General features: G+C 72.2%; 50 protein-coding genes, 1 riboswitch and 1 other annotated feature (2 of these 52 only partly in view). Of the genes, 22 read left to right on the plus strand and 28 right to left on the minus strand.

What is annotated here, in order from left to right; genetic code table 11:
• From ACLBYB_RS11560 to ACLBYB_RS11600, 9 genes are all read right to left on the minus strand, one after another.
• On the minus strand, window positions 1–259 hold the 5' end (the start) of the coding sequence (locus tag ACLBYB_RS11560; protein WP_447698849.1) for a lipid A biosynthesis lauroyl acyltransferase. It extends 758 nt beyond the left edge of the window; 259 of the gene's 1,017 nt are visible here — the first part of the coding sequence; the start codon lies at window positions 257–259; its stop codon lies off the left edge, out of view.
• A gap of 139 nt (window positions 260–398) precedes the next feature.
• Window positions 399–1,421, minus strand: a complete 1,023-nt coding sequence (locus ACLBYB_RS11565; RefSeq protein WP_447698850.1) for a zinc-binding dehydrogenase — start codon at window positions 1,419–1,421, stop codon at window positions 399–401.
• Between the two features lie 11 nt (window positions 1,422–1,432).
• Entirely contained in the window at window positions 1,433–1,720 is a 288-nt protein-coding gene (locus tag ACLBYB_RS11570) for an SH3 domain-containing protein (protein WP_026605165.1), read from the minus strand.
• 32 nt (window positions 1,721–1,752) lie between these two features.
• The gene (locus ACLBYB_RS11575; RefSeq protein ID WP_447698851.1) at window positions 1,753–2,520 is read right to left on the minus strand and encodes an SDR family oxidoreductase; all 768 of its coding nucleotides are present in this window, start codon (window positions 2,518–2,520) and stop codon (window positions 1,753–1,755) included.
• Entirely contained in the window at window positions 2,517–3,800 is a 1,284-nt protein-coding gene (locus ACLBYB_RS11580) for a beta-ketoacyl-ACP synthase (RefSeq protein WP_427509838.1), read from the minus strand. The genes ACLBYB_RS11575 and ACLBYB_RS11580 overlap by 4 nt, the downstream gene beginning before the upstream one ends.
• 99 nt (window positions 3,801–3,899) lie before the next feature.
• The gene (locus ACLBYB_RS11585) at window positions 3,900–5,165 is read right to left on the minus strand and encodes an allantoate amidohydrolase (RefSeq protein ID WP_447698852.1); all 1,266 of its coding nucleotides are present in this window, start codon (window positions 5,163–5,165) and stop codon (window positions 3,900–3,902) included.
• A 117-nt stretch (window positions 5,166–5,282) separates the two neighbouring features.
• A complete protein-coding gene (locus ACLBYB_RS11590) occupies window positions 5,283–5,744 on the minus strand; it encodes a tellurite resistance TerB family protein (protein ID WP_447698853.1) in 462 nt (153 codons plus the stop codon).
• A gap of 230 nt (window positions 5,745–5,974) precedes the next feature.
• Window positions 5,975–7,141, minus strand: a complete 1,167-nt coding sequence (locus tag ACLBYB_RS11595) for a carboxylate-amine ligase (RefSeq protein WP_447698854.1) — start codon at window positions 7,139–7,141, stop codon at window positions 5,975–5,977.
• A gap of 90 nt (window positions 7,142–7,231) precedes the next feature.
• Window positions 7,232–8,749 carry a CYTH and CHAD domain-containing protein gene (locus tag ACLBYB_RS11600; protein ID WP_447698855.1) on the minus strand — a complete coding sequence of 506 codons (1,518 nt, stop codon included), beginning with the start codon at window positions 8,747–8,749 and terminating at the stop codon, window positions 7,232–7,234.
• Between the two features lie 375 nt (window positions 8,750–9,124).
• On the opposite strand from ACLBYB_RS11600, the gene selB reads away from it, so the two are divergent.
• Window positions 9,125–11,062, plus strand: coding sequence for a selenocysteine-specific translation elongation factor (gene selB / locus ACLBYB_RS11605; protein ID WP_447698856.1), 1,938 nt, complete (start codon window positions 9,125–9,127; stop codon window positions 11,060–11,062).
• Between the two features lie 85 nt (window positions 11,063–11,147).
• Here the strand turns inward: selB and ACLBYB_RS11610 are convergent, their stop codons facing one another.
• The 3 genes from ACLBYB_RS11610 to ACLBYB_RS11620 all read right to left on the minus strand — a co-directional run bounded on the left by ACLBYB_RS11610 (window position 11,148) and on the right by ACLBYB_RS11620 (window position 13,043).
• Window positions 11,148–11,447, minus strand: a complete 300-nt coding sequence (locus ACLBYB_RS11610; RefSeq protein WP_447698857.1) for a hypothetical protein — start codon at window positions 11,445–11,447, stop codon at window positions 11,148–11,150.
• 98 nt (window positions 11,448–11,545) lie between these two features.
• Window positions 11,546–11,824: an MSMEG_0570 family nitrogen starvation response protein gene (locus tag ACLBYB_RS11615; RefSeq protein ID WP_100250829.1), complete on the minus strand. Its 279-nt coding sequence runs from the start codon at window positions 11,822–11,824 to the stop codon at window positions 11,546–11,548.
• Window positions 11,817–13,043, minus strand: coding sequence for an MSMEG_0565 family glycosyltransferase (locus tag ACLBYB_RS11620; RefSeq protein ID WP_447698858.1), 1,227 nt, complete (start codon window positions 13,041–13,043; stop codon window positions 11,817–11,819). The genes ACLBYB_RS11615 and ACLBYB_RS11620 overlap by 8 nt, the downstream gene beginning before the upstream one ends.
• Before the next feature lie 333 nt (window positions 13,044–13,376).
• On the opposite strand from ACLBYB_RS11620, the gene ACLBYB_RS11625 reads away from it, so the two are divergent.
• From ACLBYB_RS11625 to ACLBYB_RS11655, 7 genes are all read left to right on the plus strand, one after another.
• On the plus strand, window positions 13,377–14,186 hold the full coding sequence (locus ACLBYB_RS11625; RefSeq protein WP_447698859.1) for an SGNH/GDSL hydrolase family protein: 810 nt from the start codon (window positions 13,377–13,379) through the stop codon (window positions 14,184–14,186).
• A 124-nt stretch (window positions 14,187–14,310) separates the two neighbouring features.
• Window positions 14,311–14,838: an ATP-dependent protease subunit HslV gene (gene hslV / locus ACLBYB_RS11630; protein WP_020094598.1), complete on the plus strand. Its 528-nt coding sequence runs from the start codon at window positions 14,311–14,313 to the stop codon at window positions 14,836–14,838.
• A 470-nt stretch (window positions 14,839–15,308) separates the two neighbouring features.
• Complete coding sequence (locus ACLBYB_RS11635; RefSeq protein ID WP_447698860.1) at window positions 15,309–16,997, plus strand: methyl-accepting chemotaxis protein; 1,689 nt, start codon at window positions 15,309–15,311, stop codon at window positions 16,995–16,997.
• A 148-nt stretch (window positions 16,998–17,145) separates the two neighbouring features.
• Window positions 17,146–18,816 carry a methyl-accepting chemotaxis protein gene (locus ACLBYB_RS11640; protein WP_447698861.1) on the plus strand — a complete coding sequence of 557 codons (1,671 nt, stop codon included), beginning with the start codon at window positions 17,146–17,148 and terminating at the stop codon, window positions 18,814–18,816.
• Window positions 18,817–18,945: 129 nt separating this feature from the next.
• Window positions 18,946–19,001, plus strand: a sequence feature (sul1 is cis-regulatory element that is thought to sense ions involved in sulfur or methionine metabolism; They are found in Alphaproteobacteria).
• 60 nt (window positions 19,002–19,061) lie between these two features.
• Window positions 19,062–20,558 (plus strand): SulP family inorganic anion transporter, encoded by a 1,497-nt coding sequence (locus ACLBYB_RS11645; protein WP_447698862.1) that lies wholly within the window; start codon window positions 19,062–19,064, stop codon window positions 20,556–20,558.
• Window positions 20,559–20,658: 100 nt separating this feature from the next.
• Complete coding sequence (hslU, locus tag ACLBYB_RS11650) at window positions 20,659–21,972, plus strand: ATP-dependent protease ATPase subunit HslU (protein WP_056528150.1); 1,314 nt, start codon at window positions 20,659–20,661, stop codon at window positions 21,970–21,972.
• Window positions 21,973–22,133: 161 nt separating this feature from the next.
• Window positions 22,134–23,021: an EamA family transporter gene (locus tag ACLBYB_RS11655; protein WP_020094603.1), complete on the plus strand. Its 888-nt coding sequence runs from the start codon at window positions 22,134–22,136 to the stop codon at window positions 23,019–23,021.
• Window positions 23,022–23,031: 10 nt separating this feature from the next.
• On the opposite strand, the gene ACLBYB_RS11660 is transcribed toward ACLBYB_RS11655, so the two are convergent.
• From ACLBYB_RS11660 to ACLBYB_RS11675, 4 genes are all read right to left on the minus strand, one after another.
• Window positions 23,032–23,433 (minus strand): PTS sugar transporter subunit IIA, encoded by a 402-nt coding sequence (locus tag ACLBYB_RS11660; RefSeq protein WP_010682249.1) that lies wholly within the window; start codon window positions 23,431–23,433, stop codon window positions 23,032–23,034.
• A 174-nt stretch (window positions 23,434–23,607) separates the two neighbouring features.
• On the minus strand, window positions 23,608–24,048 hold the full coding sequence (locus ACLBYB_RS11665; RefSeq protein WP_447698863.1) for an HPr kinase/phosphorylase: 441 nt from the start codon (window positions 24,046–24,048) through the stop codon (window positions 23,608–23,610).
• Window positions 24,048–25,802 (minus strand): stimulus-sensing domain-containing protein, encoded by a 1,755-nt coding sequence (locus ACLBYB_RS11670; protein WP_419149864.1) that lies wholly within the window; start codon window positions 25,800–25,802, stop codon window positions 24,048–24,050. Before ACLBYB_RS11670 ends, ACLBYB_RS11665 begins: the two co-directional genes overlap by 1 nt.
• Before the next feature lie 68 nt (window positions 25,803–25,870).
• Entirely contained in the window at window positions 25,871–26,581 is a 711-nt protein-coding gene (locus ACLBYB_RS11675; RefSeq protein WP_020094607.1) for a response regulator transcription factor, read from the minus strand.
• A 313-nt stretch (window positions 26,582–26,894) separates the two neighbouring features.
• Between ACLBYB_RS11675 and ACLBYB_RS11680 the strand changes: the two genes are divergently transcribed.
• The 3 genes from ACLBYB_RS11680 (at window position 26,895) to lepA (ending at window position 29,970) form a co-directional block, all read left to right on the plus strand.
• Window positions 26,895–27,680 (plus strand): HugZ family pyridoxamine 5'-phosphate oxidase, encoded by a 786-nt coding sequence (locus tag ACLBYB_RS11680; RefSeq protein WP_447698864.1) that lies wholly within the window; start codon window positions 26,895–26,897, stop codon window positions 27,678–27,680.
• 61 nt (window positions 27,681–27,741) lie between these two features.
• Window positions 27,742–27,942, plus strand: a complete 201-nt coding sequence (locus tag ACLBYB_RS11685; RefSeq protein ID WP_010682254.1) for a hypothetical protein — start codon at window positions 27,742–27,744, stop codon at window positions 27,940–27,942.
• A 225-nt stretch (window positions 27,943–28,167) separates the two neighbouring features.
• On the plus strand, window positions 28,168–29,970 hold the full coding sequence (gene lepA, locus ACLBYB_RS11690; RefSeq protein ID WP_042669970.1) for a translation elongation factor 4: 1,803 nt from the start codon (window positions 28,168–28,170) through the stop codon (window positions 29,968–29,970).
• Between the two features lie 107 nt (window positions 29,971–30,077).
• Here lepA and ACLBYB_RS11695 read toward each other — a convergent pair whose 3' ends face one another.
• The 3 genes from ACLBYB_RS11695 to ACLBYB_RS11705 form a co-directional block, all read right to left on the minus strand.
• Window positions 30,078–30,395: a c-type cytochrome gene (locus tag ACLBYB_RS11695; RefSeq protein WP_091680759.1), complete on the minus strand. Its 318-nt coding sequence runs from the start codon at window positions 30,393–30,395 to the stop codon at window positions 30,078–30,080.
• 150 nt (window positions 30,396–30,545) lie between these two features.
• Window positions 30,546–31,829 (minus strand): PQQ-dependent sugar dehydrogenase, encoded by a 1,284-nt coding sequence (locus ACLBYB_RS11700; RefSeq protein WP_447698865.1) that lies wholly within the window; start codon window positions 31,827–31,829, stop codon window positions 30,546–30,548.
• A gap of 268 nt (window positions 31,830–32,097) precedes the next feature.
• On the minus strand, window positions 32,098–33,600 hold the full coding sequence (locus ACLBYB_RS11705) for an NAD(P)/FAD-dependent oxidoreductase (RefSeq protein WP_020094612.1): 1,503 nt from the start codon (window positions 33,598–33,600) through the stop codon (window positions 32,098–32,100).
• Window positions 33,601–33,808: 208 nt separating this feature from the next.
• On the opposite strand from ACLBYB_RS11705, the gene ACLBYB_RS11710 reads away from it, so the two are divergent.
• The gene (locus ACLBYB_RS11710; RefSeq protein WP_447698866.1) at window positions 33,809–35,593 is read left to right on the plus strand and encodes a hypothetical protein; all 1,785 of its coding nucleotides are present in this window, start codon (window positions 33,809–33,811) and stop codon (window positions 35,591–35,593) included.
• 3 nt (window positions 35,594–35,596) lie between these two features.
• On the opposite strand, the gene ACLBYB_RS11715 is transcribed toward ACLBYB_RS11710, so the two are convergent.
• The 7 genes from ACLBYB_RS11715 to ACLBYB_RS11745 all read right to left on the minus strand — a co-directional run bounded on the left by ACLBYB_RS11715 (window position 35,597) and on the right by ACLBYB_RS11745 (window position 43,408).
• On the minus strand, window positions 35,597–36,826 hold the full coding sequence (locus ACLBYB_RS11715) for a molybdopterin molybdotransferase MoeA (protein ID WP_447698867.1): 1,230 nt from the start codon (window positions 36,824–36,826) through the stop codon (window positions 35,597–35,599).
• On the minus strand, window positions 36,823–37,314 hold the full coding sequence (gene moaC / locus ACLBYB_RS11720) for a cyclic pyranopterin monophosphate synthase MoaC (protein WP_020094615.1): 492 nt from the start codon (window positions 37,312–37,314) through the stop codon (window positions 36,823–36,825). The genes ACLBYB_RS11715 and moaC overlap by 4 nt, the downstream gene beginning before the upstream one ends.
• 3 nt (window positions 37,315–37,317) lie before the next feature.
• Complete coding sequence (trpC, locus tag ACLBYB_RS11725; protein WP_447698868.1) at window positions 37,318–38,205, minus strand: indole-3-glycerol phosphate synthase TrpC; 888 nt, start codon at window positions 38,203–38,205, stop codon at window positions 37,318–37,320.
• On the minus strand, window positions 38,202–39,239 hold the full coding sequence (gene trpD / locus ACLBYB_RS11730) for an anthranilate phosphoribosyltransferase (protein ID WP_447698869.1): 1,038 nt from the start codon (window positions 39,237–39,239) through the stop codon (window positions 38,202–38,204). The genes trpC and trpD overlap by 4 nt, the downstream gene beginning before the upstream one ends.
• A 34-nt stretch (window positions 39,240–39,273) precedes the next feature.
• The gene (locus ACLBYB_RS11735; protein ID WP_042672235.1) at window positions 39,274–39,888 is read right to left on the minus strand and encodes an anthranilate synthase component II; all 615 of its coding nucleotides are present in this window, start codon (window positions 39,886–39,888) and stop codon (window positions 39,274–39,276) included.
• 94 nt (window positions 39,889–39,982) lie between these two features.
• Entirely contained in the window at window positions 39,983–41,503 is a 1,521-nt protein-coding gene (gene trpE / locus ACLBYB_RS11740; protein ID WP_447698870.1) for an anthranilate synthase component I, read from the minus strand.
• 3 nt (window positions 41,504–41,506) lie between these two features.
• Window positions 41,507–43,408, minus strand: a complete 1,902-nt coding sequence (locus ACLBYB_RS11745) for a peptidyl-prolyl cis-trans isomerase (RefSeq protein ID WP_447698871.1) — start codon at window positions 43,406–43,408, stop codon at window positions 41,507–41,509.
• Between the two features lie 186 nt (window positions 43,409–43,594).
• Between ACLBYB_RS11745 and tpiA the strand changes: the two genes are divergently transcribed.
• On the plus strand, window positions 43,595–44,356 hold the full coding sequence (gene tpiA / locus ACLBYB_RS11750) for a triose-phosphate isomerase (RefSeq protein WP_020094621.1): 762 nt from the start codon (window positions 43,595–43,597) through the stop codon (window positions 44,354–44,356).
• Window positions 44,357–44,411: 55 nt separating this feature from the next.
• On the opposite strand, the gene ACLBYB_RS11755 is transcribed toward tpiA, so the two are convergent.
• Complete coding sequence (locus ACLBYB_RS11755; RefSeq protein WP_447698872.1) at window positions 44,412–44,870, minus strand: nuclear transport factor 2 family protein; 459 nt, start codon at window positions 44,868–44,870, stop codon at window positions 44,412–44,414.
• 305 nt (window positions 44,871–45,175) lie between these two features.
• On the opposite strand from ACLBYB_RS11755, the gene secG reads away from it, so the two are divergent.
• From secG to ACLBYB_RS11775, 4 genes are all read left to right on the plus strand, one after another.
• Window positions 45,176–45,610, plus strand: coding sequence for a preprotein translocase subunit SecG (secG, locus tag ACLBYB_RS11760; protein ID WP_042672232.1), 435 nt, complete (start codon window positions 45,176–45,178; stop codon window positions 45,608–45,610).
• Between the two features lie 156 nt (window positions 45,611–45,766).
• Window positions 45,767–47,395 carry a CTP synthase gene (locus ACLBYB_RS11765; RefSeq protein ID WP_132366463.1) on the plus strand — a complete coding sequence of 543 codons (1,629 nt, stop codon included), beginning with the start codon at window positions 45,767–45,769 and terminating at the stop codon, window positions 47,393–47,395.
• Window positions 47,396–47,453: 58 nt separating this feature from the next.
• Window positions 47,454–47,906, plus strand: a complete 453-nt coding sequence (locus ACLBYB_RS11770) for a DNA polymerase III subunit chi (protein WP_020094625.1) — start codon at window positions 47,454–47,456, stop codon at window positions 47,904–47,906.
• A gap of 2 nt (window positions 47,907–47,908) precedes the next feature.
• Window positions 47,909–49,498: a S10 family peptidase gene (locus ACLBYB_RS11775; RefSeq protein ID WP_447698873.1), complete on the plus strand. Its 1,590-nt coding sequence runs from the start codon at window positions 47,909–47,911 to the stop codon at window positions 49,496–49,498.
• Window positions 49,499–49,520: 22 nt separating this feature from the next.
• Here the strand turns inward: ACLBYB_RS11775 and ACLBYB_RS11780 are convergent, their stop codons facing one another.
• Entirely contained in the window at window positions 49,521–50,885 is a 1,365-nt protein-coding gene (locus ACLBYB_RS11780; RefSeq protein ID WP_447698874.1) for a discoidin domain-containing protein, read from the minus strand.
• A gap of 161 nt (window positions 50,886–51,046) precedes the next feature.
• Window positions 51,047–51,241, plus strand: a riboswitch (cobalamin riboswitch).
• 35 nt (window positions 51,242–51,276) lie between these two features.
• Between ACLBYB_RS11780 and ACLBYB_RS11785 the strand changes: the two genes are divergently transcribed.
• The 5 genes in view from ACLBYB_RS11785 to cobN are tightly spaced (at most 46 nt apart) and all read left to right on the plus strand, a layout consistent with a single transcriptional unit that may run on beyond the window.
• Window positions 51,277–51,459: a CbtB domain-containing protein gene (locus ACLBYB_RS11785; RefSeq protein WP_447682359.1), complete on the plus strand. Its 183-nt coding sequence runs from the start codon at window positions 51,277–51,279 to the stop codon at window positions 51,457–51,459.
• Window positions 51,460–51,475: 16 nt separating this feature from the next.
• On the plus strand, window positions 51,476–52,228 hold the full coding sequence (locus ACLBYB_RS11790; RefSeq protein ID WP_447682360.1) for a CbtA family protein: 753 nt from the start codon (window positions 51,476–51,478) through the stop codon (window positions 52,226–52,228).
• Complete coding sequence (locus tag ACLBYB_RS11795) at window positions 52,221–52,622, plus strand: DUF1636 domain-containing protein (RefSeq protein WP_020094630.1); 402 nt, start codon at window positions 52,221–52,223, stop codon at window positions 52,620–52,622. Before ACLBYB_RS11790 ends, ACLBYB_RS11795 begins: the two co-directional genes overlap by 8 nt.
• The gene (gene cobW / locus ACLBYB_RS11800; protein ID WP_447682362.1) at window positions 52,619–53,653 is read left to right on the plus strand and encodes a cobalamin biosynthesis protein CobW; all 1,035 of its coding nucleotides are present in this window, start codon (window positions 52,619–52,621) and stop codon (window positions 53,651–53,653) included. Before ACLBYB_RS11795 ends, cobW begins: the two co-directional genes overlap by 4 nt.
• 46 nt (window positions 53,654–53,699) lie before the next feature.
• Window positions 53,700–55,854 carry the 5' portion of a cobaltochelatase subunit CobN gene (gene cobN, locus ACLBYB_RS11805; protein WP_447698875.1) on the plus strand. It continues 1,175 nt past the right edge of the window, so 2,155 of the gene's 3,330 nt are visible here — the first part of the coding sequence; its start codon is at window positions 53,700–53,702; its stop codon lies off the right edge, out of view.

The raw sequence follows: 55,854 nt of genomic DNA on the forward strand, positions 1-55,854 counted from the left end.
GATTGTCCCAGGCCTCCAGGGCGATCCGCTTCCGCTCCGCCTCCGACATTTCGGGGAAGGCCGCCCGGAGGTTCGCCATCGCCGTGCGGTGCGCCGGCAGGAGCGGTCCGAGGGTTCGCAGGAGCGCGGCGCCGAGTGCCGTGGACCGGACCGGCCCGAGGATCCGGGCCAGCAGCACCAGGGCGCGGATCACCGGGATCATCGCGAAGCCCGCGAGGCGCGGGTACGACCGTTTGAGCAGGAGGGCGAGACGCAGCACAGTCGATTCCAGGATACGGTCCGGGCGGCCCCCCAGCGCACCCGTACAGCGACGTTTACGACAAGTCTCCCGCAGCGCGAAATGCGGATCACCGCACCCGGTGACGGTGCGGCGCCGGGCGGGTGCGCCGCTGCCGGCGCTACAGGCTGACGAGGATCTTGCCGAACACCCGGCGCGATTCGAGGCGCTCCAGACCCTGCGCGAAATCCGCCAGCGGGTACACGGTATCCACCACCGGTCGAATGCCCGCTTCCATCTTGGCGAGGGCCTGCCCGATATTCGCGAGCGAGCAGCCGAACGAGCCGGTGATGCGGTACTGCTGCTGGAACAGCTGCATCAGGTTCATGGTCGCCGAGACGCCCGAGGTCGATCCGCAGGTCACGAGTCGGCCGCCGCGCTTCAGGCAGAGCAGGGAGCCGTTCCAGGTATCGGCGCCGACATGCTCGAACACCACGTCGACGCCCTTGCGCTTCGTGAGCCGGCGAACCTCGCCCTCGAAACGCTCGGTGCGGTAGTTGATGACGTGGTCGGCGCCGAGCTCGGCGGCCTTGCGGCCCTTCTCGTCGTCGCCGACCGTCGTGTAGACGGTGCAGCCGATCGCCTTGGCCATGCGGATCGCCGCGGTCCCGATCCCGGAGCCGCCGGCATGGACCAGCACGCTCTCGCCGGGCTCCAGGCGCGCATTGTCGAACAGCATGTGCTGGACCGTGCCGAAGGCGATGCCCGCGCAGGCGGCGTCGGTGTCGCTGACGCCGTCCGGCACCTTCACGGCGAGGCGGGCCGGCATGGTCACCAGCTCCCGGGCGAAGCCGTCGAGATGGAAGCCCATCACGCCGGACACGTCCTCGCAGAGGTTGTCGCGCCCCTCGCGGCAGGCCTTGCACTTGCCGCAGGTCATGGCGCCGTACGGCACGACCCGGTCGCCCGCGACGAGGCCGGTGACGCCCGCCCCGACCGACTCGACGGTCCCGGCCGCCTCCGCGCCGACGATCAGCGGCATCTTCCGCTTGGCGAAGGCCATGCCGCGGAAGCCCCAGACGTCGATGAAGTTGAGGCCGACCGCGCGGATGCGGATCCGGACTTCGTCAGCGCCAGGCGCGGGCGGCGGCTCGATCTCGGTGAGGCGCAGGTCGCGGTCACCGAACAGCTGGAGGGCTCGCATCGTGTCTCTCGTCACTCCGGCGCCAGGTAGCGCCGCCGCGCCCATCCGAGGGCGCGTCCGGCCTTCACCCGGCACCACGTGGTGCGGCTCGGCGTGTCGTTGGTGCAGCCGAAGACCAGGGCGCGGCTGCGGATCTCGCCGATCTGCTCGGCGGACGGGTCCGGCTCGGCGCGGATGCTGAGCGGCTCGCCCGGCGGCAGGCCGGAGATGCGGTAGACCTGCGGCTCCGCCCGGGCGTCGCCCGGGGCCAGGAGAGCCGCGCCGCAGAGGGCGGCGGTGAGGGCGAGGCTGGCGCGCATCGGCAGAATCGTCCGGTTCGGTGGCGCCACCGTCAGGTCCGGTGGACACCCATCATGGCGGTCAGGCCGCCATCGACGGGCAGCACGGTCCCGGTGATGTAGGATGCCCCCTCGCCCATCAGGAAGGCCGCAAGCGCCGCGACATCCTCGGGCCGCCCGAAGCGGCCGGCGGGAATCTGGCGCTCCATCCCGTCGCGGTAGGCGGCGTAGCGCTCCATCATGGCGGTGTCGACGAAGCCCGGGGCGATGACGTTGACGGTCACGCCGCGCTTGGCCGTCTCGATCGCCAGGGTGCGGCAATAGGCGATGAGCGCGCCCTTGGTCGCCGCGTAGGCGGCGTTGCCGGCATTGGCCCGCAGGGCGGCGACCGAGCCGATCGCCACGATCCGGCCCGCGCGCGCCCGGGTCATCTCCCGCACCAGCGCCTTGGCGAGGCGCGTCAGCGAGAAGAAGTTGACCTGCATGGCGGCCTCGGCGCGCTCCTGATCGAGCATCGCCGCGAGGGCGTCGCAGGACTGGCCGGCATTGTGGACGAGGCCGTAATAGCCGGCGGCCTCGGCGGTCTCGCAGAAGGTGTCCAGCGCGGCCCGGTCGGCGAGGTCGACGGGATGGGCCGCGAAAGACCGGTCCGGGTAGGTCGTCCGCAGCTCGGCCAGCAGCGCCTGCGCGGCCTCGGCCGAGGCGCGGTAGGTGAAGTCGACGCCGAGGCCGGATCCCGCCAGCGCGCGGACGATCGCGGCGCCGATGCCGGACGCGCCGCCGGTCACGAGGACCCGGCGCGGGGTGGCGGCGGCGCTCACGCGGGCTCCGCGCCGAGGACTAGGCAGGTGTTCTGGCCGCCGAAGCCGAACGAGTTCGACAGCACAGTCCGCACCGGCAGGTCGCGGGCGGTCTCCACGATGTCGAGGGCGATGGTCGGGTCCGGCACACGGTGGTTGATGGTCGGCGGGATGCGGCCGTGGCGGATGGTCAGCAGCGAGACCGCCGCCTCGATGGCGCCGGCCGCCGTGAGGGTGTGGCCGATCATCGACTTGTTGGAGGTGACCGGCAGGGCGGCCGCGCGGTCGCCGAACACGGCCGCGAGGCCCAGGGCCTCCATCTTGTCGTTCTCCGGCGTCGAGGTGCCGTGCGCGTTCACCGTGTCGATCGCCTCGGCCGCCACACCGGCATCGTCCAGGCTCGCCCGGATCGCCGCGATGATCGGCGCGCCGTCGGGGCTGGACCGGGTGCGGTGGAAGCCGTCGCCCTTCTCGCCGCAGCCGAGGACGTAGCCGAGGATCGCGGCGCCGCGCGCGACGGCGGCCTCGGCGTCCTCGAGCACCAGGGCGGCTGCGCCCTCGCCCATGACGAACCCGTCCCGGTCCTTCGAGAACGGCTTCGAGGCGGTCGCGGGGTCGTCGTTGCGGGTCGAGAGCGCCGACAGCAGCGAGAAGCGGATCAGCGATTCCGGGTTCACCGAGCCGTCCGTGCCGATGCAGAGCGCCGCGGCGGTCTCGCCGCGCCGGATCGCCTCGACGCCGAGCTGGATCGCCGTGGCCCCCGACGAGCAGGCGGTCGAGAGCGAGATCGGCGAGCCCTTCGTGCCGAAGCGGTCGGCGATGCGGTCGGCGACCGTGCCGAAGATGAACAGGTCGTGCCAGGGATCGAAGCGGCGCGTCGCCGCCGCCCGCAGGAGGCCGGCGTAGTCGACCGGACCGTCGCCGCCCGCGGCCTCGGCCAGGGCCTGCCGCTGCGGCCACTCCATCTCGACCGGCGGGACCGCGATGAACAGGGCGCCCGGGAAATCGCCCCTGGCGCCGATCCCGGCCTGCGCCACCGCCTCCTCGGCGGCGACGGCGGCGAAGCGCTCGGACAGGAGCGGCGCGACGAGCGGATCGGTGTCGAGGAAGTCCACCGTCCCGGCGATGCGGGTTCGCAGCGTGTCGGTCGGGAACCGCGCGATCGCGTGGATGCCCGACCGGCCCTCGGTCATGGCCGCCCACGTGTCGGCCTGTCCCTGACCGAGGGAGGAGACGACGCCGATGCCGGTGACCGCGACGAGCGGCCGGCCCCTGGCGTCGCGGTAGGATCGCGCGCTCATGGAGCGGTCCTTACGGGATTTTCCGCCGCGGTACACCTCCGCGCGGGCGGTGCGGCGCGCCCGGCGCCGGGACGACGGGCGCCGTCCCGGCGGGAAGCCTCAGGCGCGCGGCGCGTTGGCGAGGCGGAGCACCGTCTGCAGCAGGACGTCGGCGCCGGCGGCGCAGTCGGCCTGCGTGGCGGATTCCGACTCGTTGTGGCTGACCCCGTCCTTGCACGGCACGAAGATCATCGCCGCCGGGACCTTCGCGGCGAGGTTGCAGGCGTCGTGGCCGGCGCCCGAGATGATCCGGCGGCGCGGATGCCCCAGGCTCTCGGCGGACGCATCGATCGCCGCCACGATCGCGGGGTCGAACGGCACCGGCTCCTTCCGCCAGATCCGGGTCAGCGCGATCTCCAGATGGCGCCGCGCCGCTATCTCGGTGGCCGCCTCGCCGAGCGCCGCCTCCATCGCGTCGAGGGTCTCGGAGCGCGGATCGCGCACGTCCACCGTGAAGGCGACCCGGCCCGGCACGACGTTGCGGGAGGGCGCCAGGATCGCGGCCTCGCCGATCGTCGCCACCGCGGTGGGCGCGTGGCCCAGCGCGATCCGCTCGGCGGCCAGGGCGAATTCCGAGAGGGCGAGCAGCGCGTCGCGGCGGCGCGGCATCGGCGTCGTCCCGGCGTGGCTCTCGAAGCCGGTGATCACGCCGTCGAACCACATGATGCCCTGGCCGCCCTCGACCACGCCGATGGTCTTGCCCTCGGCCTCCAGGATCGGCCCCTGCTCGATGTGCAGTTCGACGAAGGCGCCGATCTCCCGCGTGCCGACGGCCTCCACCCCGCGGTAGCCGATCGCGTCGAGGGCCTCCGCCACCGTAGTGCCGGCGGCGTCGCGCTTCCCCAGGATCTCGTCCGTGGTGAAGTCGCCCGCGTAGGCCGCCGAGGCCATCATGGCGGGGGCGAAGCGCGAGCCCTCCTCGTTGGTCCAGTTGACCACGAGGAGCGGCGCCTCGGTCTCGATGCCGGCATCGTTCAGGCTGCGCATCACCTCGAGCCCCGCCAGCACGCCGAGGACCCCATCGAACTTGCCGCCGGTCGGCTGGGTGTCGAGGTGCGAGCCGAAGGCGATCGCCTTGCGGCCCATGTCGCGGCCCGGCCGCAGGGCGTACTGCGTGCCGAGCGCGTCGACCGACACGGTGAGCCCGGCCGCCTCGCAGGCCTCCCGGAACCAGTCGCGGACCCGGCCGTCCTCGGCCGAGAGCGTCAGGCGGTTGATGCCGCCGGCCGGCGTGCCGCCGAATTCCGCGGTCTCCAGGATCGTCGCCCAGAGGCGCGCACTGTTGGCGCGCAGGTTGTGGGTCTTGCTGAGGCTCATCTCGGCCATGCCGGTTCCTTTCACGGCGGGTCGCCGTGCGACGCTGACGTTATAGGCGGGTGCGGCCGACTTGGCAGCGCTCCCACCAGGCGCACCCGAGAGCAACCGCGGTGCCAACCGGGCCGGTCAGGCCAGCGGGCGCCGCACCGGGTTGGCGCGCAGGAGCGCGATCGCGTCGACCCGGAGGGCGACGGCGATCTCGCCGAGGGCGCCCGCCTCGATGTTGCTGATCCCGTCCTGGTCGGCGACGTCCGCGGCGATCAGGAAGACGTTCTCGCGCTGGGTCGCGGGCCGCTCGGCGACCGCCGCGACGTGGCGCAGGTTCTCGGCCCGGCCGAGGCGGGTGCGGGCCCGGGCGATGCCCTCGTAGAGCTCCGTCTCCAGCATCAGCGCGTCGTAGCCCTTCATCAGGACCGGGTCGGCCTTCAGGCCGTGCAGGGCGGCGTCGAATTCGGGGCCCGCGACCTCGCCGTCGGCCACGATGACGTTGGCGGCGGCCGAGACCGCCGCGAGCATCAAGGCCTTGTCGCCGGCATAGGCCGTCACGGTACGGCCGACATGGCCGAAGAGGTCGCGCAGGAGGCTCATTCCGGAGGGTCGGCCGCGGAGTCGGGGTGGCTGCTGGAACGCGAGGGATAGCAGAGGACGGCACGGAGGGAACCCGTCGCCGCGCGACCGGCCATAAAGGCGCGCGGTACCGGCGGCCAGACATCCTTCGGCAACATGGCCATGCGACTCATACGGCCGACCGCGTCCTCGAGCGCGGCCGACGGAACGCGGCCTCGACGATCCCCCCTCAGCCGGTTCCGCGCCCGTCGTCACGCCGCCGGAGCGATGTTCGGGTGCCCCCCAGGCCCGGACCTCGAGCCGGCGGCGGTCTCCGCCGCGAGATGATCGACCACCGCCGACAGCGCCGCGCGCTCCCGCGCGCCCGACCGGCGCGCCGCCGCGAACACGCCCATCTGCCGGTCGGCGCTGGTCCCCTCCGCCACGATCCGCGCCGTGTGCCCGCAGGCGGCGGCGCAGCCCAGCGCCTCGGCATCCTCGGCGATGTCGGCGAGGAGGGTCTCGACCAGCGCGGAGACCGGCACCGTCCGGACCTGCGCCTCGTCGATGAGCGTCGCGCGCACGCCGTCGCACTCGGCCCGCCAGAGATTCTCCATGACGAAGCCGCGGGAGGCGGCGGTCAGGCCGGCATTGAGCCGCTTGTCCCGGACCACCCGGCGCACGAGGCAGCGGAACAGCGCGGCGATGCACAGCGCGTCGTCGAGGCGCGTGCAGCTGTCGGCGACCCGCAGTTCCAGGGTCGGGTACTTCAGCGACGCGCGCACGTGCCACCAGAGATAGCTGGCATCCGCGATGGCGCCCGAGCGGGTCATCACGTCGACGTAGCGGGCGTAGTCGTCGGCATCGGCGAATAGCTCGGGCACGCCCGTGCGCGGCAGCTCGGCGTAGGCGCGCATCCGGTAGCCGGCGAGGCCGGTCAGCTGCCCCTGCCAGAACGGCGAGCCGGTGGAGAGCGCGAGCAGCACCGGCAGGTAGGGCAGCAGCCGGTTGATCAGCCCGATCCGCGCCTCGGGGTCCGGGACCTCCACGTGGACGTGAAGGCCGCAGACGAGGTTGCGGCGGCCGAGCATCCGAAGGTCGGCCATGATCCCGTGGTAACGGGCCTTGTCGGTGGGGCGCTGGTCGCGCCACCGGGCGGTCGGATGCGTGCCCGCGGCGAAGGTCAGGATGCCGCGCTCGGCGCCGATCTCCGCGAGGCTGCCGCGCAGATCCGCGAGATGCCCCCGCGCCTCGGCGAGATCGGCGGTCGGCGGCGAGGCCACCTCAACCTGGCACTGGAGCTGCTCGCGCTCGGCGTCGTCGAGGCGGGCCCGCACGGCGGCGTGGAAGGCCCGGAGGCCGGCCCGCGGCGTGCCGCGCGTGCGCGCATCGGCCAGGAAGAACTCCTCCTCGATGCCGAACCTGTAGGCGTGGGCCATCCGCGCTCCCTGCCCCGGACGGGCCGATCCGCGTCCGGCGAACGCCGCCGCACCGACCGGGTTCCGACCGGGCCGGCGGCGCGAGAAGCCTCAGCGCCAGAAGGGCTTGACGTCGAGGAGCTCGGACCGTGCGTCCGCGGCCGCGTCGAGCAATTTCTGTGCCCCCGGATCGTCGGGACCCGGCATCGGCGGTCCCGACAGGCTCTCGGTCATCGACCGGGCCGTCTCCAGGTCGTTGAGCGCGCCGAGGTGGTCCTGCAGGTCGGAGAGCGCGGCGCCGAACTTCTCCTGCCGGCGGACCGCCTTCTTCTTCCGGTAGAGACCGGCGAAGAACTCCGCGCCGTAGCGGAGCTTCTTGGCGGCGATCCGCGCCCGGTGCCGCGTGTGCGGATCGAGGTGCCGGAGGCCGCGCCCGCGCTTCTTGAGGCGCGCGCGCGCCTTGTCGAGCACCTGCGCGGCGAAGTGGCGCCCGTCGACGGCCGCGTCGGGGCCGGCGGCCCAGGAGCCCGCCTCGACCCAGCCGGCGAAGTCGATGACGAGCGCGCGCCATTGCGGGCTCTCGAGGGTCTCCGAGACCGCGTCGTACGCGGTGGCGCGCTCCGCCTCGGCGCGCGCGCGCAGGGCGTCCAGGCCGGGCTCGTCGGGGCGCTGTTCCGCGAGATCCGGCAGCGTGTCGCTCAGGAACACGTCGAGGTTGCGGGCGTGGCCGAAGGGCTCGGTGACGCGCTTGATCTCGTCGTTGAAGCCGGCCGCCCGGGGATCGCTCTCCAGCATGGGCCCGAACAGCGACAGCGCCGAGCGCAGGCGGCGCAGGGAGACGCGGATCTGGTGGAGCGCCTCGGGCGGGCGGCCGCCTTCCAGGAAGGCGGTCTCGTTGAGACGCATGTGGCGCAGGCAGGCGCGCGCCACCCGGCGGAAGACCTCCCCGGCGCTCGCGCCCTCGGGCAGTTCCACCGCCTCGGCCTTCACGACGCCGGGCTCGATCCCGTCGAGGAGCGCGTAGCCGACCGCGCTCTTGGCTTTCACGCCGAGGCGCAGCGGCACGGTCTCGGCCAGCTCCCGCGCCAGCGCGAACAGGTCGGCCGGATCGCCGGACTGGAGTTCCAGCTCGACCTCGCAGAGCGGCGCGACGCCCGAGTCGGTCTCGACACGGCCCTCGTCGAGGGTCACGAGCACGCGGGACTCGCCCTGCGCGACCGGGACCTCCCGGCGCTGCACCACGGTGGCGAACAGCCGCTCCAGCGGCGCATCGGCCTCGCGCAGGACCGGCCCGGCGGCCGTGTCGGCCCAGGCCGCGGGCTCCGGCGCCTGCCCGGCGATCTCGCTCTCCCACTCGGCCCGGTCGAACAGGCCGACGCCGCCGCTCCCGGCCTTCACGGTCTGGATATGGCGGTCGCCCTTGGCGCGGACGCGCAGGGTCAGGCCGTTCTTCCGGAGCGCGCGATCGGGCGTGTCGTAGTAGGTCGTCACCAGGGATTCGGGCTCGGTCGCCGACGCGTCCTTCAACCGGGGATGGGACGCGAGCGCCGTCAGATCCGGCCCGGCGCAGTCAAGCTTCAGCTCGACCTCGCGGGGCTCCGCCGCGGCGTGGCTATCGGTGTCGCTCATACGCTCCTCTTCGTCGCCTGCCCCGGCTAACGAGCCAGGGATGGGCTCCGGTTGCATCGCATCCTGCGTCGCATCTCGCGGAACCGGCATCGGGGCGTGACCGTCCGACGCACCCGCGGCAGCAAAGGCGGCGGCGCCGCCGTCGTCAAGCTGGGACGAGACCGGTCGCCCGCGGCGGATGGATGCTGCGCTGCGTTAAAATCGCGCTTTCCCAAAACGGCACGGCGTGGCAAGACAAATTGTCCACAATCCATCTGCCTCGCAGCCCCGGCCCCGACCGCCCGGAGGCGCACACGGCGCCGCGACGCGCCGGCGCGGCGGATTCCCCTTCGAGCGAGCGGTGCGCCCCTTGTGGACGGCGGCACCGCGGAGAAGATGCGGTCGGTGGCTGCTTTGAAGACACTCCTCGTCGGCGTGATCGGGCACGTCGATCACGGCAAGACGGCGCTCGTCCGCGCGCTCACCGGCGTCGAGACCGACCGGCTCAAGGAAGAGCGCGCCCGCGGCGTGTCCATCGTGCCGGGCTTCGCGCTGCTGACCGCCGCGCAGGGCGAGATCGACCTCGTCGACCTGCCGGGCCACGAGCGGTTCGTCCGCGCCATGATCTCCGGCGCCACCGGCATGCGGGCCGTTCTTCTGGCGGTCGACGCCCACGAGGGAATCAAGCCGCAGACGGTGGAGCATCTCGAGATCGCCGCCCTCATCGGCGTGCGCCGCGGTGTCCTGGCGCTGACCAAGGCGGACCTCGCGACGCCCGAGACCGTGGCCGCGCGCGCCGCCGAGATCGCCGCAGCGGCCGCCCGGGCCGGGATCGAGGCCGGCCCGGTCATCGCCACCTCGACCGTGACGGGCGACGGCCTGCCGGAGCTCGCCGCCGCCCTCTCGGCGCTGGTGGCGGAGACGAAACCGGTCCGCGACGACGGCTTCGCCTACCTTCCGGTCGACCGGGTCTTCTCCCGGCCGGGCTTCGGCACCGTCGTGACCGGGACGCTGCGACGCGGGCCGCTCGCGGTCGGCGAGACCGTCGAGATCGCTCCCGGCGGTCGCACCGCCACGGTGCGCGGCCTGCAGATCCACGGGCGCGCGGTCGAGCGCGCCGAGCCGGGGCGCCGCACGGCGGTCGCCCTGCGCGGCATCGACCTCGACCAGATCGCCCGCGGGCAGGCGCTGTCGCTGCCGGGCCTGCTCGCGCTGAGCCCGTGGCTCGACGTGGCGATCACCGCGGCGGCGAGCCTGCCGGACCCCCTGGCGGGCGGCACGGCCTGCCGCCTGCTCTTCGGCACCACCGAGGTCGAGGCGCGGCTGCGGCTGCTCGACCGCGACGCCCTGGAGCCGGGCGCCAGTACCCAGGCGCAGCTCCACCTCGGCGAGCCGGTGGCGGTGCCGGCGCGGGAGCCCTTCGTGCTGCGGCTCGATTCGCCCTCCGTCACGGTGGCGGGCGGCCGGCTCCTCGACCCGGCGAGCCGCCGCCGCCGGCGCCACGATCCCCGGGTCATGGCCGACCTCGCCGCCCTTGCGGCGGGCGGTCCCGCCGAGGCGATCACGGTCCGCCTCGGGCAGCTCGGCGCGGCCGGGGCACCGCTCAACGAACTCGCCCGGATCGCCGGTATCGCGCCGGACCGCGCCCGGCAGGCGCTCTCCGAAGACGGCGCCCGCGCGATCGGCGACCGCTTCGTCGGGGCCGCGGCCTTCGAGGCGCTGCGCACCGGCACGCTGGCCGCCCTGGCACACCATCACCGCGACTATCCGATGGAGCACGGCATCGCCCTGGAGCGCCTGTCCCGCGCCCTGGCGCTGCCCGAGGCGGTGACCGGCGCGGTCCTGCGCGACCTCGCGGCCGCCGGCGGCGTCGCCCAGGCGGGCGCCCTGTGGCGGCGGGCCGAGTTCGACCCCGCGCGGAACGAGAGCGAGGCCGCCCGCCGGCTGGAGCAGGTCTTCCGCCGCGCCGGCCTCAGCCCGCCCGACGAGGCCGAGGCCATCGGCCGGGACGTGCGCCGCCGCGAGGCACTGACCTACCTCGTGGGAGCCGGCACGGTGATCCGCGCCGTCGACCGGGTGCAGCGCCGCGCCGTGCTGTTCCACCGGGAAGCGGTGGCCACCGCCAAGAGCCGCCTGATCGACGCCTTCCCGACGGCGCGGACGGCGGAGACCGGATTCCTGGCCCGCGAGGCCGGCGCGACCCTGGGAATCTCGCGCAAGTTCTCGATCCCGCTGCTGGAGCACCTCGACGCCACGGGCTTCACCCGCCGGGCCGGGGATCGTCGGGTGATCGTCGCCCTCGAACCCGGTCGGGCGGTCCCGGACGCCGGCTGACGCGGCGCGCTCGCTGCGCCGGCGTCCCGCACTTCACCCCCCTCTTCCACGCTCGAGAAACGCGGCAGCGCGATCGGGAACGGTGCTAGTCGTCCACACCCAACCAGTCGCCGCGTCCGGGCTCGTAGCAGGTGTACCCGATCAGGCAGTTCGGGTTGTCGCGGGTCGGCCGAAAGGCGCGCCGCGCGATCTCGGTGGGCTCGCAGAACGAGCGGTCACGGACGAACCGATCGTAGGTCATGCCGCCGGTCCCGAGGACGAGCGCTCCGCGGGCCTGGATGAGGCGGATCGTCTGCTCGCAGGTCATCGCCGTGGTGGACGGCCGCGTGTGCGCCGCCGCGGGTGACGCGGCCAGCACCAGCACTGCCGCAATCCGGGTCATCATCGCCTGGGCCTCCGCGCGCCGTGGGTCCTGCGGACAACCCGGAGCGCCGCCGGTCCGCGCCGCGTCGCCTCGCCGCACGGCGATCCCGCGGGCCCTTATCAGTCCTCGAAGGCCTCGACGTGGACCGTCCCGGGCTCCTGCCGGCGGGCGCCCTCCTCGATCCGGGCGAGCTGCGCCTGCGCGCGGCCGCACGGGAACCCGTAGCGGGCGCGGACGCGCTCGCTGGCGATGCCCAGGGCCAGCCGGGTCAGGACGACGAACTCGTCGAGCGGGTAGTCCTGTCCGACCGCGAGGTGGTCCTTGATCACCAGCGACGGCGAGTAGCAGGCCTCGCGGGTCCCGTCGGGCCACCGGATATGGAAGCGCATCTCAGGCATCGCGCGGGACCCGCAGCGTGTTCCAGGCCGCAGCCCCCGTGGCCGCGGCCATCAACGGCGCGTCCCCGGGTGCGAGTTCCGCGTAGGTCGGCAGGTGGCGCGCCGCGCAGGCGTCCCAGACATGCGCCCGGGCGACCTCTCGGCCGGCATTGCGCAGCCGCGCCCGCCGGCTCGGCTCCAGGCTCGCCCGCATGGCCGACGCGATGGCGTCGGTGTCGTCCGGGTTCACCGACAGGGCTTCGCCGGGGGCGATGTACTCGGTGAAGGGCGGCCGGCCCGACACGATCACCGGCGTTCCGCAGGCCATCGCCTCCAGAACGCACAGGCCGTAGCTCTCCGCGAGCGAGGGAGAGACCAGGGTGTCGGCCAGCCGGTAGAGGCCCGGCATGTCCGCCTGCGCCAAGGTGCCGGTTCGGATCACCGGCCGGCCGGGCCCGACCTCGAGCCCCTCGCGCTCGAGCGTGGCGCAGCACCGGGCCTCGTAGCCGGCCTGATCAAGAGGCGGCGCGCCGCCGGCCACGACGAGCTGCGCGTCGGGGCAGGTCCGGCGCAGGGCCGCGAAGGCCTCGATGATCGCCAGCGTGTTCCTGCGCGCCTCGAAGCCGCCGACGCTGAGGAAGACAGGGCCGCCGCCGAGGCCGAGGCGGCGGCGGAGCGCGTCGTCCTCCGGCCCGGGATCGGGCGTGAAGGCCGCCCCTTCGACGCCCGTGCCGACCACGTCGGCCCGGGCGCCGTACTCGGCCGCCAGCGTCGCCGCCCAGGTCCGGCTGACGCAGAGCAGGCGCCCGGCATCGAGGATCGCCCGCTCCTCCCACTGCGCGAGCCGCGGATCCGTGAACGTGTCGATCCGGTGGACCGTGCGCACGAAGCCCGGGATGAGGCGGCGCCGGGTCAGGGTGGCGAGCGCGTTGCCGCTGATCCGGCACTGGGCGTGGAAGACGTCGAAGTCGCAGGCGGCGGGCGTCGAAAAGTGCGCGAGGTAGTCGGCGATCCGGGCGCCGACCAAGGCGGCGGCCGGTCCCGCGACCGGCTTGGCCGCGACCGAGATCACCGGACACTGCGCCGCGCGGAAGAAGCCGCCGCCGGTCGGGTCGGGCGCGTGGACCACCGCCTCGTGGCCGAGCCTGCCCAGGGCCTCCCCGAGAGCCAGAGCGTGGACCACGCCGCCGCGCGGGTCGGTCGAGTGCGTGAGGATCGCGATGCGCAAGCGGTCGACCATGGGACGGCTCACGGAGCCCCGCGGCCGGTCGGGGGACGCGCCGCGGCCCCGACCGCGCGCTCCGCCGCCCTGTCGGAGACGCGTCGGAGCGTGTTCTGCATGGTTCGTGCCGACTCGGCGTCGGGCGTGCGGGTGCCGCGACGCCAACGTCGCTGGGGTCGACCCGCCGCACCGATGTTGCCGGGAATCCTCGGGCAAGGGCGCGCCTCCCCACTCATGCCTAATTTTGCGTTACGAATTCAGTGCGTTTTCAAACTCTGCCCGGAACCGCTCTTTTCAGGGCCCTGTGTCAGATTGTATCTACCGCTCACGAGAGCCGGAGCCGTCGGTCCCGTGTCCAAGACGCTGAAACCTGTCTTCCCCGCCCGCAGGATGCTGCGCCGCCTGGGCTTGTTGGGCGCCCTCTTGGTCCTTCCGACGGCGGTCCTCGCCTACGCGGACCTGCTGCCCGAATCCCTGGACATGCTGGGCTTCGACCTGGGCGACAGCCCGGACCTGCCCCACGTCGCCCGCCAGATCGCCATCGGCGCCCCGCTCAAGATCGTGGCCTTCGGGTCGTCCTCAACGGAGGGCGTGGGCGCGTCGACCCCGGCCAACGCCTACCCGGCCCGCCTGCAGATCGACCTACGCAAGAAGCTGCACGGGATGGACGTGGCGGTCATCAACCGCGGCATCGGCGGCGAGCACGTCGACGACATGCTGGCGCGCCTCGACCGCGACGTGATCGCGGCCGAGCCCCAGCTCGTCATCTGGCAGACGGGCAGCAACGACCCGCTGCGCGGCGTGTCGCTCGACCATTTCCGCGAGGCCACCGTGTCGGCGATCCGCCGGATCCGGGAGGCCGGCATCGACGTGGTGCTGATGGAGCCGCAATGGTGCCCGAAGCTCGAATCCACGCCGGGCGCCTCGCGCTTCCGCGACGCGGTGCGCAGCATCGGCGACGAGCTCGACGTGCCGGTGATCCGCCGGGCCGACCTGATGCACGGCTGGGTGCGCGAGGGTAAGCTGACGACCAAGCAGCTCTTCGCCGCCGACGGCCTGCACATGGCCGACCGCGGCTACGCGCTCCTGGCCGAGGCCGCCGCGCAGTCGATCCTGCAGGATGCCGGCCCGGTGCGCAGCCCCGAGGCGGTCGCCGAGTAGGCGCGCGATCCCGGCACCGGCTGGACTCGGCCGGCGAAGCTCCCCATCTCGGCGCGATCGAGAGCGGAGCCGAATCTTGAGCCAGGACGCATTCAGGTACGACGACCGGGGCGCCGTCCCCCAGATGCACGCGACCACGATCCTGATGGTCCGCAAGGGCGGCCGCGTCGTCATCGGCGGCGACGGTCAGGTCAGCCTCGGCCAGACCATCGTGAAGGGGAACGCCCGCAAGGTCCGGCGCCTCGCCAAGGGCGCGGTGATCGGCGGCTTCGCCGGCGCCACCGCGGACGCGTTCACGCTGTTCGAGCGCCTCGAAGCCAAGCTGGAGCAGTATCCCGGTCAGCTGACCCGGGCCTGCGTGGAACTCACGAAAGATTGGCGGACGGACCGCTACCTTCGCCGGCTCGAGGCGATGATGCTCGTCGCCGACCGCGAGGTCAGCCTGCTCCTGTCGGGCTCGGGCGACGTGCTGGAGCCGGAGAGCGGCGTCATGGCCATCGGGTCTGGCGGCAACTACGCTCTGGCGGCCGCCCGCGCGCTGGAGGACGGCGACCTCGACGCCGAGGCGATCGTGCGGCGGGCCATGACGATCGCCGCCGAGATCTGCGTCTACACCAACGGAAACCTCGTCATCGAAGCGCTGGATACCTGAGACCCGGCCGGGCGCAGCCGGGTTCGCCGGCTCCGCCGCCGTCGCTGCGCGCTCGATCGCACACGGTGTGCCCGCGTCACCCGGATCCCGTCGCGGGCGCTCGCGCATCGGCGCGGGGTCTGCCCGGCTGAACGCGGGTCATCACAGCTTCCGCGCGAACCGCACCGCGCGCGAATACGCTCCGGCGCCGGTCTTCGCGTCCTGAAGAGCTTCCTCGAAACCGCGCCCGGATCGCCGCGTCGCTACAAAATCCGGCCCGGCGCCTCTTATCTCAGGTTGTAGTCACCGACGACAGCAGTGCGCGAGACGATCACTAACGTTTGATTGCTGGCAGCAGATCCTCAACCGTCGTTAAACCGGATTCATCCGGGCGATACAGCCCGCTGTAAGACAAAATTTACAGCGTATAATTTATCACAACCGCCAGGGAACCAAATCCGAATTCCAGAATGGGGCCCTGGGGACTGACTATGCGCTCGATCAACGATGTCCGGATCGTAACGAAGCTGACTGCCGCATTCGGCAGCCTGGCGGCGGTCACGGTGGGGATCAGCGCCATCGGATACAGTCACCTGTCTTCGATCGAGCGCGTCAATCACCTCACGGAGCACTCGTATCAGGTCATCTCCGCCCTCGACGGCCTCACGCAGGCGATGGTCAATCAGGAGACCGGCCTGCGCGGTTACCTGATCGCGGGCGATCCGAAATTCCTGGAGCCGCTCCGCGCCGGCCAGAAGTCCTTCAAGGTGTCCCTGGAAAGCGCCAAGTCGCTCACCGCCGACAACGCCGCCCAACAGGCGCGCCTGGAGGCCGTGCGCGGCTCGGCGGAGACGTGGTCGAGCGACATCGCCGCCAAGGAGATCGCCCTCGTCGAGGCCGGCAATCTCGACAAGGCCCGGCAGATCGAGGCGAGCGGCGCCGGCAAGGCGTCCATGGACGCCCTGCGCGCCAAGATCGGCGAGGCCGAGAAAGCGGAGCGCGACCTCCTCGCCGCCCGAAGCGACGAGCAGGCGCGCTCCTTCGGCGCCGCCTACCTCGCGAGCCTGCTCGGCAGCGTCGCCAGCGTCGTCATCGCGGGGCTGCTGGCCTTCCTCGTCTTCGCCATGCTGACCCGCCCCCTCGGCCGCCTCGTGGCCGTGCTGCAGCGCATGGCCCGCGGCGAGATCGAGGCCGAGATCAAGGAGGCCGCCCGCGGCGACGAGATCGGCGCGGTCGGGCGCGCCGTGGACGGGATCAAGGCGATGGTCGCCAAGAAGGCCGCCGAGGAGGCCGAGATGAAGCGGATCGCCGACGCGGCCGCCGCGGCCGAGCGGCGCCGGACCATGATCGAACTCGCCGACAGCTTCGATCGCGCGGTCGGCGGCATCGTCGGCATGGTCTCGTCCTCGGCCACCGAGCTGCAGGCGACCGCCCGGACCATGTCGGCGACGGCGACCCAGACCTCGAGCCAGTCGAACACGGTCGCGGCGGCCGCCGAGGAGGCCGCCTCCAACGTCAACACCGTCGCGGCCGCGGCCGAGGAGCTCGGCTCCTCGGTGCAGGAGATCGGCCGGCAGGTGGACGGCTCGGCGCATCTGGCGCAGCGGGCCGTCTCCGACGCCGATCAGACCGGCGCGCTCGTCCAGGAACTGAGCAATTCCGTGTCGCGGATCGGCGACGTGGTCGGGTTGATCTCCAACATCGCCGGCCAGACCAACCTGCTGGCCCTCAACGCCACCATCGAGGCGGCCCGCGCCGGGGCCGCCGGCAAGGGCTTCGCGGTCGTCGCCTCCGAGGTGAAGGCCCTGGCCGAGCAGACTGCCAAGGCGACGCACGAGATCTCCGGCCAGATCGCGCAGATCCAGGCCTCGACCGGGCAGGCGGTGACGTCGATCGCCGGCATCACCGACCGGATCCGCGAGATCAGCGGCGTCGCCACCTCGATCGCCGCCGCGGTCGAGGAGCAGGGTGCGGCGACCCAGGAGATCGTCCGCAACGTCTCGCAGGCGGCCGTCGGCGCCGGCGAGGTCACGAGCAACATCTCCGGCGTCGCCGGCGCTGCCGAGGAGACCGGCGTCGCCGCCGGCCAGGTCCTCGACGCGGCCTCGGAGCTGTCCCGGCAATCCGAGCACCTGACTGCGGAGGTCAGCCGCTTCCTCGACACCGTCCGGGCGGCCTGATCGGGTCGGGCGCGGCGCCCGCCGCGCCCCTTCCTCATCAGGACCCTGCTCAGAGGCGAGACAAATAATTCCGGATCAGCTCAGTTTACGACGTCTTGACGAATAACCGGCATTTTGACGCCAATCGCGCCTCGACGGTCGGATAGCAATGAAAATCGGCGGAAAACTCCTGAGCTTCGTCGGCGCCTGCAGCCTGACGACGCTGGTCGTGGCAGGGGTCAGCGTCGCGACGCTGAAGAGCTTCGAGCGCTCGCTGACGAGCGTCGAGAGCGCGTCGATCCGGGCGCTCGACGCCGCGAACTTCAACCGCCTCGCCGCCGAAGTCACCATGGACTCGCGCGGCGTCTACGCCTCCGCCGACCGCGCGGAAGCGGCGAAGTACACCGCCGGGATCCGCAGGGGTCTCGCCGAGATGGACGCGCTGCGGGCCGACTGGGCACCGCGGGTGACCGAGGCCGAGCGGCCGCTCTTCGAGACGATGGTGCGCAACGCCGACGCGTTCCGCGCCCTCCGCAGCGCCCTCGCGGACGCGGGCGACACGACCGGCCCCAAGGCGGCCGCGGAGCTCGGGTTCAACGACGCCAACCGGGCAAACCGCAAGGCCTTCCAGGCCAGCATCGACGCCCTGGTGAAGCAGGGCCGGGGCGAGATGGCGGCGATCAAGGCCGACACCCAGGCCCTGTTCGAGACGCGCACCCTCCTCCTGCTCGGCCTTGCCCTGATCGGCACCGTGATCTGCTGCGCCCTCGGCCTGCTCATCGGTCAGCGGCAGATCGCCCGGCCGCTGCGGGCGGTCTCGGACGCGATCCAGCGCCTCTCGCGCGGCGACCACACCCTGCCCGCCATCAAGCCGGGACGCGACGAGATCGGCGCGATCTGGACGAGCATGCAGGTCTTCAGCGACACGATGCGGGAGGCCGAGGGCCTGCGGCACGAACATCAGCGGCTGGAGGCCGACACGGCGACGCGCAAGCGCGCCGAGATGGCCGGGCTCGCCGAGCGGTTCCAGGGCAGCATCGGCGGACTCGTCGAGCACCTCGCCGGGGCCGCCGCCGGGCTGGAGCGTGCCGCCGCGACCATGGCGGGCAACGCCGAGCACGCCGGCACACAGTCGCAGGCGGTCACCCGCGCCGCCGAGACGACGGCCCACAACGTCGAGGCCGTCGCCGCCGCCACCGAGGAACTCGCCGCCACCGCCAGCGAGATCGGCGTCCAGGTAACCCAGACCTCGACGGCCGCCGAGAGCGCCGTCGAGGCGACGCGGCGGACCCGGGCGAGCGTCCAGGCCCTCGCCCGCAGCGCCGACGGGATCGGGCAGGTCGTCTCCCTCATCTCCACCATCGCCGGGCAGACCAACCTGCTGGCGCTCAACGCCACGATCGAGGCGGCGCGGGCCGGCGAGGCCGGGCGCGGCTTCGCGGTCGTCGCCACCGAGGTGAAGGATCTCGCGACGCAGACCGCCAAGGCCACCGAGGAGATCGCCGGACAGATCGCCGCGATGCGGACCGCGACCCACGACGCCGTCGCGGCGATCGAGGAGATCGGCGGCACGATCGAGCAGGTCCACGGGATCGCCCTCGGCGTGGCCGCCGCCGTCGAGGAGCAGCAGCTGGCGACCCAGGAGATCGCCCGCAGCGTCTCCGAGGCCGCCAGCGGCACCCGCGCCGTCACGGACACGATGGCGCTGGTCCTGGGCGCGGCCCGCGAGACGGGCGCCAGCGCCGCGGAAGTCCTCGACGCCGCCGCCGACATCGCGCGCCGCTCGAACGGGCTCGGCGGCGAGGTCGCGGGCTTCGTGACCCAGGTCCGCGCGGCCTGAGGCGGCCGGACCGACGCGCCCGTCATTTCGGAATCGCGGAGCCGGACCCGCGATGACGGAAGCGTCGCCGAGCGTTTCCCGCCAGGTTGTTGCATTGCAGCGCGCGCGCCCCTAGGGTCGGCGCATTCGCAAGGACCCGGTGAAAGCCCGGGTGGCTCTTCCGGCCGCCGATCCGCCGGACCACGCATTCGAGACGCGCTCTGACCCGCCAGCGACGCGGGCACGCCGCTCGTGCGGATTCATCGATGTCAACACACGCAGCCCGGAACGCCGGATATCTCCGGTCGTGGACCTCCAACCTGCGCGGCGACACCCTGTCGGGGATCGTCGTCGCCCTCGCGCTGATCCCAGAGGCCATCGGCTTCTCGGTCATCGCCGGGGTCGACCCGAAGGTCGGCCTCTACGCCTCGGTCGTCATCGCCTGCACCATCGCCTTCGCCGGCGGTCGCCCGGCCATGGTCTCGGCCGCCACCGCCGCCACCGCGGTGGTGATGGTCGACCTCGTGCGCGAGCACGGCGTCCAGTACCTCTTCGCCGCCACGATCCTGATGGGCGTCATCCAGATCCTGGCCGGGTTGCTCAGGCTGGGCCGGCTGATGCGGTTCGTCTCGCAATCTGTGATGACCGGTTTCGTCAACGCGCTGGCGATCCTGATCTTCCTGGCGCAGTTGCCCGAGCTCACCGGCGTCACGCCGGCGACCTACGGGCTGATCGCCCTCGGTCTGGCGATCATCTACGGATTCCCGCGGATCACCCGCGCAATCCCGTCGCCGCTCGTGGCCATCGCCGTCCTGACGGCGATCACCGCGATCTTCCACCTCGACGTGCGCACGGTCGCCCATCTCGGCGCCCTACCCTCGACGCTGCCGAGCTTCGCCCTGCCGGACGTGCCCCTCACCCTCGAGACCCTGCGGATCCTCCTGCCCTACGCGGCGACGCTCGCCGCGGTCGGCCTGCTGGAGAGCCTGCTCACGGCGCAGATCGTCGACGACATGACCGACACGGGCAGCGACAAGAATCGCGAGTGCATGGGCCAGGGCGTGGCCAACATGACCTCGGCCCTGTTCGGCGGCATGGGCGGCTGCGCGATGATCGGCCAGTCGGTGATCAACGTCTCGTCGGGTGCCCGCGGGCGCCTCTCGACGCTCGTGGCCGGCGCGTTCCTGCTGGTGCTCCTCGTGGCGCTGCAGGACCTGCTGGCCGTCGTGCCGGTGGCGGCGCTGACGGCCGTGATGATCATGGTCTCGATCAACACCTTCTCGTGGCGCTCGCTGCTGCGGCTGCGCACCAACCCGCTGCCCTCCTCGGCGGTGATGCTGGCGACCGTCCTGGTCGTGGTCGCCACCAAGGATCTCGCGATCGGCGTGCTGGTCGGCGTGCTGCTGTCCGGCGTGTTCTTCGCCGGCAAGGTCGCCCGGCTCAACCGGATCACGTCCGCCCTCTCGGCCGACGGCGGCACCCGGACCTACACCGTCGCCGGGCAGGTGTTCTTCGCCTCGGCCGGCACCTTCTCGGACGCGATCAACGTGCTGGAGCCGGTCGAGCGCCTCGTGATCGACGTCCACGCGGCGCATTTCTGGGACATCTCGGCCATCGCGGCCCTCGACCGGGTGGTCCTCAAGGCCCGCGCCCGGGGCCGCGACGTCACGGTCATCGGCCTCAACGAGGCCAGCGCGACCCTGGTGGAGCGGTTCGGCCGGCACGACAAGGGCGACGCCGCGGCGGTCCCGGCGGCGCACTGAGGCGGCGACCGGCCGACGCGTGGCCCCTTGCGCGGGGCCGCGCGCGACCCCATTCCCGGCGCGGGGCCGTTTTCGGGCCGGGAACAGGGATGGCAAAGCGGTGACGACGTTCTCTCCCCGCGAGATCGTGTCCGAACTCGATCGGTTCATCGTCGGGCAACACGACGCCAAGCGCGCCGTGGCGATCGCGCTGCGCAACCGCTGGCGGCGCCAGCAGCTGACCGGTCCGCTCCGCGAGGAGGTCGCGCCCAAGAACATCCTGATGATCGGGCCGACCGGCTGCGGCAAGACCGAGATCGCGCGCCGCCTCGCCCGGCTCGCCAACGCGCCGTTCCTGAAGGTCGAGGCCACCAAGTTCACCGAGGTCGGGTACGTCGGGCGCGACGTCGAGCAGATCGTCCGCGACCTCGTCGAGGTGGCGATCGGCCTGACGCGGCAGGTGAAGCGCGAGGGCGTCAAGGCCAAGGCCGAGGCGGCCGCCGAGAACCGTATCCTCGACGCGCTGGTCGGCCCGACGGCGAGCCAGGCTACCCGCGACAGCTTCCGGCGCAAGCTCCGCAACAGCGAGCTCGACGACAAGGAAGTGGAGCTGGAACTGACCTCCGGCGCGCCCGCAGGCATGCCGATGTTCGAGATTCCCGGCGTTCCGGGCGCCTCGATGGGCGCGATCAATATCGGCGACATGCTCGGCAAGGCGCTCGGCGGCCAGCGCGGCAAGCCGCGCCGTGTGCTGGTGCGGGACGCCTACGCGCCGCTGATGGCCGAGGAATCCGACAAGCTGGTCGACGACGAGGCGCTCGTCCGCGAGGCGATCCGCGAGGTCGAGAACAACGGCATCGTCTTCCTCGACGAGATCGACAAGATCTGCGCCCGCGAGGGCCGCTCGTCCGGCGACGTCTCGCGCGAGGGCGTGCAGCGCGACCTGCTGCCGCTGATCGAGGGGACGACCGTCGCGACCAAGCACGGGCCGGTGAAGACCGACCACGTGCTGTTCATCGCCTCGGGCGCCTTCCACGTCTCGAAGCCGGCGGACCTCCTCCCCGAACTGCAGGGCCGCCTGCCGATCCGGGTGGAATTGCAGCCGCTGACGGTGGACGATTTCAAGCAGATCCTGACCGCCACCGAGGCGAGCCTTCTCAAGCAGACGGTCGCGCTGATGGAGACGGAGGGCGTCACCCTCACCTTCTCCGACGACGCTGTGGACGCCCTCGCGCGGGTCGCCGTGGAGGTGAACTCCTCGGTGGAGAATATCGGCGCGCGCCGGCTCCAGACGGTGCTGGAGCGGGTGATCGACGAGATCTCCTTCACCGCCACCGATCGGTCCGGCGAGACGGTGCCGATCGACGCGGCCTACGTGCGCGACCGGGTGCAGGATCTGGCCTCGAACGCGGATCTGAGCCGCTTCATCCTGTAAGGGCCGGTCACGGATCACGCCGGGCCGGCGGACGCCCCGCTGGCCCGGGACGGCGAGCCGTGCGCGAGGATGGCGTGTGCCATGAGGCCGAGCGTGGGCCGCGGCGGCCCCGGCATCTGCTATGCCCGCGCCGGATCCCGGTCCTCAGGAATGTCGCCCCCGTGTCACGCAACAGGTTCGGCCTCGGCGATACGGTGCTGTCCGTGGCGGCGCTGGTCACCGGCATGGTGTCGCTCCAGTGCGGCGCGACCTTCGCCAAGAGCCTGTTCCCAGCGCTCGGCGCGGCGGGGACCTCGGCCCTCCGGGTCGGCTTCTCGGCGCTGATCCTGATCGCCGTCTGGCGGCCCTGGCGGCGCAGCCTCCCGGCACGCGAGGCCGGCTGGATCGCCCTCTACGGGACGGCCCTCGGGCTGATGAACCTCCTGTTCTACCTCGCGCTGGCACGGCTGCCGCTCGGACCGGCCGTGGCCATCGAGTTCGTCGGGCCGCTGGCGGTCGCGCTGATCGCGTCGCGCCGCCGCTCGGATTTCCTGTGGATTGGCGTGGCGGTGGCGGGGCTCGCGCTGCTGCTGCCGATCGCCGGCGCGGACGGCCTCGACCCGGTCGGAGTCGCCCTCGATCTCGGCGCGGCCCTGTGCTGGGCGCTCTACATCCTGTTCGGACAGCGCGCGGGGCGGATCGACGGCGGCCAGGCCGTGTCCCTGGGCATGCTGACGGCGGCCCTCGTCGTGGCGCCGTTCGGCGTGGCGGAGGCCGGACCGGCCCTGCTCGCGCCCGGACTCCTCATCGCCGGCTTCGCGGTGGCGCTGCTGTCGAGCGCCCTGCCCTACTCGCTGGAGATGGTCGCCCTGCGCCGCCTGGACCGGAAGAGCTTCGGCGTTCTGATGAGCCTGGAGCCCGCCGTGGCGGCCTGCGCGGGTCTGGTCCTGCTGGGAGAGCGAATCAGCGCCGTCCAATGGCTGGCGATCGCGCTGGTGATCGCGGCATCGGTGGGAATCACCGTGAGCGCGCGGCGCGCGGCTCCGCCGGCGGCCGTCCTGGAAGCGTGATCCCGGAGAACTACTTGCCCGCCAGGACGCGCGAAGCGACGTTGATGTATTTGCGGCCGGCTTCCTGCGCGTGCAGCACAGCGTCGCCGAGCTTCTCCTCGTCGCGGACGCTGGCCAGCTTGATCAGCATCGGCAGGTTGATCCCCGCCACGACCTCCACCGATCCGCCGTTCATGCAGGACAGCGCGAGGTTCGACGGCGTGCCCCCGAACATGTCGGTCAGCACCACCACACCGTCCCCGGTATTCACGCGACAGACCGCGGACATGATGTCCCGGCGTCGCAGCTCCATATCGTCCTCCGGCCCGATCGTGATCGTTTCGATCTGATCCTGTGGACCGACCACGTGCTCCAGCGCGGCCTTGAACTCGGTCGCCAGGAGTCCGTGGGTGACGAGCACCATGCCAATCATCGACACGTGTTCCAACGTCCTGTGTGTGCCGCCATGTTGTGCATCGCACAGCCCCCCACAAGGCGATCGCGACTTTTTTGCCCGGACATTGGTGCGATCATGCCACGGCCGCCGCGTGTGCGCCATGGGGGATACCAGTCTTGGGCGAATCGAGGCGCCTGTGCGGCTGCGAAGTCACGGCCGCGGCTTTCGCAGCGCCGCACGAACCAGGAGCGGTGCGAGGCCGGCCGCCCGCGCACCCTGATCGAGGACGAGGCGCGGAACGGCGAGGCCGAGGATGTCGGCGGGTTCCGGCGGCTCGGGCAGGCGCGGTGCCGTCTCCACCAGGTCGACGGCGAGATGCAGCACCGCCTCCGGCCGCACCGCCAGGCCGAGATCGGCCGCCGACAGGATCCCCTGGCCGCGGACCTCGACACGTCCGGCGAGCGCGGGATGGGGACCGGCCGTGATTCGCCCGTCGCGAATCGTGCAGACGACCCGGTCGTCCGCCACGAAGGACCCGTCCGGCGCGGCTGCGAGCAGGAGCGCGAGGCTAGACTTGCCCGCACCCGAGGGACCGCGAATCAGGATCCCGGCCCCGCACAGCGCGACGCAGGCGCCGTGCAGGGTGACCATCAGGCGTGGAGCTGCCGCGGCGCCGCCGGCAGGCGCACGATGAAGCGGGCGCCGCGCACCGTCGGCTCGCCGTCCTCGTCGGGGGCGCCGGGCCGGTTCTCGGCGCGGATCGTGCCGCGATGGGCCTGGACGATCTGGCGGGAGATCGACAGGCCGAGGCCGGAGTTCTGGCCGAAACCCTGCTCCGGCCGGTCGGTGTAGAAGCGCTCGAAGATCCGCTCCAGGGCGTGCTCCGGGATGCCAGGTCCCTCGTCCTCGCAGATCATCTCGACCTCGCCGCGCACGCGGCGCAGCACGACCCGGACCTTCGCGTCGGTCGGCGAGAACGAGCGGGCGTTGTCGAGGAGGTTGTTGACCACCTGCCCGAGCCGGCTGTCGTGGCCGATGATCGTGAACGGCGCGTCCTGCTCCGAGCCCGTCGCCTCGACGTCGAGCTGGATCAGGCAATCCTTCGGGCGCCGGCGCTCGTTGGCGACCGACACGACGGTGGTGAGCAGCCGCCGGAGATCGACGCGCCGGGCCTCGGCGCGGGCGAGCTCCGCGTCGAGGCGCGAGGCGTCGGCGATGTCGCTGATCAGACGGTCGAGGCGCTTCACGTCGTGCTGGATGATCGCCATCAGCCGGCCACGGGACTCGTCGGTCTTGGCGAGCGGCAGTGTCTCGACCGCGCTGCGGAGCGAGGTCAGCGGGTTCTTCAACTCGTGGCTGACATCCGCCGCAAAACTCTCGATAGCGTCGATCCGCCGGTACAGGGCCTGAGTCATGTCGCGCAGGGCGCCCGACAGGTGGCCGATCTCGTCCGTGCGTTCGGTGAAGTCCGGGATCTCCTCACGGGTCTTGATACCCATGCGGACCTTCTCGGCGGCCTCCGCGAGGCGGCGGACCGGTCCCGCGATCGCACCCGCCAGCAGGAACGAGAGCACCACCATCACCGCCGAGGCGACGAGGAAGACCTGCAGCAGACCGAACCGCTCCGAAGCGATGACCCGGTCGATGGCGTCACCCTGAGTCGAGATCAGGAGGGCGCCGCGGACCGAGCCCGCCCGGTGGATCGGCACCGCCACCGAGACGGTGGTCTCACCGAGCTTGTTCCGGCGCACGAGGCTGCCGCGATTGCCGCCGAGCGCCGCCTGGACCTCCCGGAGCGAGTGCCCGTTCACCGGCCCCGTCTCCTCGGTGGTCTCGGACCGGCTGCGGAACAGGCCGCCGAGCTTGGACTGGACCGCCTCGAAGGCGGATTCGAGGATGCCGGGCTTGTGGGGCTTCGGCTCGAGCGGGTCGGGCCGGCTGGCATCGCCGCGCTTGAACAGGGTGCGGGTGTCGAACAGGAGGCCGCCCTCCTGGTCGTAGACCCGGGCGCGGTTGCCCGTCGGCGTCACGAGGCGCGACAGCAGCGGCGCCACCTTCTCGGGGTTCAGCGAGAAGGCGAGCGGCTGCGATTCCTCCTCCGCCGCCTCGCCGGCTTGCTGCTGGAGCAGCTTGTCGGGATCGATGCGGATCGTGTCGGTGTCCACCGAGGCCGAGGCGGCGATCGCCCCCGCGATGATCTCGCCCTGGATGGCGAGGCTCTGGATCCGGGCCTGGATCAGGCCCTGGCGGAACTGGTTGAGGTAGAGGAACCCGACGAGGAGCGCGATCAGCCCGACGAGGTTGAGGACGACAATGCGGCGCGTCAGGCTCGACGAGGCGCGCTGGCCGACCGCCTCCCACACGGCGCGGGGCCAGCCGAGCGGTCGGGACAGGGTCTGGGCCAGGGAGGCGCGGGGCGGGGCATCCTCGGTCTGGGTCTGGGTACGTGCGGCCACGGGGCTGATCCTGGAGATCACGCCTCCTTGAAGCGGTAGCCGACGCCGTAGAGCGTCTCGATCATGTCGAAGCTCTGGTCGGTGACCTTGAACTTCTTCCGCAACCGCTTGATGTGGCTGTCGATGGTCCGGTCATCGACGTAGACTTGGTCGTCGTAGGCCGCGTCCATGAGCGCGTTGCGGCTCTTCACGACGCCGGGGCGCTGGGCGAGCGCCTGGAGGATCAGGAACTCCGTGACCGTCAGCGTCACCGGCTCGCCCTTCCACGTGCAGGTGTGCCGCTCGGGATCCATCATCAGCGCGCCGCGCTCGAGCGACCGGGCCGCGACCTCGGCCTCGCCGCGCGGCGTGCTGCCGGGGGCCTCCTTGGCGAAGCGCCGGAGCACCGCCTTCACCCGCTCCACCAGCAGGCGCTGCGAGAACGGCTTATGGATGAAGTCGTCCGCGCCCATTTTGAGGCCGAACAGCTCGTCGATCTCCTCGTCCTTCGACGTCAGAAAGATCACGGGAAGGTCAGATTTCTGCCGCAGGCGTCGGAGAAGCTCCATCCCGTCCATGCGCGGCATCTTGATGTCGAAGATCGCGAGATCGGGCGGGGAGTGGCGCAGACCGTCCAGCGCAGAGGCCCCGTCCGTGTAGGTCTGGATGCGGTAGCCTTCGGTCTCCAGCGCGATCGACACAGAGGTTAGGATGTTCCGGTCGTCGTCGACGAGGGCGATGGTCGGCATGCGCGGTCCCTGACTGAACGGGCTCAGGCGCGGTCCCGGCTCTTCGCACAGGCCGCGCCACGTCCCGGCCCCGAGGGGGCAGACAAAAACGCGAACCGGGCAGTTTGGGCGCAGCCCGGCACACGCAAAGGGACAGGTGCTTTAGTACGGCCGATCGGAAAAAGCGAGCGGCGGTCATAGCTTGGCCGTAACACGGGCGCGCACCGGTCCTTCCGCGGCCCATCTGACGCGGTCGCGGTGCCTCGCGCCGCCGACGCTGCGCCGCTAACGTGGCGGCGGAACCGGGCGACTGTCCGGAGGGGAGGAACCGCGCATGGGCGAGACGATCGACACGGGTCAGGGCGCGGGCGGACCGGCCCGTCCGTTGCCGGCCGAGGCGGCGCCGTTCGACGCGATCGGCCTGGCGCGCACGCTCCTGCGCAGCGTCCGGTCCGGGGCGCTCGCGACCCTGGAGCCGGACGGCACGCCCTTCGCCTCCCTCGTCACCATCGCCACCGATGCGGACGGCACGCCGCTGATGCTGCTGTCGCGGCTGTCGGCCCACACCCGCAACCTGCTGGCCGACCCGCGCTGCTCGCTGCTGTTCTCGCAGGGCGGCAAGGGCGACCCGCTCGCCCATCCCCGCCTGACCGTGGTCGGACGCGCTCTGCAGACCGCCGAGGCGCGGGCCCGGGAGCGGTTCCTGGCCCGGCACCCGAAGGCCAAGCTCTACGCCGATTTCCCGGATTTCGGCTTCTTCGCCCTGGCGCCGGAGGCCGGCCATCTCAATGGCGGCTTCGCCAAGGCCGCGACCCTGACCCGCGACCAGCTCCTCCTCGACCTCTCGGACGCGCAGGCGATCGTGGCGGGCGAGCGGGGCGCCGTCGAGCACATGAACGCCGACCACGCCGACGCGCTGGCGCTCTACGCTGCCGGCGCCGGCGGCGCGGCCGACCTGCCCTGGCGACTCACCGGCCTCGACCCCGAGGGCATGGACCTGATGGCGGCCGACCGAACGGTGCGCGTCCCCTATCCGGAGCGCGTCACCGACATGGGTGCGCTGCGCAAAAGCCTCGTTGCCATGGCCGCGCGGGCGCGCGCGACCGGTGCGGACGCGTAAACGCGCAAGGACTTGGCGATCAGGCATGGCGAAAGGTCGCTGACCGCCCCATATCGGCCCCATGAGCGATACCCAGACAGATACCTACCCCTTCAGCCTCGACGTGGAGCCGGTCGGCGAGAGCGGCTCCCTGTTCCAGTGGAGCATCCGCAAGCACGGCAAGCTGCACCAGCGCTCGGACCGGAAGCATCCGACCGAGGCCAAGGCGCGCTCCCACGGCGAGGCCGAGATCGAGCGACTGATCCGCGACCGCGGTCGCTGAGCCGGATCGCTCCTCGGCGCCAGACACGATCGTGACCCGGGGGCCGGCTCGTTCCGGCCCCCGTTCGCTTGCGTGCGATCACCGACCGGGCCCGCTCTCCCCCCGGGCGCTCAGGCCGCGCTTGGCGCCTTCCCGCCGCGCTGCTATCTCGCGCGGGAGCCGCTCCATCCGAACACGTCCCGACGTCAGACGGTGCGCGCCGGCGCGCGCCCGAACGGAATGCCGATGACAGCCCCGATCGACACCATCCGCAACTTCTCGATCGTCGCGCATATCGACCACGGCAAATCGACCTTGGCCGACCGGCTGATCCAGGCCACCGGCACGGTCGCGCTCCGCGACATGAGCGAGCAGATGCTCGACTCGATGGACATCGAGAAGGAGCGCGGCATCACCATCAAGGCGCAGACCGTGCGCCTGGAGTACAAGGCCCAGGACGGCAAGGACTACGTCCTGAACCTGATGGACACGCCCGGCCACGTGGACTTCGCCTACGAGGTCTCGCGCTCGCTCGCCGCCTGCGAGGGCTCGCTCCTGGTGGTCGACGCCTCGCAGGGCGTCGAGGCGCAGACGCTCGCCAACGTCTACCAGGCGCTCGACGCCAACCACGAGATCGTCCCGGTCCTCAACAAGGTCGACCTGCCCGCCGCCGAGCCGGACCGGGTCAAGGAGCAGATCGAGGAGGTGATCGGCCTCGACGCCTCCGATGCCGTGCCGATCTCGGCCAAGACCGGCCTCAACATCGAGGCGGTGCTGGAGGCGATCGTCACCCGCCTGCCGCCGCCGAAGGGCAGGAGCGACGCGCCCCTGAAGGCGCTGCTCGTGGACAGCTGGTACGACGCCTATCTCGGCGTCGTCGTGCTGGTGCGGATCATCGACGGCACACTCAAGAAGGGCATGACCATCCGCATGATGGGCGCCGACGCCGTCTACGGCGTCGACCGGATCGGTGTGTTCCGGCCGAAGATGGCCGACATCGACGCGCTGGGCCCGGGCGAGGTCGGCTTCTTCACCGGTTCGATCAAGGAGGTGGCCGACACCCGCGTCGGCGACACGATCACCGAGGACAAGCGCCAGACCACCGAGATGCTGCCGGGCTTCAAGGAGGTCCAGGCGGTGGTGTTCTGCGGCCTGTTCCCGGTAGACGCGGCCGAGTTCGAGAACCTGCGCTCCGCCATGGGCAAGCTCCGGCTCAACGACGCCTCGTTCTCCTACGAGATGGAGACGTCGGCGGCGCTGGGCTTCGGGTTCCGCTGCGGCTTCCTCGGGCTCCTGCACCTGGAGATCATCCAGGAGCGGCTGGAGCGCGAGTTCAACCTCGACCTGATCTCCACGGCGCCCTCGGTGGTCTACCACCTGAAGATGCGCGACGGCGAGACCAAGGAGCTCCACAACCCGGCCGACATGCCGGACATCATGAAGATCGAGACGATCGAGGAGCCGTGGATCCGCGCCACGATCCTGACGCCCGACGAGTATCTCGGCGGCGTGCTGAAGCTCTGCCAGGACCGCCGCGGCGTGCAGATCGACCTCAACTACGTCGGCAAGCGCGCCATGGTGGTCTACGACCTGCCGCTGAACGAGGTCGTGTTCGACTTCTACGACCGGCTGAAGTCGATCTCGAAGGGCTACGCCTCGTTCGACTACCACGTGTCGGATTACCGCGAGGGCGACCTCGTGAAGATGTCGATCCTGGTGAATGCCGAGCCGGTGGACGCCCTCTCGATGCTGGTCCACCGCACCCGCGCCGAGTCGCGCGGCCGGGCCATGTGCGAGAAGCTGAAGGACCTGATCCCCCGCCACCTGTTCCAGATCCCCGTCCAGGCGGCGATCGGCGGCAAGATCATCGCCCGCGAGACCATCCGGGCGCTGTCGAAGGACGTCACCGCCAAGTGCTACGGCGGCGACATCTCGCGCAAGCGCAAGCTTCTCGACAAGCAGAAGGAAGGCAAGAAGAAGATGCGCCAGTTCGGGCGCGTCGAGATCCCCCAGGAGGCGTTCATCGCCGCACTGAAGATGGACGATTGATCCTCCGCGTCATTGCGAGCGGAGCGAAGCAAACCAGGTGCGCGACGCTCGTCAATGGCCCGCCGCCCTGGATTGCTTCGCTCCGCTCGCAATGACGGTGGTGCCGCTTACCCCGGCGGCAGCACGTCGATCTGGATGCCCGCGTAGTACGCCGCCAGATTGGCGATGTCGGCGTCCGACAGTTCCTTCGCCACGACGTTCATGATCTCGTTCTGCCGCTTGCCGTCGCGGTACTCGGTGAGCGCCTTCACGAGGTAGGGCTCGACCTGCCCGGCGAGGTTCGGCGCCTCCGGCAGCTTCGAGAGCCCGTCCATGCCGTGGCAGGTCTGGCAGGCGGTCGCGCGCTTCTTGCCTGCGGCCGCGTCGCCGGCCTGCGCCGAGAGCGGGACGAGGGTGGCGGCGAGGACGAGAAGCGGGCGGATCATCGGGCGGGCTCGAACTCTGAGATCAGTGAAGACTTGCCCGCTCGCGTCGGAACGGGAGGCGCGCGCCCTCTCCTGCACGTCAGAGAGGGCGCGTTGCGGCTTTCCGCGACCTGGCGCCTCACGAGCGGAGAGGCGCCAGGTGACAAGAGACTACTTCTCGTAGGAGATCCGGTAGATCGCCCCGGCGGAATCGTCCGAGACCAGCAGCGAGCCGTCGAGCATCACCGCGACGTCCACCGGGCGGCCGAGATACTCGCCGTCGCCGGTGAGCCACCCTTCCGCGAACGGCTTGACCGACTCGACCTTGCCGTCGGCCCCGAGCTTGGCGAACATCACCCGGGCGCCCACCGGCTCAGTGCGGTTCCACGAGCCGTGCTCGGCGATGAAGATCCCGCCCTTGTAGGCGGCCGGGAACTGCTTGCCGTTGTAGAAGGTCATGCCGAGATCGGCCGCGTGCGGCGGCAGCTCGGCCTGCGGGGCGACGGCGTCGGCCGGCGGGGCCTGGTCCTTGTACTCGACCGTGCGGACCGAGCCGCCACCGAACCACGGGAAGCCGAAATTCTCGCCCGCCTTGGTGGAGCGGTTCAGTTCGCCCGGCGGCTTGTCGTCGCCCATGCCGTCGACCTGGTTGTCGGTGAACCACAGCGACTTGTCGGTATTGAAATCCATCCCGACCGAGTTGCGGATGCCGGTCGCGTAGACCTCGCGGTTCTTGCCGTCGGCGTCGATGCGGATGATGCCGCCGATGCCGGTCTTCTTGTAGAGGTCCGCCTTCTCGGCGGGCGGCACGTTGTAGGGCTGGCCGAGCGCGATGTAGGTCTTGCCGTCCGGCCCGACCCGGCAGACGCGGGCCGTGTGGTTGAAGCTCTCCTCGGAGGCCGGGATCAGCTGTCCCTGCTTGACCAGCACGCCGGCGGCGACGTCCGGGTTCTCGTAGAAGAACTCGGCGGCCGGGAAGGCCAGGACGCGGTTCTGCTCGACCACGGTGAGCACGCCGTCCTTCGAGAAGCAGACGCCGTTCGGGATCTTGAACGTGATGCCCGGCGCGAAGGGACGGACCTCGTCGGCAACCCGGTCCTTGTCGCGGTCGGTGACCGTGTAGATCTTGCTCTTGCGCGTGCCGACGAACAGCACACCGGCGTTGGGACCGACCGCGATGGCGCGGGCATCCGGCACCACCGCGTACAGGTCGATCTTGAAGCCGTCCGGCAGCTTGACCTTCGACAGGTTCTTACGGATCGCGTCGGCGCGGCGGCCGGTCTGCGGGATCTCGGCGGCGGCCTGCGTGTCCGTGCTGTGGAAGCCCTGGAGCTTCTCGAGGTCGTCGGTCTTGGCCTTGGTCTCGGCAGGGGCCGCACCCTGCGCCAGGGCGGGGAGCACCGCCGCCGGCATGGCCACGCCCGCGAAGAGCGCGGCGAGAAGCAGAGATCGCATCGATAGAATCCTCCCGGCGGCCCTTGGACCAGGGCATTACCGGGAGAGAACGATAGGGGCGCCGCAGAGACCGGCAAGCCGCGCCGGTGACGCGGCCCGGGCCCTGTCGCCGACCGCGGGGTTTCCGATCGTCACCTCAGTGGGGTCGCACACGCCGTCATCGCGAGCGAAGCGAAGCGACCCGGGGCAGCGCGACTTCTAGGCGCTCAGCGCCGCCCTGGATTGCTTCGCTTCGCTCGCAAAGACGGGAGGCCGATTGGAACTGGCCTCAGGCGACCTTGCGCGGGACGAGGCGCTCGCTGCCCAGGGCGACGTCGGCCCCCGACACCCCGGACTCGGTGTACTCGGCGTCCTCGTTCACCCGCCAGACGTCGTGCCGGCGCCGGCCGCAGAGGATGTTCTCCACGGTCAGCATCGCGGTCATCATCGCGTGGTCCTGATTGTTGTACTTGTGCATGCCGTTGCGGCCCACGAGGTGCAGGCTCGGGAAATCCCGCTCCAGCTCCCGCCGCACGGTGACGACGTGGCCGGCATACTCCTCGTCGTAGACCGGGTAGGCCTTCGGCTGGCGGACCACGCAGGCATCGACGACGTCGGCCGGGTCGATCAGGCCGATCTGACCGATCTCGCGCTTGGCGAGTTCCACCAGCTCCGAATCGTCGGCGTTCCAGAGGCCGTCGCCCTCGAAGCAGAAATACTCCAGACCCAGGCAGGTGTGGTCCGCGTCCGGCACCATCTCGGGCGACCAGGAGCGGAAATTCTGCACCCGACCGACCTTCACCGACGGGTCGTGGATGTAGATCCAGTTGTCCGGGAAGTTCTTGTCCGACTTGGCGATGAGCGCCACCGTCAGGAAGTCGCGGTACTTCAGCGCCCGGGCGTTGAAGGTGCTGAGCGGCCGCGGGCGGATGGCGTCGACGAGCTCGCGGACCGGCGCGGACGAGACGACGTTGCGGGCCGTGAAGGTCTCGCGGCTGCCGTCCGAGCGGCGGGCCGCCACCGTCCAGATGCCGGTGCCGGCATCGTAGCTGAGGGAGTCGACGCCGCGGTCGAGCTTCAGCTGCCCGCCCTGGGCGCGGATCTTGGCGGCTGCCGCCTCCCACATCATACCGGGGCCGCGGCGGGGATAGCGGAACGACTCGATCAGAGTCTTGATGACGGGGCCGCCGGCCTTCGGCGCCTTGCGCAGGCCCAGCGACCGCTTGATGCCGTCGCGGATCGCCGCGCCGAGGTCGAGCCCCTTGATGCGCTGCGCCGCCCAGTCGGCCGAGATCGCGTCGCACGACATACCCCACACCTTCTCGGTGTAGGTCTTGAAGAAGATCGAGAACAGGCGCTCGCCGAACTGGTTGCGGACCCAGGCATGGAAGGTCTTGGGCTCCGCCACCGGCCGCAGGCGGGCGTAGAGGTAGGAGGCGACGCAGGCCGCGCTGGTGAGGATCCCGAGGTTGCGCAGAGCCTCGAAGGCCTTCAGCGGGTAGGCGTAGTAGCGCCCGCGATAGTAGATCCGCGACAGGCGCGGGCGCTCGATGAAGTCGTCTGGGAGGATCTCGTCCCAGAGATCGACCACGGCCTGGGACTTCGAGAAGAACCGGTGGCCGCCGATGTCGAACAGGTAGCCGTTGTGCGAGACAGTGCGCGAGATCCCGCCGACCTGCGCCGGATCCCGCTCCAGAACGGTGACGGAGCGGCCCTTCTTCGACAGCAGGTAGGCGGCAGTCAGACCCGCGGGCCCGGCGCCGATCACCAGCGTCTCGGTGTGGTGGCTCATCCCATGCTCCGGCGATTGGTGCGGCGCGCGACGCGCAGGACGCCGACCGGTCGCCAGGATGCCCGGTCGTGGTTAAGGAATCGCTGGCGCCGCGGGGCCGGCTCGACGTCCGGACCGCGCGTCCGGTGCCCTTTGACCGCGCGTTAAGCGGAACCGCGCGAGCATGCCGGCGAGGGCATCGACCGCCCGCCCGGGTGATCCACCAACCATGCCGGCTCCGGCGCTACCCCTCTCCCGACCGCGCGGGCGGATCGAGGCCCGCACGCTGCTGTGGATCCTCGCCGCCCTCTGCATCGCGACGATGAACGCGCCCCACGCGGTTTGGGAAACCGTCCAGCACCTGCGCGTCCCGGATACCGACGACGCGATGCGCCTCGTGGAAGTGCGCGACCTGGTGGCCGGCCAGGGCTGGTACGATAACGTCCAGTACCGATTCCTGCCCCCGGGCGGCGTGCCGAGCCACTGGTCGCGCCTCGTCGACGCGCCGATCGCCGGCCTGATCCTGGCGCTCACGCCCCTGACGGGCCCCGCGCTCGCCGAGGGCCTGACGGCGGCACTCTGGCCCGTGCTGCTCTTCGGGCTCTACGCCTGGCTCCTGTATCGCGGTGTCCGACACAGCTTCGGCAGCCGTGCCGCGGTCCTGGCCCTGATCGCGGCCACGCAGACCTTCGGTGTGACGATCCAGTTCCAGGCGGGGCGGGTGGACCACCACAATCTGCAGATTCTCTCGATCCTCGGTCTCGCCTTCTGCATGATCCGCGGCGGCCTGCGACCCGGCCTGATCGGCGGGATCCTGGCGGCCGTGTCGCTGGCGATCGGGCTCGAGGGCTTGCCCTTCGTCGCGCTGGCGGCCCTCTTCCTCACGGGCGACTGGTGCCTGCGCGGACAGCCCGCGCTGGCGTCGCTCGCGGGCTTCGGCCTGGGTCTAGGCCTCGCCGCCCCCGCGCTGTTCGCCATCCAGACGGCCCCCTCGCTCTGGGGTGTCTCCCACTGCGACGCGCTCTCGCCACCCTGGCTCTGGCTCACCCTGGGCGGCCTCACCCTCGCCGCGATCGCCGCCGCCGCGGGCGAGCGCCTCGCGACGGTCCCGGCGCGCCTCGCCCTGGCCGGCCTCGCGGGCAGCGTTCTGCTGGCCGGGTTCGCCGCCGCCTTCCCGTCCTGCCTCGGCGGCCCGTTCCCCGACATGCCGCCGCTGGTGCGGATCCACTGGCTGCTCACGGTCAACGAGATGGCGCCGCTGGCGAAGTTCGTGGCCCGCGGCCAGTGGGAGGCGCTGGTCTTCTACCCGGTCGTGATCCTCGCGAGTCTCACGGCCGCCGGGATGGTGTGGCGCGGCCCCGAACGCCGGGCCTGGTCGGTGGTCGCGCTGTTCCTGTGGCCGGGGCTGATCCTCGGCGTCGCGCAGTTCCGCGGACTCTACATCGTCTCCGGCTTCGTGCCGCTGGTGGCGGGCGTAGTCCTCGACCGCGCGCTGGCACGGGCAGCCCTGCCGGCCGGGGCGCGGCGCTGGCCCGTCGCGCTCCTCGGCGCCGCGATGGTCAGCAGCCTCTGGATGATCCCGGCGCTCCTGGCGGAGACCCTCGCGCCCGGCCTGCGCAACGCGCCCGACGCGGCCGAGACCAATGCCTGCCTCGGCGACGCCGCGGTCCGCCCCCTGGCGCACCTGTCGGAAGGCACCGTGCTCGCCCCGATCTTCATGGGGCCGTCGATCCTCCTCCGCACCCCGCACAGCATCATCGCCGCGCCCTATCACCGGGCCATTCCCGGCCTCACGGCGGCGATCGAGGGGCTGGGCGGCACCGAGGCCGACCTCGACCGGGTGCTGACGGCGTTCGACGTCCGCTACATCGTCGCCTGCCCGGCCCGGCCGGCCGAGAACCTTCAGGCGGAGACGGCGTTCGCCACGCGGCTCGCCGCGGGCGCGGCCCGGAGCGCGCGCCTCGTGCCGCTGGACGTGCCCGGTCCCCTCAAGGTCTGGCGCGTCGCGCCCTGACGATCAGAGCAGGCGCCGATCGAGGCGGATGATCCGGCAGGGATCGCCGGCGCGCGCGGCCGGCGCGTGCGGGGCGCGGATCAGCAGGGCTTCGGACCGTCCGAGGACGGCGAGCATCGACGAGTCCTGACGCCGCTCGGCAGTCGCGACCGGCAGACGGTCGGGCTCGAGGGCGAGGCTCGCGCGCATGTAGTCGGCCCGGCCGTCATTCTCCGGCATGTCGCGGCCGAGCGTCGCCGGCTCGCTCCGGTCGGCACCGGCCCGCGGATCACCCTGGAACGCGCGGATGGCCGGCACCACGAACAGGAGCCCGCACACGATGGACGAGACCGGGTTGCCCGGCAGGCCGATGACCAGCATGTCGCCGAGGCGGCCGTGCATCAGCGGCTTGCCCGGCCGGAGGGCGACCCGCCAGAAGCCGAGCTCCAACCCCTCCTTGGCGAGCGCGGCCTGAACCAGATCGTGGTCGCCGACGGAGGCGCCGCCGAGGGTGATCAGCAGGTCGGCCCGCGCCGCGCGGGCGCGACGGAACGCGTCCGCCAGGGCGTCGTGGTCGTCCCCCGCGATGCCGAGATCGACGATGTCGGCGCCCGCCTCGGCGGCGAGGGCACCGAGCGCGAGGCTGTTGGAGGCGACGATCTGGTCCCAGCCGGGCGTCGCGCCCGCCTCCACCAGCTCGTCACCGGTGGCGAGGATCGCGACGCGCGGTCGGCGGCGGACCGGGAGGCGCGGATGACCGGCCGCCGCGGCGAGCGCCAGCCGCCGCGCATCGAGGCTCATGCCGGCCGGGATCAGGGTCTCGCCGGCGGTGAAGTCGAGGCCGGCCCGGCGGATGAACCGCGCCGGCTCCACGGGCTCCAGGACGCGCACCGCGCCCGCCTCGGCGGCGGCGTTCTCCTGGATCAGGATCGCGTCCGCGCCCTCCGGCACCGGCGCCCCGGTGAAGATCCGGACCGCCTCGCCCGGGCCGATGCGGCCGGAGAAGCCGTGACCGGCCGCGCTGGCGCCGATCAGCCGCAGGATCGCCCCGACCTCCCCGGCGTCGGCGCCGCGCACGGCGTAGCCGTCCATGGCGGAGGCCGGGAACGGCGGCTGGGTCCGTGAGGCGACGACGTCCGCGGCGAGCGTCCGGCCGCAGGCCTGCGCCAGCGGGACGGTCTCCGGCTCGACCGGCGCGGCGACGCTCGCGAGCACCCGCGCCAGCGCCTCGGCGACCGGGATCAAGCCGCTCATTCCGCCGGGGCCCGGTAGGTGCCCGAGCGGCCCCCGTCCTTGGCGGTCAGCCGGATCCCCTCGATCCGCATGCCGCGATCGACCGCCTTCACCATGTCGTAGACCGTGAGACACGCCACCGAGACGGCGGTCAGCGCCTCCATCTCGACGCCGGTCGGGCCCTGGACCCGGACCTCGGCGGCGATGCGCAGGCCCGGGAGCGCGTCGTCGGGCTCGCACTCGACCCGCACCTTCGACAGCAGCAGCGGGTGGCAGAGCGGGATCAGCTCGTGGGTGCGCTTGGCCGCCATGATGCCGGCGAGCCGGGCCGTGCCGATCACGTCGCCCTTCTTGGCGTCGCCCTCGCGGATCAGGGCCAGGGTCTCGGGCTTCATCACGATCTGGCCTTCCGCCCGGGCCGTCCGGTCGGTGGCGGGCTTGTCGGTGACGTCGACCATGTTGGCCGCGCCGCTGGTGTCGAGATGGGTCAGCGTCGAGCCCGGCCGCATGCCTTACGCCTTCTTCCGCGGCTTGCCGCCCTTGGCCTCCGCGGCGCCGAACAGCAGGGCGCGGGCCGCCTCCGCGACGTCCGGCTGCCGCATCAGGCTCTCGCCGACCAGCACCACGCCGAGGCCGTTGTCGCGCAGCCGGACCACGTCCGCGTGGTCGCCGATCCCGCTCTCGGCCACGGCGATCCGGTCCGCCGGGATCCCCGGCGCCAGCCGGATCGCGGTCTCGAACGAGACCTCGAAGGTCTTGAGGTTGCGGTTGTTGATGCCGATCAGCGCTGTGCCGAGGGGGATGGCCCGCGCCAGCTCGGCCTCGTCGTGCACCTCGACCAGGACGTCCATCCCGAGGAGGTGTGCCGTCTCGACCAGGGCGACGGCCTCGTCGTCGTCGAGGCAGGCCATGATGACGAGGATGCAGTCGGCGCCCCAGGCCCGGGCCTCGTAGACCTGATAGGGCTCGAACAGGAAATCCTTGCGCAGGACGGGCAGCCCGCAGGCCGCGCGCGCCGCCGTCAGGTACTCCGGCCGCCCCTGGAACGAGGGCTCGTCGGTCAGCACCGACAGGCAGGTGGCGCCGCCGGCCTCGTAGGCGGCGGCGAGGCTTGCCGGGTCGAAATCGGCGCGGATCAGGCCCTTCGAGGGCGAGGCCTTCTTCACCTCGGCGATGAGCGCCGGGCGGTCCGCGGCGAGGTGGCTCCGGATCGCCGCCGCGAAGCCGCGCACCGGCTCCGCCTGCGCGACCTTCCGCTCCAGCTTGGCGAGCGGCACGCGCAGCTTCGCCTCGGCGATCTCGCGGCGCTTGTAGGCCTCGATGCGGGCGAGGACGTTCGGCCGCTCGGTCGGCGTCCCGGCGCCGGTCTCCGGGGTCGCCTCGTGCGTCAGCGAGCTCATCGGCCCTCCTGCCCGTTGGAGTGGTCGTTCGAGGCCCGGACGAGGCGGGCGAGCGTCGCCCGGGCGGCCCCGGAATCGACGGCATCCTGCGCCTGCGCGACGCCGTCCGCCAGGGCCTGCGCGGCCCCCGCGACGACGAGCGCCGCCCCCGCGTTGAGGACCGCGATGTCCCGGTAGGCGTTCCGCGCCCCCGCCAGGACGGCCTCGAGGGACCGCGCGTTGTCGGCCGGGTCGCCGCCGCGCAGCTCCTCGGGCGCGCGCAGCGCCAGACCGAAGTCGCGCGGGTCGATGGTGAAGTGGGACAGCCGCCCCTCGTCGAGGGCGACCACCCGCGTCGAACCGGTGACGGTGATCTCGTCGAGCCCGTCGGACCCGTGGACGGTCCAGACCCGGCGGCTGCCGAGCTCGGCCAGGACCCGCGTCAGCGGCTCCGCGAGGGCCTCCTGGGCGACGCCGAAGAGCTGGTAGCCGACGCCGGCCGGGTTGCTCAGCGGCCCCAGCAGGTTGAAGATCGTCCGCACGGGCAGTTCGGACCGGACCGCCGCCACGTGGCGCATCGCCGGGTGGTGGGCCTGCGCGAACAGGAAGCAGAGGCCCGCCTCGGCGAGGCAGCGGGCCTGCGCGGCGGGATCGAGCCCGAGCCGCACGCCCAGGGCCGCGAGCACGTCGGCGGCGCCGGAGCGCGAGGTCGCCGCCCGGTTCCCGTGCTTGGCCACCGGCACGCCGCAGGCGGCCACGACGATCGCCGCCAGGGTCGAGACGTTGACGCTGCCGGAATGGTCGCCGCCGGTGCCGACGACGTCGACGGCGTTCGCGGGCGCCGCGACGCGGGTCATGCGCGCCCGCATGGCCTCGGCGGCGCCGACGATCTCCTCGACGGTCTCGCCGCGCACCTTGAGGGCGGTCAGGAAGGCGCCGGCCTGGACCGGCGTGACCTCGCCCGACAGCAGGTCGTCGAAGGCGGCGCGGGCCTCGGCGCGGTCGAGGGCGAGGCCCCCGGCGACCTTCGCGAGATGGGGTCTGAAGCTGTCCATGGGTTCTTACGGAGGGCCGCCCCGGCCCCCGGCGTCAATGCACGTCGGCACGCGTCCTGTCACGCGCCGTGTTCCAGGCGGCGGCGAGATCGAGGAAGTTCTTCACGATCTCCGTGCCGTGCTGCGACCGGATGCTCTCGGGATGGAATTGGACGCCGTGGAGCGGCCGGTCGGCGTGCTCCAGGCCCATGATCAGGCCGTCGGCCTCGGCGGTGACCCTCAGGGCCGTCGGGCAGGTCGCGCGGTCGACCACCAGGGAGTGGTAGCGCGTCGCCTCGAAACTGTCGTTCAGGCCGCGGAACAGGCCGCGCGCGCCGTGCCGGATGGTCGAGACCTTGCCGTGGAGCGGCAGCGGCGCGCGCACGACGTCGCCGCCGAAGGCCTGGCCGATCGCCTGGAGGCCGAGGCACACGCCGAAGATCGGGATCTCCTCGGACAGGTCGCGGACCACGTCGAGGCAGATCCCCGCCTCCGTGGGCGTGCACGGCCCGGGCGACAGCACGATCGCGTCGGGCGCCTTGGCGCGGATGTCGGCGATCGTGAGCGCGTCGTTGCGCGCGACCTCGACCGCGCCGCAGAGCGGCCCGATCAGATGCACGAGATTCCACGTGAAGGAATCGTAGTTGTCGATGACGAGGACGTTGGGCATCGCGGCGGCACGCTCGGGCATGCAGGCGATGTGACCGCTCGCACCCGCGCGGTCAACCGTCGGCGTCGGACGGCGGCGCAGCCGCGCGTCCGCCCTACTGCCCGCGCTTGGCCTGCGCGGCGAAGCGCACCGCCTCCTCGGCGGCCCGGAACAGTGCCTTGGCCTTGTTGACGCATTCCTGCTGCTCGGAGGCGGGATCGGAATCGTAGACGATCCCGGCCCCCGCCTGGACGTGCATGGTCCCGTCCTTCACCACCGCGGTGCGCAGGACGATGCAGGTATCCATCTCGCCCCGCGCGCCGAAATAGCCGATGCAGCCCGCGTACGGCCCGCGCTTCTCGCGCTCCAGCTCGTCGATGATCTCCATGGCCCGCACCTTCGGGGCGCCCGAGACCGTGCCGGCCGGGAATCCCGCCGCCAGGGCGTCCAGGGGATCGTGGCGCGGGTCGAGGTCGCCCTCGACGTTCGACACGATGTGCATGACCTGGCTGTAGCGCTCGATGAAGAACGAGTCGGTCACGCGGACGCTGCCGATCCGCGAGACCCGGCCGGCGTCGTTGCGGCCGAGGTCGAGCAGCATCAGGTGCTCGGCCCGCTCCTTCGGGTCGGCGAGCAGCTCCTCGGCGAGGGCGGTATCCTCGGCCGGGGTCGCGCCGCGGCGGCGCGTGCCCGCGATCGGGCGGACCGTGACCACGCCGTCGCGCACCCGCACCAGGATCTCCGGCGAGGAGCAGACGATCTGGAAGCCCTCGAAATCGAGGTAGCAGAGGAACGGCGCCGGGTTGGTCCGCCGGAGCGAGCGGTACAGGCTGAAGGCCGGCAGCGTGAACGGCGCCGAGAACCGCTGGGACAGCACCACCTGGAAGACGTCGCCCGCGACGATGTACTCCTTGGCGCGCGCCACCATGGCGAAGAAATCGTCCGGCGGCGTGTTCGAGACCGGCTCGGGCGGGGCGACCGCCGACAGGTCCACCCGCGCCTCGATCGGCAGTGACCCTTCCAGAGCGGCGGCGACCCGGTCGACGCGCTGCAGCGCGTCCTCGTAGGCGGCCCGGGCCGCGGTGCCGGGGGCGGGCCGGATCGGCGAGACGACCGTGATGACGTCGCGGATCGAATCGAACACCACCATCACCCGGGGGCGCACCAGGATCGCGTCCGGCACGCCCAGCGGATCCGGGTTCGGCTCCGGCAGCCGCTCCATGGCGCGGACCATGTCGTAGCCGAGGTAACCGAACAGGCCGGCGGCCATCGGCGGCAGGTCCTGGCCGTCCGACTCGCCGATGGCGCTCTCGGCGATCAGGGCCCGCAGGCTCGCCAGCGGCGCCCGCGAATCCGGCTCGAACCGCGTGAGATCGGCCCCGCGCGCGATCGCGGGCGCGCCCGCCCGGCAGCGCCAGATCAGGTCCGGATCGAGGCCGATCATCGAGTACCGGCCGCGGACGGCGCCGCCCTCGACCGATTCGAGCAGGAAGGCCGGCCCGGCATGGCCGGCGCGCAGCTTGAGGAACGCCGCCACCGGCGTCTCGAGATCGGCGACGAGGCTCACCGCCACGAGGCTCGGCTGCCCGGCCTCGTAGCGCGCCGCGAAGGCCGCGTAATCGGGCGCGTCGGCCATGCCTCAATACTCGCCGCCGATGGCGCGCCGCAGGGCGGCCGGATCGACCTTCACGCCGGCGTTCTTCTGGACCTCGCTGATGTACTCGGACAGCACGTCGTCGGCGAGCGCCGCCTGGAAGCTCTGCGTGATCTGCTTGTCGCTCGGGCTGTCGGCCACGAAGGCCGGCACCGTGGCCGCCGTGACCTTGAAGACCGCCCGCGAATCGCCGGCAGCCGCCGTGCCGGCCTTGCCCACCGGTGTCGCGAAGATCAGGTTCACGACGTCGGCCGTGAGCATGTCCTTGGCCTGGTTGCGGGCGAGATCCTGCGCCTCCTGCACGTTGACGCCGACCTCCTGGGCGGCGGCCTCCATGGTCTCGCCCTTGTTGATCTTCTCGACGAGCTCGCGGCCCTTGGCCTGGAGGCGCTTGGCGATCTCGGTCGCGGTCCAGCCGGCCTTCACGCCGTCCATGACCTCGTCGAGGGGCTTGTCGTGGGCGGCGTCGATCCCCGTGACGTCGTACCAGACGTAGCCGCCGGTTTTGGTCCGCAGGGGCTCGTTGTCGCCGCCGATCTCGGCGCGGAACAGGGCCGGCAGGGTGGTCTCCGGGTCCGGGATGTCGGTGATCCGCTGCCCGTCCGGTCCCTTGCCGTTCACGTCCACCGCCTTCACGGCGACGACCTTGAGGCCACGCTCGGCCGCGATGTCGGCCAGCGGCTTGGCGCCGGCCCGCTGGTCCTCGATCGCGTCGCGGGTGGTCTCCATGGCGTCGCGGGCGCGGGCCAGGGCGAGGGCCTTGCGGATCTCGCCGTCCACCGCCTCGAACGGCTTCACCGTCCCGGCCTCGATCTTGGTCACGCGCAGCAGCACGGTGCCGAACCGGCCCTGGACCGGCTGGCTCACGCCGCCCTCGGGCAGCGCGAAGGCGGCGTCGGCGACGGCCTTGTCGAACAGCTCGCTCTTGGCCAGCGTGCCGAGGGTCAGGTCCTTCTCGTCGGTGCCGCGTTCGGCCGCCACCGCGTCGAAGGTCTTGGAGCCGTCCGTGATCGCCTTGCGGGCCGCCTCGGCGGCGGCCGCGTCGGGGAACACGATCTGCTGGATCGTGCGCTTCTCGGGCGTGCCGTAGCGGTCCTTGTTCAGCGCGTAGGCGGCGCGGGCGTCGGCCTCGGTGATCGCGTCGGGCTTCGCCATCGCCTCGGGCTCGACCACGAGGAGGTTGGCCGCCCGGAACTCCGGCGCCCGGAAACCGGACTTGTTGGCCTCGTACCAGGTCTTCAGCTCGTCGTCCGTCGGCTCGGGGATCTGGCCGGCCACCGAGGGCGTCAGCATCAGGTAGGCGGCCGCGCGGCGCTCGGTGGTGTAGCGATGGACGGCCTCCCGCATGGCGAGCGGCACGTGCAGATCCGACGACACCGCCTCGGCCAGCTGGAGGCGGGCGATCACCGAGCGCTGCTCGCGCACGAACAGGGCCTCGTTGAGGCCGGCGCGCTGCAGGGTCTGGTAGAAGAGCTGCGGCTCGAACTGACCCTGCTGGTTCTGGAAGCTCTTCTCCTCGTGGATCGCCTTGATCACTGAGGAATCCGGCACCGTGAGGCCGAGATCGTGGGTCTTCTGATCGAGGGCGGCCTCGGTGATCAGCTGGGACATCACCTGCCGGTCCAGGCCGAGCATCCGCGCCTGGTCGGGCGTCAGCGGACGCTTCAGCTGGGTCTGATAGCGCTGCAGCTGGTTCTGGTAGGCTTGGCGCACCTGCTCGGCCGTGATCGGCGTGCTGCCGACCGTGGCCACCTTGTTGCTCGCGCCGCCGCGGAAGAACTCCTCCACCCCGAAGATGCCGACACCGGCGATCAGCAGCGTGAAGATGATCGTCAAGACGATCTTGCCGAGCCAGTGCTGGCTGGCGTTGCGGATGCCCTGAAGCATGGTCTGTGATCGAGTACCTTCGGCAGCCGCCCCGTCACCGGGCCGGCGCTGTCCCTGAGAGCCGACCGCGATAGACCATTCGCGTCCACAGGCAAAGGCTCGGGCGGTCCCGGCCGTTTGCACGCTCAAGCTGGCTCTGGTAGGCCCCGGCGACTTCGAGAAAGCCGCGGCGGAGCGAGGGCAGGAATGACGCAGTCTGGGCGCAAGCCGCTTGTCGCCGGCAACTGGAAGATGAACGGGACCCGGGCATCCATCCAGGTTGTCGAGGCGATTCGCGACGGGCTCTCGCCGGACCTCGCGTCGCGCATCGACGTGCTGATCTGCCCGCCTGCGACGCTGATCGGATCCTGCGTGGCGGCGGCGGCCGGATCGCCGATCGCGATCGGCGGCCAGAACCTGCACGCCCGGCCGAGCGGCGCCTTCACGGGCTCGATCTCGGCCGAGATGCTCGCCGATCTCGGCGCCAAGTACGTGATCGTCGGCCATTCCGAGCGCCGGGCCTACCATCACGAGACCGACGACGGGGTCCACGCCAAGGCGCTGGGCGCCCGCCGCGCCGGCCTGTGCGGCATCGTCTGCGTCGGCGAGACCATCGAGGAGCGCGAGCAGGGCCGCGCCCTCGACATCGTCCGCGCCCAGCTCGCCATCGGCCTGCCGAAGGGCGCGACGGCGGCCGACACGGTGATCGCCTACGAGCCGGTCTGGGCGATCGGCTCCGGGCGGACGCCGACGCCGCGCGACATCGCCGAGGTCCACGCCTCCCTGCGGGAGATGCTCGACAAGCTCGTCGGCGACGAGGCGCAGAAGATCCGCATCCTCTACGGCGGCTCGGTGAAGCCCGGGAACGCCAAGGAACTCCTGTCGGTGGACAATGTCGACGGCGCGCTCGTGGGCGGCGCGAGCCTCGTGGCGGAAGACTTCCTGGGGATCTGCGCCGCCTACGCCTGAGCGCGGGCCCGCGAAGCCTGGCTGGGCGCGGCGCGACAGACGCGCCGCGCGACCGTCAGATCTTGAAGGCCTGCCGGGCGAGCAGCCGCCAGCGGCCGCCGTCGCTGTGCCAGACCTGCATCACGCCGATATGGACCGGCGACGTCTTGCCGCCCGAGACCACCTCGCCGGTGAAAACGTGGCGCGCGATGGCGTCGTCGCCGACCACCGAGACGGAGCGGTCCGACAGGGTGATGCTCGGGAAGGTCGAGCGCTTGCTGGTCAGCGTCTCGATGAAGGCCGCCTTGTCCTGCACCTGACCGCTGGAATGGCCGTAGCTCAGCCCGTCGAGGGTCAGGGCGTCGAGGGCCGGACCGTCGGCGGCGAGGAGAGCCTCGGTGAGGGCGTCGACCGCCTGCTCGACCGCGGCGCCCCGGGTGGAGGGATCGGTTCCGGCCGCGGAGCCGGAGCCCGGGCGGATCAGGACGGGTGCGGCGATGGCGGCTGCGAGCGCCGCACGGCGTGACACGGACATGGCTTGCCTCCCGGACCGGGCGGCGCGTTCGGTCGGCCGCCCTGCCCCGGCAGAGAGCACGGTGCGCCGACGAAGGCGAGGGTCGGAGCGGACAGTCGGCCGCGCGCGTCAGGTTGGCGGCGGGCGACCGGTGGTGTATGCCGTCGCCGAATTCCGGCCGGTCCGCCCGAAGCGTCCCCCGAAGCCCCCGCCGCACGCCCGTGCGTCGGGGCGGTTCGTGGACGATCGCGGGCCCCGGCCCTCGTGCGTTCGTCTTCCGGTGCCCGCTGCCGGCGCGCGGCGCTGAAGAAGATCCCGGAACACCGATGCAGACCGTCCTGATCGTCGTCCACCTCATCATCGTGCTCGCGCTGATCGGCGTCGTGCTGCTCCAGCGCTCCGAGGGCGGACTCGGGCTCGGCGGCGGTGGCGGCGGTGGCGGCGTCGGCGGGTTCATGACCGGCCGCGGCCAGGCCAACGCCCTGACGCGGGCCACCGCGATCCTGGCGGCCCTGTTCTTCGCCACCAGCCTGACCCTCGCGATCCTGTCGCACCGCTCGGCGGCGCCGAAGTCGATCCTCGACACCGGCGCGCCGCAGACCTCCGGCCAGCCCGCCAAGCAGCCGACCGGTGCCGACAACCTGCTCGACACGCTGCGCCAGCAGCAGGACCGGGCGCCCGCGAACGCCCCGGCCCAGCCGGCTCCCGCGCAGCCGGCCCCCGCCCAGCCGGCGGTTCCGGACGCGCCGCAGTCGCGCTGACGGCGCGCGCCGCGAGCGGCGCAGCGTCCGACCCTTGTCCCGACGGACCGGCGCTCGGCCGGTCCACGCCATGCGTTCCGCGATCCCCAGCCCATGCGCGGGCCGGGGCCTCCGTCGTTTGGCAAATGCCAGCAGCTTCTTTATGGACCGAGGCCCATGACGCGGTACGTTTTCATCACCGGCGGCGTGGTCTCCTCCCTCGGCAAGGGCCTCGCCTCGGCGGCCCTGGCGGCGGTCCTCCAGGCCCGCGGCTACCGGGTCCGGATGCGCAAGCTCGACCCCTACCTGAACGTCGATCCGGGCACGATGAGCCCGACGCAGCACGGCGAGGTGTTCGTCACCGACGACGGCGCCGAGACCGACCTCGACCTCGGGCATTACGAGCGCTTCACCGGCGTTCCGGCGAGCCGGGCCGACAACATCACGACGGGCCGGATCTACCAGGACATCATCGCCAAGGAGCGCCGCGGCGACTACCTCGGCGCCACGATCCAGGTGATCCCGCACGTCACCAACGCGATCAAGGACTTCGTCCTCGACGGCAACGACAGCTTCGACTTCGTGCTGGTGGAGATCGGCGGCACGGTCGGCGACATCGAGGGCCTGCCGTTCTTCGAGGCGATCCGGCAGCTCGGGCAGGAGCTGCCGCGGGGCACCTGCTGCTACGTCCACCTGACGCTGCTGCCCTACATCCCGTCCGCCGGCGAGCTGAAGACCAAGCCGACCCAGCACTCCGTGAAGGAGCTGCGCTCCATCGGCATCCAGCCCGACATCCTGCTCTGCCGGTGCGACCGGCCGATCCCGATGGACGAGCGGCGCAAGCTCGCGCTGTTCTGCAACGTCCGCCAGACCGCGGTCATCGAGGCCCTCGACGTGGCCTCGATCTACGAGGTGCCGCTCTCCTATCGGACCGCGGGCCTCGACCGGGAGGTGCTCGGCCATTTCGGCCTGGAGCACGGCGAGGAGCCGGATCTCGGCCGCTGGCAGACCATCGCCGAGCGCGTGCGCAATCCCGAGGGCGAGGTCTCGATCGCCATCGTGGGTAAGTACACGGGGCTGAAGGACGCCTACAAGTCGCTGACCGAGGCGCTGACCCACGGGGGCATCAGCCACCGGGTGAAGGTCAATCTCGAGTGGATCGAGGCCGAGGTGTTCGAGCGCGAGGATCCGGCGCCCTTCCTCGAAGGCCTCAACGGGATCCTCGTGCCGGGCGGCTTCGGTCAGCGCGGGGCCGAGGGCAAGATCCGCGCGGCCCGGTACGCCCGCGAGAAGCGCATCCCCTATCTCGGCATCTGCTTCGGCATGCAGATGGCGGTGATCGAGGCGGCCCGCTCGCTGGCCGGGATGCCGGAGGCCAACTCCACGGAGTTCGGCGACACCGCCGAGCCGGTGGTCGGCCTGCTCACCGAGTGGCTGCGCGGCAACGAGCTGGAGCGGCGCGCGGCGGCCGGCGATCTCGGCGGCACGATGCGGCTCGGCGCCTACGAGGCGAAGCTCGACCCCGAGTCCAAGATCGCCCAGATCTACGGGTCCGAGCAGATCTCGGAGCGCCACCGCCACCGCTATGAGGTCAACATGGCCTATCGCGAGCGGCTGGAGGCCAAGGGCCTGCGCTTCTCGGGCGTGTCCCCCGACGGCCTCCTGCCCGAGACGGTGGAGCATGTCGGGCACCCATGGTTCATCGGCGTGCAGTTCCACCCGGAGCTGAAGTCGCGTCCGTTCGAGCCGCACCCGCTGTTCAAGGGCTTCGTCGGCGCCGCGATCGAGCAGAGCCGCCTGGTCTGAGGCCGCGGCGGCGCGCCGCTGCTCGCGCGGCGGCCCGCGGCCCTATATCCTCGGTGCCGTGACCGAGATCCTCTTCTACCACATGCAGCGGCAGCCCCTGGAGAAGGTGCTGCCGAACCTCGTCGAGCGCTCGCTGGACCGCGGCTGGCAGGCCGCGATCCAGGCGGCGAGCGAGGAGCGCCTGCAGGCGCTCGATGACCACCTCTGGACTTATTCCGACGAGAGCTTCCTGCCGCACGGCACCGACCGCGAGCCCGACGCCGCGAGCCAGCCGGTGGTGCTCACGCTCCGGGACGTGAATCCCAACACCGCCTCGATCCGCTTCCTGGTGGAGGGCGCCGACCTGCCGCCCGACGCCGGGCAGTACGAGCGGATCTGCATCCTGTTCGACGGGACTGACCAGGACGCGCTGCTGCGCGCCCGCGAGCAGTGGAAGCAGGCCAAGGACGCCGGCCACGCGGTGGCCTACTGGCAGCAGGACGAGTCCGGACGCTGGAACAAGAAGGCTTGATAATGGCCCCCCACGCACGTCTCGGGCGCGCCGCGCTCGCCCTCGCCCTGGCCCTCGCAGCGCCCACAGTGGCCCTCGCCCAGGACGCGCCGCACGGCCATCCCGCGGAGAGCAAACCGGCGCAGCGCGGCCCGGAGGGGCGCCGCCTGCCGCCCGATTCGACGACCAAGCAGAGCGTGACGCTGCCGGACGGCCGGACCCTCGACTTCACCGCCACCGCCGGCAGCCTGCCCCTCGTCGACGAGGCGGGCAAGCTGCAGGCCGAGATCGCCTACGTCGCCTACACGATGGCGCCGCAGGCCGGCCGGGAGCGTCCCGTCACTTTCGCGGTCAATGGCGGCCCGGGCGCCGCCTCGGCCTATCTCAATATCGGGGCGATCGGGCCCTGGCGGCTGCCGGTCGGCGGCGACAGCATCAGCCCGTCGCAGCCGGTGACGCTGACGCCCAACGACGGGACGTGGCTCGGCTTCACCGACCTCATCTTCCTCGATCCCGTGGGGACCGGGTACAGCCGGGCCGCGGACGGGAACGGCAAGGCCTACTGGTCGATCGATTCCGACGCCTCGACTCTGGCGGCGACCATCGCGCGCTACCTGCGCGTCAACGACCGCATGGCGAGCCCGAAATTCTTCGTCGGCGAGAGCTACGGCGGCTTCCGCGGCCCGCTGATCGCCGAGAAGCTCCAGGAGGAGATCGGCGTCGGCCTGTCCGGCATGGTGCTGCTCTCGCCGGTGCTCGATTTCGCGTGGCTGGAGACGCCGCGGGCCAACCCGTGGGGCTACGTGCTGAAGCTGCCCTCGCTGGCGGCGGGCGCGCTCGAGCGGGCCGGCACGGTGCCGACGCCAACCCTGCTCGGCGACGCGGAGGCCTACGCCTCGGGCCCGTACCTGAGCGACCTGCTCAAGGGGCCGAGCGACACGGCCGCCGTCGCCCGGATGACCGAGAAGGTCGCGCCCCTCGTCGGTCTCGACCCCGCCCTGGTGCGTGCCCAGGCGGCGCGCCTCTCGACCCGGAGCGTCCAGCGCGAGATCGACCGCGCCGAGGGCCGCGTGACCAGCGCCTACGACACCGGCATCACCGGCTGGGACCCGAACCCGGACGCCGCCCAGTCGAGCTTCGAGGATCCCCAGCTCACCGCCCTCCAGGCACCGCTGACGAGCGCGATGCTCGACCTCTACGCGCGGACGCTGAAATGGCCGGTGACCAACATGCGCTACGAGCTCCTGAACAACGCCGTCAATCGCGGCTGGAACTGGGGCTCGGGCCGGCAGGCACCCGAGGTCCTGTCGAACCTGAAGGGCGATCTGGCGCTCGACGGGCACATGCGCGTCCTCGTGGCGCACGGCTTCACCGACCTGGTGACGCCCTACTTCGCCTCGAAGCTCCTGCTGGCGCAGGTCCCCGCCTACGCCGCCGGCCGCCTGAGCCTCGCGGTCTATCCGGGCGGGCACATGTTCTACACGCGACCGGACTCGCGCGCCGCCTTCCGGACGGACGTGGAGCGGATGTACACGGACGCCCTGAAGGTGCGCGACGCCGGCTCGACCCGTCCGGCCGGAGCCCCCGCCGAGCATCTCCGGACGGCGCCGTAGCGCCTCCGGCCCGCCAAGCCGGTCACGCGTCGTCGAAGGCGAGGGCCTCGGCCGGGTAATCCACCATCGTCCGGCGCTGCGCGTCGGTGTTCTGCCACTCGCCGACCTTCATGTAGCGGCCCTCGAGATCGCGGACCTCGACCACCTTCCCGATGGTGGGGATCGACTGGAAGCCCTGCGGCCAGTTCGACGCGAAGTAGAAGACCTGCTCGACGTGGTCCGAGAGGTGGCAGATCCCCGGCCCGAAGGTCCCCAGCCCGAAGACGAGGTAGCGGCCGTTCACGAGCGCCGCGACGTCGGAGATCAGCGACTCGCTCTGGATCTCCACCGGCAACCCGCGCCGCTCGGCGTACGCCTCCACCTCGGCGATGACCGGGTTCAGTCTGTTCTCGAAGACGAGCTTGACCGAGCGGATCCGACGCTCGGCCATGAGCCGGTCGATGACCATCCGGTAGAACGCGAAGGGCGGCTGCGGATAGTGCGGATCGACCCAGGTGCTGAAGATGTCGCCCGACCGGATGTGGATCAGGAGTTGGTCGTGGGGCTTCACCGGGAAGCTCTTCGGCAGGCCGTTGAACAGCGGCCGGATCACGCTCTGCACGATCGCGCGCGAATCCGTCGGCCCCCGCAGCGCGGTCACGCGCTCGAACTGCGTCGGGTCGAAATACAGGCCCGACAGGAAGTAGCCGTCCGCCGGCAGCGGCTCGTCCGGCGGGATGAAGGTGATGCCGTCGCAGGTCAGCCGCTCGGTCAGGAAGATCACCTTGCTGCGGTCGACCTTGGGCACCTTGATGTATTTCAGGTTGAGCGACTTCGCGATGGACACCGCGATGATGTACTGGACGAGGCAGTTGCCGAAGGCGCCGTTCTCGAACAGCGACAGGCCGACCAGGGCATGGCTGGCGCGGTCGGGCGCCGACTGGAGCGCGTAGGTGACGTAGACGTTGGCGCCGGGCTTCTCGTTCAGGAGCGTCACGTCGAGGCCGAGCATCGCCCGCAGCGCGATCAGGTCGACCGCGGCCTCGTCGGCTCGGATGCCGATGCCGGCGATCCGGGCCGGTTCGGGCGCGGCGATCCGGACCGCGCGCGCCCAGGCCCGCTCGTCGGGGACGATCGCGGCGACGAGGGCGTCCGAGGTCGCGGTCCAGCCGGCGAGGTCCGGCTCGGCCCACGTCACGCCGTCCTGCGAGACCGCCACCGCGACGTCGCCGGGCTCCGCGGGAACCGCCCCCTCCCCCGGCCGCAGGGCGACGGAATGGATCGGGAAGCGGCCGCCGAGGTCGACCTCGAGCCACGTCGTTCCCGTGCCCGCATCGGAGACGATCCGCGGCTCACGGCCGGCCGCGAGATCGACGAGGACCGGGGTCGGATCGTCTGTCGGGGCCATCGGGTCTCCGGGAGTTCAGCGCCCGCGCCGGGGCCGGGCGGGTATCGGGTGCGGCGGTGCCCGCTCCGGGGCGCGGCCGTCAAGCCCGCCCCGATCGCGGGGCGGGCGCGGGAAACGGCCGCGATCCGGCGCCGCTCCGTTGTGTCCCGGCGGTCATGCGTCTACAACGGCCGGGCGACGGTGCCCCGGAGACGGGGTGAAAAGGGAATGCGGTGAGGGGTTTGAAGCCCCGATTCCGCGGCTGCCCCCGCAACTGTGAGCGGCGAGCGCCCGCCAAGCGCCACCGGAGCGATCCGGGAAGGCGGTGGGCGCGCCGAGCCGCGAGCCAGGAGACCTGCCGTCGCGACAGGATCCCGCAATGCCGCCGGTGGGGCGGCTGGAGACGCTTCTGATGACGACGCAAACCCTCGCCCCCGTCGCCGCCGGCACCCGCGCCGCGGAGCGCCCGATCGCCGTCGCACTCGCGGCCGTGCTGGGCCTCGGCCTGCTGTTCATGGCGGGCTTCTCGCCGGCGATCGCGCTCCACAACGCGGCGCACGATTTCCGGCACACCCAGAACTTCCCCTGCCACTGACGTCCCCGGACCAGGGATGATCATCCGGCTCCTGTCGGCGGCCCTCGCCGCCGGCTTCTTCGCGGCTGCCATCGTGACGGGCCTCGAACTCACGCTGACCTCGCCGCTGATCGTCGCGGCCGAGCGCTACGAGCAGCAGGAGGCGCCGAACCGGGCTGCCAAGGCGCTCCCGGTCAGGGCGTTCCCGATCGTGCTGGCCCATGCCGGGCACGACCACGCCGCGCCCGACGCCGCGCCGGAATGGCAGCCCGCGCCCGGCCTGCCGCGGATGGCCTTCACCGGGCTCGCGACCCTCGTGGGCGGCGTCGGCTACGCGCTGCTGCTCGGCGCGGTGATGCTCGCCTGCGGCCGCGAGCCCACGCCGCAGGTCGGCCTCGCCTTCGCGGTGGCCGCCTTCGCCAGCGTCGCCCTCGCGCCGGGCCTCGGCCTGCCGCCGGAACTGCCCGGCAGCGCGGCGGCCCCGCTCGCGACACGGCAGGCGTGGTGGGTGATGACCGCCGCGGCGACCGGGATGGGGCTCTACCTGATCACCATCCGCCGCGCGCTGATCACGATCCTCGGGGGGCTCGTCCTGATCATCGCGCCGCACGTCGTCGGTGCCCCGCAGGCGCCCGAGGCCGCGTCCGAACTTCCGGCCGCGCTCGCCGCGCAATTCGCCGCGCGGTCGCTCGCGATCAGCTTCGTGTTCTGGATCCTGATCGGGCTGGGGCTCGGCTGGGCGTGGCAGGCCTTCGCCCGCGGCGCGGATCGGGGAGCGGCCCGTGCCTGAGACCGTTCTCTACGTCTGCACCACCTGCCGCCGGCCGGACGACGACCCCGACGGCCCCCGCGCCGGGGCCCGCCTGCTGGAGGCGCTCCGGGCGCGGAGCGGCGCCACGCCGGACCTGCGGGTCGAGGCGGTGGAGTGCCTGTCGGTCTGCAAGCGGCCCTGCACCGTGGCGGTCGCCGCGGCCGACCGCTGGACCTACGTCTACGGCGACATGGATCCGGCCGCCTCGGCCGAGATCATCCTCGGCGGGCTCGCCGCCTACGCGGCGACCCCGGACGGCATCGTGCCCTGGCGCGAGCGTCCGGAGGCGTTCCGCAAGGGCGTGATCGCCCGCATCCCCCCTTTCCCAGAACCCCGCCCGGTCCCCGCCGGCACCCTGGAGCCCGCGGAATGACCCTCGTGAACAAGATCCCCTGCACCATCGTCACCGGCTTCCTTGGGGCCGGCAAGACGACCCTCGTCCGCCACGTGGTGGAGAACGCCAAGGGGCGCCGCCTCGCGATCCTGGTGAACGAGTTCGGCGACATCGGCTTCGACAAGTCCTTCCTGGCCGCCTGCGGCGTCGAGGGCTGCACCGAGGACGCCATCGTCGAGCTGCCGAACGGCTGCATCTGCTGCACGGTCGCGGACGATTTCGTGCCGGCGCTAGAGACCCTTCTCGGTCGCGCCGAGCCGCCGGAGCACATCCTGATCGAGACCTCCGGCCTCGCCCTGCCGAAGCCGCTGGTCCAGGCGTTCCAGTGGCCGGCGATCCGCTCGCGGGTGACCGTCGACGGCGTGGTCGCGGTGGTCGACGGCCCGGCGGTGGCCTCGGGCGCCTTCGCGGAGGATCCGGAGGCCCTGGCGGCCCAGCGGGCCGCCGACCAGTCGGTCGACCACGACAACCCCCTGGAGGAGGTGTTCGAGGACCAGCTCCTCTGCGCCGACCTCGTGGTCGTCAACAAGGCCGACCTGATCGACGCCGCGACGCGGGCGCGGGTCCGCGCCGAGGTCGAGGGGCACCTGCCCCGCGCCGTGAAGGTGGTCGAGACCGAGAACGGCGCGATCGACCCGCGGGTGCTGCTCGGCCTCGGCGCGGCCGCCGAGGACGATCTCGACGCCCGACCCTCGCATCACGGCGAGGGCGAGGACCATGACCACGACGATTTCGAGACCGTGGCGCTGCCGGTGCGCCCGGCGGTGACCGCGGGGGATCTCGCGGCACGGGTCGAGGCGGCGGCCGAGGCCGCCGGCGTCCTGCGCATCAAGGGCTTCGCCGAGGTCGAGGGCAAGCCGATGCGCCTCGTGGTGCAGGGTGTCGGCCGACGCGTGACCCATCATTTCGACCGCCCCTGGCGGGCCGGGGAAGCCCGCGACGGGACGCTGGTGGTGATCGGCCTCAAAGGCTTCGACAAGGACGCCGTCGCGGCGGCCATCGCGGGATGAGGCCGGTCGCGCACGCCCGCCCGGACTCGCTCTAGGGGCCGCCGCGGTGCACCTCGTGCGCATCGATGCCATCTCCCTCGACGAGGGCGAGGCGGCCGTGGATCTCGGGCAGGAGCCCGGCGACCTCGTGGTGCTGTCCTTCACCGACAGCGACCTCGCGTCGGTCGGGCAGGCCCACGCCGCGGAGCCCGGCCTGCCGAGCCTGCGGCTCGCGAAGCTCGCCAGGCTGCGGCACCCGCTCTCGGTCGACCTCTACGTCGAGCGCGTCGTGGCGCGCGCCAAGGTCGTGGTGATCCGCTGCCTGGGCGGCCTCGATTACTGGCGCTACGGGATCGAGCGCTGCGCCGAGGCCGCGCGGGCGCACGGCGTCGTCCTCGCGGTCCTGCCGGGCGACGACCGGCCGGATCCGCGCCTCGCCGCCTTCTCCACCGATCCCGACCTCGCCGGGCAGCTCGACGCCTATTTCCGGGCCGGCGGCCCCGACAACCTGAGGCGGATGCTGCGGCGCCTCGCGATCCGCCTGGGCGCCGACGGCCCGGTCGAGCCGCCGCAGCCGCTCCCGCGCGGGTTTCCCTGGTGCCCCGGCTGCGGGGTCCTGTCCCTTGAAGCAGCCCTCGCCGCGGCCGCGACCGCGGTCCCGCTCGCCGGAGCGCGCAGCGCGGCGGAGCCCGTCGCGCTCCTGCTGATCTACCGCTCCGCCGTGCTCGGCGGCGACACCGGCCCGTTCGTCGCCCTCGCCGCCGCCCTGCGGGCGCGCGGGATCGGCGTGCTGCCGATGGCCGTGTCGAGCCTGAAGGAGCCGCAGGCCGCCGCCGCGGTCGCCGCGGCCGTGCGCGCGCGCAGGCCCGATCTCGTGATCGCCGCCACCGCCTTCTCGGCCCGCGAGGACGAGACCGGCTTCGTGCTCGACGGCGGCGACTGCCCGGTTCTCCAGGCCTTCACGGTGGGGTCACCCCGCGCGGCCTGGGAGGCCTCCGCCCGCGGTCTCGGCGCGGCCGATCTCGCCATGCAGGTCGCGCTGCCGGAATTCGACGGCCGGCTCTCGGGCTTCCCGATCTCGTTCAAGGAGGAGAGCGCCGAGATCGCCGGCTTCGCCGAGCGGCGCGCCGTGCCCTACGAGGCCGGAATCGCCGCGCTGGCCGACCGGGCCGCGGGATGGCTGCGGCTGGCCTCCCTGCCCCCGGCGGCGCGGCGCGTCGCCCTGGTCCTGTCGGACTATCCCGCCCGCGGCGGCCGGGCCGGCTTCGCGGTCGGCCTCGACACGCCCGCGAGCGCCCGCGCGATCGCCGCCGACCTCGCGGCCGCGGGCTACGCGGCCGGCGCGCTGCCGGAGGCCGGAGCGCTGATGGCGGCGCTCACGGAGGGGCCGCCCGCGTTCCGGGTGCCGCTCGCGGCCTACGCGACGTGGTGGCGCACGCTCTCCGAGGACGTCCGCGCCGCCGTCACCGGCAGCTGGGGCGAGGCCGAGGCGGACCCCGCCTGCGTCGACGGCGCGTTCCGGTTCCGGATGGTCCGGGACGGCGGCCTCGCGGTCTTTCTCCAGCCCGACCGCGGCCGCGACCCTGATCGCAAGACCGGCTACCACGATCTCGACCGCGCCCCGACCCACGCCTACCTGGCCTTCCATCTCGGCCTGCGGCAGCAATTCGACGCCCTGGTGCAGCTCGGCACGCACGGCACCGCGGAGTGGCTGCCGGGCAAGGCCGTGGCCCTGTCACCCGCCTGCTTCCCGGCGCTGTGCGTCGGCGGGCTGCCCGTGATCTACCCGTTCATCGTCGACGACCCGGGCGAGGCCGCGCCGCTCAAGCGCCGCCTGGGCGGGGTCGCGCTCGGGCATCTGACGCCCGACACCGCCGTCCACGCGCTGACGCCAGAGGCGGCCCGCCTCCGCGAGCTGGTGGAGGAGTATTCCGCCGCCAGCGTGCTCGATCCCCGCCGGGCCGACCTCATCGCCCGTGCCATCCTGGAGGAGGCCGGAGCGGCCGGACTGCTGGACGGGGCCGGGATCGGCGCGGACACGCCGATGGACGAGGCGCTGACGCGACTCGACGCGCATCTCTGCGATCTCGGCGAGACCGTCTTCCGCGACGGCCTGCACGTCTTCGCCCGCGCCCCGGACCGGGCCGCGGACGCCGTCGCGGCGAGCGCGGACTCCGAGCGGGCCGGCCTGCTCGCGGCCCTCGACGGGCGGTTCGTCCGGC

This window comes from Methylobacterium sp. D54C, from assembly GCF_053345595.1.

What these genes read in the sequence shown, in the direction of transcription:
- ACLBYB_RS11565 (WP_447698850.1), bottom strand. Translation starts at nt 1,421, where the DNA reads ATGCGAGCCCTCCAGCTGTTCGGTGACCGCGACCTGCGCCTCACCGAG.
- ACLBYB_RS11570 (WP_026605165.1), bottom strand. Translation starts at nt 1,720, where the DNA reads ATGCGCGCCAGCCTCGCCCTCACCGCCGCCCTCTGCGGCGCGGCTCTC.
- ACLBYB_RS11580 (WP_427509838.1), bottom strand. Translation starts at nt 3,800, where the DNA reads ATGAGCGCGCGATCCTACCGCGACGCCAGGGGCCGGCCGCTCGTCGCG.
- ACLBYB_RS11585 (WP_447698852.1), bottom strand. Translation starts at nt 5,165, where the DNA reads ATGGCCGAGATGAGCCTCAGCAAGACCCACAACCTGCGCGCCAACAGT.
- ACLBYB_RS11590 (WP_447698853.1), bottom strand. Translation starts at nt 5,744, where the DNA reads ATGAGCCTCCTGCGCGACCTCTTCGGCCATGTCGGCCGTACCGTGACG.
- ACLBYB_RS11595 (WP_447698854.1), bottom strand. Translation starts at nt 7,141, where the DNA reads ATGGCCCACGCCTACAGGTTCGGCATCGAGGAGGAGTTCTTCCTGGCC.
- ACLBYB_RS11600 (WP_447698855.1), bottom strand. Translation starts at nt 8,749, where the DNA reads ATGAGCGACACCGATAGCCACGCCGCGGCGGAGCCCCGCGAGGTCGAG.
- selB (WP_447698856.1), top strand. Translation starts at nt 9,125, where the DNA reads ATGCGGTCGGTGGCTGCTTTGAAGACACTCCTCGTCGGCGTGATCGGG.
- ACLBYB_RS11610 (WP_447698857.1), bottom strand. Translation starts at nt 11,447, where the DNA reads ATGATGACCCGGATTGCGGCAGTGCTGGTGCTGGCCGCGTCACCCGCG.
- ACLBYB_RS11615 (WP_100250829.1), bottom strand. Translation starts at nt 11,824, where the DNA reads ATGCCTGAGATGCGCTTCCATATCCGGTGGCCCGACGGGACCCGCGAG.
- ACLBYB_RS11620 (WP_447698858.1), bottom strand. Translation starts at nt 13,043, where the DNA reads ATGGTCGACCGCTTGCGCATCGCGATCCTCACGCACTCGACCGACCCG.
- hslV (WP_020094598.1), top strand. Translation starts at nt 14,311, where the DNA reads ATGCACGCGACCACGATCCTGATGGTCCGCAAGGGCGGCCGCGTCGTC.
- ACLBYB_RS11635 (WP_447698860.1), top strand. Translation starts at nt 15,309, where the DNA reads ATGCGCTCGATCAACGATGTCCGGATCGTAACGAAGCTGACTGCCGCA.
- ACLBYB_RS11640 (WP_447698861.1), top strand. Translation starts at nt 17,146, where the DNA reads ATGAAAATCGGCGGAAAACTCCTGAGCTTCGTCGGCGCCTGCAGCCTG.
- ACLBYB_RS11645 (WP_447698862.1), top strand. Translation starts at nt 19,062, where the DNA reads ATGTCAACACACGCAGCCCGGAACGCCGGATATCTCCGGTCGTGGACC.
- ACLBYB_RS11660 (WP_010682249.1), bottom strand. Translation starts at nt 23,433, where the DNA reads ATGATTGGCATGGTGCTCGTCACCCACGGACTCCTGGCGACCGAGTTC.
- ACLBYB_RS11665 (WP_447698863.1), bottom strand. Translation starts at nt 24,048, where the DNA reads ATGGTCACCCTGCACGGCGCCTGCGTCGCGCTGTGCGGGGCCGGGATC.
- ACLBYB_RS11675 (WP_020094607.1), bottom strand. Translation starts at nt 26,581, where the DNA reads ATGCCGACCATCGCCCTCGTCGACGACGACCGGAACATCCTAACCTCT.
- ACLBYB_RS11680 (WP_447698864.1), top strand. Translation starts at nt 26,895, where the DNA reads ATGGGCGAGACGATCGACACGGGTCAGGGCGCGGGCGGACCGGCCCGT.
- ACLBYB_RS11685 (WP_010682254.1), top strand. Translation starts at nt 27,742, where the DNA reads ATGAGCGATACCCAGACAGATACCTACCCCTTCAGCCTCGACGTGGAG.
- lepA (WP_042669970.1), top strand. Translation starts at nt 28,168, where the DNA reads ATGACAGCCCCGATCGACACCATCCGCAACTTCTCGATCGTCGCGCAT.
- ACLBYB_RS11695 (WP_091680759.1), bottom strand. Translation starts at nt 30,395, where the DNA reads ATGATCCGCCCGCTTCTCGTCCTCGCCGCCACCCTCGTCCCGCTCTCG.
- ACLBYB_RS11700 (WP_447698865.1), bottom strand. Translation starts at nt 31,829, where the DNA reads ATGCGATCTCTGCTTCTCGCCGCGCTCTTCGCGGGCGTGGCCATGCCG.
- ACLBYB_RS11705 (WP_020094612.1), bottom strand. Translation starts at nt 33,600, where the DNA reads ATGAGCCACCACACCGAGACGCTGGTGATCGGCGCCGGGCCCGCGGGT.
- ACLBYB_RS11710 (WP_447698866.1), top strand. Translation starts at nt 33,809, where the DNA reads ATGCCGGCTCCGGCGCTACCCCTCTCCCGACCGCGCGGGCGGATCGAG.
- ACLBYB_RS11715 (WP_447698867.1), bottom strand. Translation starts at nt 36,826, where the DNA reads ATGAGCGGCTTGATCCCGGTCGCCGAGGCGCTGGCGCGGGTGCTCGCG.
- moaC (WP_020094615.1), bottom strand. Translation starts at nt 37,314, where the DNA reads ATGCGGCCGGGCTCGACGCTGACCCATCTCGACACCAGCGGCGCGGCC.
- trpC (WP_447698868.1), bottom strand. Translation starts at nt 38,205, where the DNA reads ATGAGCTCGCTGACGCACGAGGCGACCCCGGAGACCGGCGCCGGGACG.
- trpD (WP_447698869.1), bottom strand. Translation starts at nt 39,239, where the DNA reads ATGGACAGCTTCAGACCCCATCTCGCGAAGGTCGCCGGGGGCCTCGCC.
- ACLBYB_RS11735 (WP_042672235.1), bottom strand. Translation starts at nt 39,888, where the DNA reads ATGCCCAACGTCCTCGTCATCGACAACTACGATTCCTTCACGTGGAAT.
- trpE (WP_447698870.1), bottom strand. Translation starts at nt 41,503, where the DNA reads ATGGCCGACGCGCCCGATTACGCGGCCTTCGCGGCGCGCTACGAGGCC.
- ACLBYB_RS11745 (WP_447698871.1), bottom strand. Translation starts at nt 43,408, where the DNA reads ATGCTTCAGGGCATCCGCAACGCCAGCCAGCACTGGCTCGGCAAGATC.
- tpiA (WP_020094621.1), top strand. Translation starts at nt 43,595, where the DNA reads ATGACGCAGTCTGGGCGCAAGCCGCTTGTCGCCGGCAACTGGAAGATG.
- ACLBYB_RS11755 (WP_447698872.1), bottom strand. Translation starts at nt 44,870, where the DNA reads ATGTCCGTGTCACGCCGTGCGGCGCTCGCAGCCGCCATCGCCGCACCC.
- secG (WP_042672232.1), top strand. Translation starts at nt 45,176, where the DNA reads ATGCAGACCGTCCTGATCGTCGTCCACCTCATCATCGTGCTCGCGCTG.
- ACLBYB_RS11765 (WP_132366463.1), top strand. Translation starts at nt 45,767, where the DNA reads ATGACGCGGTACGTTTTCATCACCGGCGGCGTGGTCTCCTCCCTCGGC.
- ACLBYB_RS11775 (WP_447698873.1), top strand. Translation starts at nt 47,909, where the DNA reads ATGGCCCCCCACGCACGTCTCGGGCGCGCCGCGCTCGCCCTCGCCCTG.
- ACLBYB_RS11780 (WP_447698874.1), bottom strand. Translation starts at nt 50,885, where the DNA reads ATGGCCCCGACAGACGATCCGACCCCGGTCCTCGTCGATCTCGCGGCC.
- ACLBYB_RS11785 (WP_447682359.1), top strand. Translation starts at nt 51,277, where the DNA reads ATGACGACGCAAACCCTCGCCCCCGTCGCCGCCGGCACCCGCGCCGCG.
- ACLBYB_RS11790 (WP_447682360.1), top strand. Translation starts at nt 51,476, where the DNA reads ATGATCATCCGGCTCCTGTCGGCGGCCCTCGCCGCCGGCTTCTTCGCG.
- cobW (WP_447682362.1), top strand. Translation starts at nt 52,619, where the DNA reads ATGACCCTCGTGAACAAGATCCCCTGCACCATCGTCACCGGCTTCCTT.